Source organism: Sulfurisphaera javensis, assembly GCF_041154675.1.
In the GTDB taxonomy this organism is placed as follows: Archaea; Thermoproteota; Thermoprotei_A; order Sulfolobales; family Sulfolobaceae; genus Sulfurisphaera; species Sulfurisphaera javensis.
Map to the genome: position 1 here is coordinate 1,547,956 of NZ_AP031322.1, position 57,671 is coordinate 1,605,626.

Consider the following 57,671-nt stretch of genomic DNA (forward strand, 5'->3'; position numbering starts at 1 on the left):
GAAATTTTAATAAAAACAAATAGAGGTCATACTGTTAAAGATTCTATTGAATCAACCAGAATACTTAAAGATTCTGGCTTTAAAATAGTTTATCATTTTATGCTTGGCCTTCCTGGATCAGATCCAGATAAGGATTTAGAGGCATTTAAGACTATTTTTGAAGACCCAAACTTTAGACCAGATATGTTGAAGATTTATCCTACTCTAGTAGTTGAAACAGCACCTTTGGCTGAGTTGTGGAAAAGAGGACTTTATAAACCTTACGATACTGAAACTTTAGTTGAATTAATTTCAGAAATGTATAGATATATTCCTCCATGGGTTAGAGTAATGAGAATTCAAAGAGACATTCCAGCTAATATTATTCTTGCTGGTAACAAGAAAGGGAATTTAAGAGAATTAGTTGAGAAAAGAGTGAAAGAGAAAGGGATAAAGAATAACGAAATTAGATATAGGGAAGTAGGGATAAGATGGTTACACGATGGTATTTTACCCAAAGAGCCTAAGTTAAAGAAAATTGAATACGAGGCAAGTGAAGGAACAGAAGTGTTCTTATCATTTGAAGATGATGATGGAATATTAATTGGATATTTAAGATTAAGATACCCTTCAAGTAAGGCCCATAGAAAAGAAATTGATAGTAAAACAACAATTGTAAGAGAATTGCATGTTTATGGCCCAGAAGTTCCAATAGATATGTTAGATGATTTCTCATTTCAACATAAAGGTTTCGGTGGAAAATTATTAGCTGAGGCTGAAAGGATTTCAGTGGAAGAATTTGATGCAAAAAGAATACTAGTCTTGTCTGGCATTGGTGCTAGGGAATACTATAGGAAAAAGGGATATTACAAACTAGGTCCTTACATGGCTAAGGATTTAATGAGTTAATGACTTCTTCAACAAAGGACAGAATCTTTTCAGCCTCTTCCTTTTTAATTTCATGTGGAACAGAATACCTAAACATTATCCTTATTTGGTCTAATGCTCTGATCATTACTTTATTTTCTCTAAACTTACTTATGTTTTTGTTGTATTTTTCTAAAATTCTAAATAAACCATCAAAATCCAAATACCATGGTATTTTTACATCATAGCTTAAAAGATTACTAACAAGAAAAATATAGAGAGCTTCTTCTGCCAAAATTACAGATATATCGTAAAAACCGTTTTCATAATTTAACTTTGAAGCTTTTAAATATTCAATAGCTTTTCTTTTATGCTCTTCCATTTAACATCACATATAATCCTCAATTTTTACTTTATTTTCTCCTTCTCCTTCATTTATAATTTTATAAACGTTCTTACACGCTTGAATTAAAGCATTAGTAAGAACTCTCTCATTAGCTGTAGCTCCAGCAATATGAGGTGTTCCAGTAAAGTTTTCTAATTCCCATAGTTTAGTCGTTGCAAAATTTTCTTTACCATTTACCCTCCAAAATACGTCCGTGCCAAACCTAACTCCAGGCTTCTCTTTTAAAACTCTATACATATCGTCCTCAACTATTGTTTCAGCCCTTCCAACGTTAACAATAATACACTTGTCTTTAACTTTCGATAAAACTGAATAATTTAGAATTCCTCTAGTTTCTTTGTTTAATGGTAAAGTGTCAACAATCACATCAGCTTTTCCAATAACATTGCTTAACTCTTGTAAGGAGTGTTTTTCGTCAAAATATGTTCCCTTAAATGATCTTGAAACACCAATAACATACATATTAAATCCTAACTTTGCAATCTTTGCTACTTCAGATCCTATTCCACCAGCACCTAATATTAAGATCGTTGAGTTAGAAAGCATGTAAGTTTCTACTTTCCTCTTAAGTCCGACCCCTTTAGCTAAACTTAAAATTAGACCGAAAGCATGTTCAGCAACAGAAACTGAATAAGCACCAGCATTAGAATATACAACTTGATCTTTTTTAAGTAAATTAAAGGGAAAATCATCTACCCCAGCTGAAAAAGTCTGAATTATTTTAGCCTTTTCTGCCCTAGGCAAAAGGTCTTTAGCTTGGGATGGCCATAACATTAATATTTCAGCATTTTTTATATCCTCTTCAGTTACCCCTTCGTCTTTTACTGGAATTAATCTTTTACATTCCTCCGGAAGCTTAACTGTTGAAATTATCATCATTATAAAAATAGTTTAGATAGTATATTTAATTATGGACGTTATAACTCTCCTAAAAATCGAGCACGGAATTTTAAGGGTAAGATTTCAAATAATAAAAGAACTCTTAGATCAATGCGAATCTAAAGCTTTTTTATTACTTGAGGAAACTCACAATTTTGTTGTAAAATGGCATGCCATGATTGAGGACAAATATGTTTTTCCTCTTTATGGAGAAAAAGCTAAACCTTTTTCACATGATCATTTACTAATTGAAAAATATGGTAATTCTGTACTAAAGGAGAGAAGAAAAGATTGGGTAGAGAGATACATAAAGATAGTTTTAGATCATAATCTTAATGAAGAGAATCAATTATTTGACCATAACGTTAATATACCGTTAAGTAAAATTCTTGGGGAACTTGAAAATTTCAAGGATTATAATAAAATAACGGGTTTGGATTTAACTAAATTATAGACAAAATACGTCGAACATAAGTTCGTGTTTTTAATCTCTGTGTCATTTTATATCTTAATGGCACAAAGGAAACTTTTCTTAAGGGAAAGTTCTGGTTTAGTAAAAAATGCAACTTTGAAAGACTTAGTAATGTTAAATGTAGCAAATATGGGTGCTGGATTGGCTGTATTTGAAGGAATTTCTCCTTATGTAGTGCCCGGAGCACTTCTGTGGTTGGCATCACTTATAACGTTTGTCATTACTTTACCATTAGTATTCACTTACACTTATCTACTATTAAAAATGCCAAGAACTGGCGGAGATTATGTCTGGATATCAAGGAAATTAAACGGTACGTTAGGTGCAATAATGGGTGTGGCTTTTGCTTTCAATATGCCTCCTTATTTTGCATTATCAGCATTCTTCTCTGTAGCAGCAATTAATCTAGTGTTTCTTGAGATCGGAACACTTCAACATATTCCAAGTTTAGTTTATTTGGCTAACAACGTATTTGTTAATCCTTACGGAACTTTAACGCTATTTCAAGAATTACTATTTTACTTCTTAGCTGCAATCTCTTTCGTTATAATCATACTAATTAACATATTTAGGCCAAAATGGGGTTTCACGTTAACCACAGTCTTAGGAATAATCTCTTCATTAACTCTAGTTTTAGCAATGATTATCGTGGCCTTAAACATTCCAGATTTTCACACCAAAATACAGCCATTCCTTACAGACTTTAATATTACCGGAACAATATCTCCTTTCAAATTCAGTCTCTCCTCAACACTTTACATGGTACCATTTTTTATGTCTTATGCATACATTTGGCTTTATGCAGGTCCAGCAGTTGCTTCTGAAGCTAAAGAAGGATCTTTAAAGTTAAATTTGATCTTAGGGAGCATTATGACATTTGTGATGATCACATTTCCATTTCTAGTAATGGACTTAGCTGCAGGCCCTGCATTTAACTTAGCATATTATCCTTCATTTACCTATAACTTTTGGAGCGTTGCAATATACTTGTCTAATCCAATACTCCAATGGATTTTAGGAATTGGGTTAATTGCATGGAACTACTTTATAATGGCTTTCGGAGTAGTTGTTTTTGCTAGGTACATTTTTGCTTTCTCTTTCGATAGATTGTTTCCATCAATTTTTGCCAAATTAAATAAGTACTCTTCACCAGTTTATGCGCACATACTTGATCTAATAACAACTTTAGTGTTCTTAACAATACCATTAATTTCAATCTCCGGAGCTACAGCACTTTACTCTTACACTCCTTTAGCTGTTGCTTACCTATTTATTGTATCCTTGGCTGGTATAAGAGTAGGTTATAAGGAAAATCAAAAACCTTTGTTAATATCAAGTATCCTTTCTGCAATACTTATGTTAGCTACTGAGGTAGAAATCCTAATACCCTCAAATAATTACGCCTTTAGCGTTATAGGGACTTCTGGAGTTAATTGGATAGCAACAGTTTACATAATTTCCTTAATCGGTGTTGGAGTAATATCATATGTATTAGCAAAGTATTATAGACTTAAAAAAGAAGGGATTGACATATCCCTCGTTTATAAGGAGATCCCTCCAGAGTAAGAGACTTTTTAAAGTATTACTCCTAAATACAAAAATCATGCTAAGTCTCACACTTACAGTTAATAAGTTAACAGCATTATCTTATGTCTCTAACGTAAAAGTTTTAGAAAATTTCAACATAAAAGTGCTTAATGAATACGAGGTAGAAATTAATGGAAAGAAATATGACATAAAGAGAACAATTGGACTAAATGACGTTAATTATTCATTTGAACGCTCTTCCTTCTTAGGTAGGAGGATTAAAATCCTTAAGTTTTCTCTACTTCAAAGAAAAGACGGCGTTACTATCTCAATAGATGGTGATAAAATTTTGCTAGATAGTTTTAACGAGAAGAAATTCGTTAATGACTTAATGCTCTTAGATACGGAAAAACTGTTGTCTTCAAAAACCTTAATGACTATGAAAGTTAAAAAAGAGGAGATAACTGATGTAATTAATATGGCACTAAGTAAGAGTAATAACACTACTTTGCTTTTGTGGTTATCATCCGACAACAAATATGTAAGGATGAAAATTAAAAATGGGGAACTTATTGAAAAAGTAGGGGAATTTACATCTCTCGGAGAAAACGTTGACGTATTCATTAAGCAGTTAGCAGTAACTTAGTACATCCCTCCCCACCTCATATAATTTATAATGTAAAATCTCTTTATTTCCTTTAAAGGAATTTTTTAAGTTAAACATCAATTTTATATATCGCTTTCTCAATTTAATATTCTTTCTGACGTAATACATGAATTGTTTTCAATTTTTCCGTCTTATTATAGTTCCATTTTTTATAATTAACAATCTTATTTCATCACATACTTTCGTAAATATTTAACGTTTTTACATAATTACGAGAAATAACTAATGATAGTTAATTTTTTAAACTCATCTCTTCCATATTATCTTTCCATCTTCTTTAATCTCAATAACCCTATGCAAAGGAATTACTGTCTCTCCATCGTTTAAATACAAGTAATAATTATCAACTCTTTCTATTGAAGAAAAAGGTATTTCATCAGTTCCTTTAATCCTATCCCTAATGACAAGAGAGAATCTACTTTTATCTGTTTGAGTGTAAATAATCTTAATTATTGCTTCTTTTATCCTCATCTATTCCCCATCTATTAAAATATATTACGTCTTCTGCCCTTTTAACTGTTTTATCTCTAGGTTTATAATTAGGATCAGGATAACCAACTGAAAGTAAAGTAACTAAAACTTTGTTATCTGGAATTCCTAAAATCTCCTTAGCCTTCTTGTTTTCATAAGCTGCTATCCAACCTATTCCTAATCCTACAGAATAAGCTGCTAAGACAAAATACATCGTCGCGTTAACAACGTCAACCATCCATGTCTCTGGGCTTACGTCTGGCTCTGCAACTACAGCAACTCCTATTGGGGCTAAAGCTATATGAGAAGCTCCTTTATGTAATTTTGAAAGTTCCTCCTTTATCTTTTCATCAGTAATAATAATAAACTTCCAAGGCTCATTGTTCATAGAATTAGGAGCATGATTAGCAACATAAATTAGTTGCTTAATTAGTTCTATGTCTACTGGCTTTTTCTGAAAACTTCTTATACTTCTTCTCTTCATAAGAAACTCAGTTATTTCATTCATAATTTTAAAGTTTGGGCTAAAATAATGAGTTTAACTTAATATTATTATATAGGTAAATGTTTAAACTCAACTTATAGTGTAAATAAGCTAATAAGAGATATAGAAAAGATATGTAAATATAGAACAATTAGATATTTAAGAATAAGAGAGCAGAAGCCATCTAACTTCTATATCTTTTTTGTTTGAAAACTTAAAATCTTTTCTGGCCTAAAAGGGGTTTTGGTCTCATTGAATTTCATGTAATTCTTATGGAGTTTACCGATGTCGTGGGTAATCCTATCATCCTTCTCGCTCCCATTAGGGAGATAACTAAACCGGTGAAGGATGAGAAAACTTACACATCTTGCGTGTATACTTTTCCACCACTATTCGGGAATTTATCATTTGCGACTGGATTTAGAACTGTTTCAGATACAAAGCATTTAATCTTTACGCTTTAATGGAAACAGACTTCAACGGCATTCAAAGTCTTTATGAGTTTTTTCCTTGGTATCAAAATCTCTTTAACTAGACATTGACACATTGCTCTTAAGAAGCATATAGATTCTTTGTCTTTATGCTTAATCGTATATTTCTTTCTTTTCCTCAGCTGACAACTAAAAAGAAAATACTCACAGAATTAATAATTTAGTAAATATAAAAGAATTGTTTCTATATGAAGAAACTATAATACATTTTTAGATAACTAAGTTTATTTTTAGAGAATGTAAACTTAAATGAAATTAAAATTTCTACCTTTTTTTTTAAAAAAAAAAGAAAGGATGAATATACTAAAAATTAATCCTTATTGAAACCAAGTACATCAGCAAAGTTAGCTAAATCAAGTAAACCATGGCCAGAGAAGCTTATTAATACAGTCTTCTTTTCACCATCCTTTTTAGCTTCTTCAACTATTTCTTTTAATATTGGTAGTGCGTGGCTAGTTTCTGGTGCAGGGACCCAACCCTCAACTTGGCTGAATAATTTTGCCCAAGCAAAAGCCTCTCCCTGTGTATAGTCTCTTGCTTGTACAATTCCCTTATTCATTAATAATGAAAGAGTTGGTGCGACTGCGTGATACCTTAATCCTCCAGCATATACCGGTGGAGGTACGAAATCAGAACCTATTGTATACATTTTTAACATTGGCAAAATTCTAGCTGTATCAGGATAATCGTATTTATATACACCTTTCGTCATTTTAGGTACCTCAATCGCACCAGAAGCAATATATTTTCTTCTCACTTTACCTTTCCTTAATTCTTCACCAAGAAATGGATAAGCTAAAGCAGCATAATTTGAACCACCACCAACCACACCAATTATATAATCTGGGTCCTCACCAATTATTTCCATTTGCTTCTTAGCTTCCATTCCAGCAATTGTCTTAAATAATATGTCAGAGTTAACAACACTTCCTACTACGTATTTACCTCCTTCTTCGAGAGCATAGTATACAGCTTCGGATATAGCAATTCCTAGTGAACCCGGAGTATTTGGATCTTTTTGCAATACTTCTCTTCCATATCTTGTAAACTCTGAGGGTGATGGATGGACTTGTGCACCATACATTTGCATTAGATAACGTCTGTAAGGCTTTGCATAATAACTAGTCCTTACCATGAAAATGTGTGCTGGAACTTTAAATAATGCTGATGCTAAAGCAACTGCTGAACCCCATTGTCCGGCACCAGTTTCAGTAGCAACAAATTTTGCATTATCAAGTTTAGCATAATAGACATGAGCTAAAGCACTATTTATCTTATGTGATCCAGTGTAAGTATGACTTTCCATTTTCATATAAATTTTTATGTAACCTCCTAAGTAATCTTCAAGTTTTTTTGCTCTAATAATTGGTGTTGGTCTGCCAACTTGCAAATATCTCTGAAGTACCTCCTCTGGTATCTTAATGTATCTTTCAGTGGAAAACTCAAGTTCGAGAACTTTTGATGGTAATACTTGTTTCAAAATTTCAAAAGATTTACCAGATGGATCTTGGGGTGGTGGTAATTGTTCTGGTAAGTCAGGAAGAATGTTATACCATTCAGTTGGTATTTCATCTTGTGACAGGTCGAATCTAACTTTTTCAAGCATAGATAAAACTTAATCTCGTATTTAAAAAATTTGTATCTTTAATTATTCTTCGAGTAATACCATATTATGTTTCACTTTTTATAAAATTATTTGAATATTACATATTTCAGATCAGAAGATTTGTTTTAGTATGGAAAATTTGATAATTTTCATTTTCTTTCATATAATACTTGTGAAATTCTGTTATATTGTTTAAATAATTACTTAGGAATATAGTCATAAATTTAAACATCCTTCACTAGTTGTAATTATAGTAGAGATTAAATAATTAGATAAGCAAAGTACGTAAATTTATACTTTAACGAAAGTTTTTATGTTTAAAGAAATAGTAAGTAAGGTTTAAGCTTAAAGTACACTTTACTAAAGAGTTTTAAATTATAAATCAAACGTTAAAGTATGAGTTATACATATTCCCTCGATGAAGTTAATTTAAACATGATATCTGTGGTAGGCAGGAAAAGCGCTTATTTAGGTGAATTATATAAAATTGGTTTTGACATACCAAAGGGTTTTGTTATTTCCACTTTAGGCATAAGTGAAATATTAAAGGACCTTAGACAAGACATCGGCTCAATACTTTCATCAGTTGATTTAAACAATACTGCAGATATTGAAAAGAAAAGTAATGCAATTAGGAGTCTAATTCTGAATTCATCTATGCCAGATGAGATAGAAAAAGAGATACTAGAGAGATTTGAAGCATTAAATTCTATGTATGTAGCGGTAAGAGCTACAGTAACTTCACCTCTAAGTGGATCTAGTTATGCTGGAGAATATGAGACGGATTTATTTGTAACAAAGGATTCGCTAATCAAAAGTATAAAAAGAGTTCTTGCATCTTATTATAGTCCAAGAGCAATTGCTTATAGATTACTAAGTCATGATAATTCTGAGATTGCAATATTAGTTCAAACTATGATAAATCCTAACGTTGCTGGAACAGCTTTTTCCTTACATCCAGTTACTGAAGAGCCAGATTATGTGTTTATCGAATCTGCTTTTGGCTTAGGGGAAAGTGTGACTAAGGGATTAGTAACTCCAGACCAGTATGTAGTTAGCAAATCAAAAAGAAGCTTAGTGTCAAAGAGAATTTCATCGAAATCAATAAAGTTAATTTATGACTATGAAGAGAAAAGAATAAAACCAATCGAATTACAAGAAGCAACATTAGAGAGCTTAAAAGAGAAAGATGTAATTAGGGTTGCAAATATGACAATAGCTATAGAAGATATATTTAAAAGAAGTATAAATATTGAATGGGCTATTGAAGGAAATAAACTATATTTACTTGAAGTAAGGGGAATAAGAAGAATTTACCCAGAATTTTAATCAGATAACTTATAACATTCCTCAATTTCGCTTACAGCATATAGTTTTTCTCTTGCATCTTCTAAACAAGGTAAAACCTTAATTAACCCCTTATCCTTTAAGTCCTTAATAGCATAACGTAATGTTCTCGTTGACAATCCTGTTATTTCTTTCAAATCTTTAAATTTTACTATCTTTCTTTCTGAAATAATCTCAAGGACTAATCTAGCTGAAGGTGAAAGTTCCCTCATCAGAAAATACTTTTGATTCCTTTTATCTTAAAATTTTTGATAGATGCAAGGTTTTGCAAGATAACTTTAAATTCTTTATCCAAATTTCATGGCGTGAGAGTTAAACTTACAGTATTTAAATACTTATTCCCTTACGTTATTTTTGGCTCATTAAACTATTACTTTGCAAAAGAAGCAGTAACGTATTCCTCTCCAATTATATTTAATTTGATCAGATATATGATATCAACGTTTATATTCTTTATTATAGGTGGAAAATTTATTTTTAATAAGGATATTCTTCAATTATCAATTTATACAAGTTTATCGTCACTGTTATGGGCTTTAGGTTTAAAATATGTTACTCCAGGTGAATCAGCGGTATTAAGTTATACTATGCCATTATTTTCCATTCCTATTTCGATACTTATTTTGTCTGAAAAACCAAGTAAATTAGAACTATTAGGGCTTATTATAGGTTTTTCTGGAGTAGTACTTTACGGTTTGCCTTTATCTTATGGATTTACACTCTTTGGAGCTATTGTTACAGTAGTAAATGCAATATTTTGGGCATTATTTTCTGTGTTCTATAGAAAACTAAGGAATTATGATGCTATTTCAATAAATTTCAGTCAATTTCTTATTGGCAGTATCATATTTAGTTCTTTATTGCCTTTAGATTATGACATTAACTTTAACCCTGAATTCTTTGAGGGAATAGCTTATATTTCAACTCTAGGAGGGGCAATATCTTTCTTTTTATGGAACTTGATGGTTAAAATAGAGAAAGTCACTAAAGTCACAGTATTAGCTTTCTCTGTCCCAATTTTGACTACTATAGAAGATATATTTCTTGGTGTAATTCCCTATAAGATACAAGTTATAGGAATTTCTTTAATGTTCTTAGGAATTTTAATTTCTAGGGCGAGAAAAATTGAGAAATAACATTTTATGGCTTATCGGTGCTGGATTGGCAATAATTCAAATACTACTTGGGAACTCAATGGTATTTTTTGGTGTTTCCTCAATTCTTTTTTACTTTCACTTTATCTTAGCAGTTCTCATTTTAATCGTTTGCATTTATGGAATAAGGGTTACAAAAGAGGTTAGGAGAAGAATTGTTTTAGGGAATCTCTTTCTATTAATTGTTACAAGCATAATAGGCGGAATTTATACTTTATATCCTAATATCTATTTATTACTTTTTCATTTATTCTTAGCACTAGGCATTGTATCTAATTTTTCCGTTTTATATGGTATGGATAGAGATTGATTTCATAGTGTTATAAATTACAGTTCATGAAAATACTAAAATGACTTCTGATTGAAACTATTCTAGGTATTAATTTAAATATTACTAGTCATTTATTATGGTTTTTATCACAAGTTATAAATAATGATCCAAAGATCTTCTGATAGTGCAACGATTTATAATAATATCTAATATACTTTCTTTATATAGATGGCTTTTTAATATAAAAATTCTATCCTTAAAACCCTTTTCTATTATAAATTATTTATCTCTTTTATTATAAAATATAACTGAAATTATCTTGCTTAAAGACGAAGTTGAGAAGAACTGCTACTTTATTTTACAATGTATCCATATTCCTTAATATAATATTCATTATCTATTTCTTCCCAAATAATTATACTGTATATTTTTCCATTGAGATTATTTTCTAAAAGTAGTAATAAAAATTGAATAAATAGATTGCTTAATGGCCATCCGCCCACTATACCTAATGCTATACTTAAGTTAATTGGTATAGGGGCTAAATAAAGCGCCAACAAAGGTAAAATAATAAGTAAAAACGTAGTTAATTGAGTGATAATTGATTCTTTTTTCTGTAGGCTCATCTTAGGTTTTATTTTATATACTCTGTCTTTTTTAAGATATTTCAACGATTTTAAAAGATTATACTCTCTTATAATTAAAAGTCCTATTCCTACAATTATTGAAGAAATAAAGAACGTTAGAAAATTAACGTAATATGAAATTACACCTAATATAACGAAAACTAAAAATGATATATAAAAAACCTTATCAATTTTTAAAAGTCTTTCTTCATCAGTATAAGTGGCATGCGACATAATGTTCTGGCTCAACTTCCTTAATTCTAGGTTCTTCTTTTTTACAAATATCTTTTCTAAACGGACATCTGGGATATAACGGACAACCGTTTGCAGGAACAGGAGAATCTGGCTCGTTTAATTTTGTTTGAATGACATATCCAGGTTCAGGAATTGGAATTGATGAAATTAATGCTTGTGTATAAGGATGTTTGGGGTTGTCTACAATTTGATCTACTCTTCCAAATTCTATTACTTTCCCTAAGTACATTACGTAGATTCTATCAGCAACATAAGCTGCTGTAGCTAGATCGTGCGTGATCATTAATATTGAAGTACCTCGTTCTTCTCTTAAATCTAGAAAGATATTTAATATATCAGCCCTTATAGATACATCAAGCATTGACACAGGTTCATCAGCAACTAAAAATTCTGGGTTTAATACAATTGCTCTAGCAATTGCAACTCTTTGTAATTGTCCTCCAGATAGTTGTGTAGGATATGCAACACTAAACTGCTCTGGAGGGGATAAACCAACAGATTTTAATATGTTATAAATCATTTCTCTTTCTTCTTGTTTACTTTTTGCTAAATGATGTAATCTTATTCCTTCAGCAACTACATCATATACTCTCATTCTTATATCTATTGCGTCAAATGGGTCTTGATATATTATTTGATTTTTTAATCTAAATTCATTTAATTTTCTTCCTTTTAATTCACTTATATTAATTCCATTCCAAATTACTTCTCCTTCAGTAGGTTTAATTAATCCAAGAATAGTTTTACCTAATGTTGTCTTTCCACTTCCAGATTCTCCAACTAATGCTATAATTTCTTTTTCTCTGATTGCAACGTTAACATTATCTACTGCTTTTATTGGACCTCTAGGAGTTTTAAAAATAACTTTTAGATTTTTTGTTTCAATCATGTAAATCACTTCCTTAAGTGGCAAGCAACATAATGTGTAGGGCTTATGTTAACCAACTGAGGTTCCTCTTTTTTACATATATCCATTGCAAACGGGCATCTGGGGTAAAACCTACAACCTTGTGGTGGATTAATTAAATCTGGAGGCTCTCCCGGTATACCATGTAATCTTTCTTTTCTTTTCCTGACATCAGGAATTGATTTTAGGAGTAACTGTGTATAAGGATGCATTGGCGATTTAAATATTTCTTCAGTCTTGCCCATTTCCACTACCTTTCCAGCATAAAGTATAACTATATAATCACTAATTCCAGCTAATAGTGCTAAGTCATGAGTCACAAAAATCATACTAAAATTTCTTTCTTCCTTCAGTTTTCTAATAATGTTTAATATTTGGGCTTGAACAATAACATCAAGTGCAGTAGTTGGTTCGTCAGCTATTACTAACTCTGGGTTTAATAATAATGCTGTAGCTATTACTACTCTTTGTTTCTGTCCTCCAGAAAGTTCGTAAGGATATCTATCTAAAACGTCCAAAGGTAGATTTACAGCCCTTAATTGGTTTACAATTATTTCCATGGCTTCAGCTTTACTAATGTCTTCATGAGCAAAAATTGTTTCTAATAGTTGATCTTTTATTTTATATACTGGATCTAAAACATCCATAGACACTTGTGGGATCCAGCTTATCTTTTTCCATCTAATTTCTTTATTAAATATCTTTTCATCTATCTTAAGAATATCTTTTCCTTCAAATTCAATACTTCCTTCTTTTATTTCTGCATTTCTTGGTAAAACCTTGAAAATACTCTGAACAATTGTTGACTTACCAGATCCAGATTCACCTGCAATTCCAACAACAGAACCTTTAGGAACTTGAAAGGAAACGTCATCTACGGCTTTAACGTAACCCTCCTTAGTTTTGTAATACGTTTTTAATCCTTTTATAGAAAGAATGCTACTGTCTATCAACTTACTCACCTCTAGTCCTATATGGGCTTAGTACATCTTGAAGTGCTGATCCTATATAATAAAATGCTATAGACAATAGTACTATTCCTAATCCAGGTGGAAGAACCCACCACCATGCAAAACCATTAGCTGATGATGCGTTCATGGTGGCATAACCTAGCATATTTCCCCATGTGGGGAAGCCAGTTATTCCTAAACCAAGAAAATCTAAACCGGACTCAATTAATATTACCGTAGGGACATCATAAGCGATTTGAGCAAACACAACACCTAGGATATTTGGCAATATATGTCTCCTAATTATATAGAATGAACCTCCTCCCAGAGCCCTTGCGGCTTCTATAAATGTTCTACTTTTAAGTGACAAAGTTACTGATCTTATTATCTTCATTGTTCCCATCCAAGAAAGTCCAGCTATAATTAAAAGAATTAAATCAGCCTTACTTATTTTTGCTAGAACACCAGATACTAATAATACAGTTTCTAGCACTATAATCAAAGGTAATCCAGGGATTGTAAGGAAGAAATCAGTTATTGAATTTAAAACTAAATCCGTTTTTCCTCCAACGTAACCAGCAACAAGACCAATTACTAAACCAATTCCTACTATTAAAATTGAAGCTAATAAACTTAAAATTAGATCAAATCTAGTTCCATAGACAAATTCAGCAAATACACTAGCTCCATTATAGTCTGTACCTAAAATACCAAATGCTTTTCCCTTATCACTGAAAACTGGGTTACTAATTATAACCTTAGCTGGAGTACTTCCTAGATTAACTACGGAAACCATTACTTCGACATTTCCTGGTTTGCCTAAAGTGTAACTCATAAAACTCAAGGAATAAACTACTTGTTCATATGCACTTAAAGAGGAAAAGAAAGGACTGTCTGATGGATTTAACGACTCACTACTTATAGATATTATATTCAGCTTATTTAATGTGAGCGTTTGTACTGGATATGTATAAAGTAAAGCATAAGATTGTGGAGCATAACTAGCTAAGAAGTAATGATATCCAGTAGAGTTTATAAAATACACATTAACTTGAACTCCTTGATTAGTTTTAGGAGTTATATTAAAAGATATTGAAAAAGAGTATGGATCAATATATTTCCAGTAAAATGAATAAGTAAGATTCACAAATTTACCTGGAGGAATTATTATTTCATATGTGTTATCACTCTGCGTAATAGTTACATTGCCAACTATTCTTGGGCTACTTAAATGAATTATTAAATTAGGCGGATACAATTTATATTGAGGAAATATTGTGGCCCACGAGGGTACAGCATAAGGTCCAGCAACATAATATTCTGAAGTAGAATAAGGATTAGAATAAGGTGTAAGGATTGGTGCTGCAGCAGCTATAAAAACAAAAATAATAAGAATAATTAATGAGATTATAAAGGATTTTCTACTAAATAAATCTTTAATAAATTTATTCATTCATATTTCACCCTAGGATCTATAAATGGATAAATGAAATCCAATACAAGCAATACTATTATTGCGTACAAGTTTATAATATAAAATACTGCTTCCAAGATAGGAACATTAAATGTTTCTGCTGACTGAACTAATAGGACACCCATCCCATAATAATTAAAGATTTCTTCTACGAAAACAGCACCAGCTAAAACGAACGCAAAATCAATGCCTGTCCTTGTTACTGCTGGAATCATAGCATTTCTAGCTATGTGTTTATAAAGAATAGTTCTATTAGATATCCCTCTAGCTTTAAGATAAGTAGCAAAATGACTATTAGATGCATCAATGCCATAAGCTCTAGTTAATATCATTCTTACTCCATAAGATAAAACTGTAAGTAAAATAACTGGTAATGCTATAAACTTTAGAAGTCCAGCAATATATGCGAACCCTTGTAATGGGACTCCATTTTTAGTTAATGCCTCTGCTATATTTGTTGGAACCCAGCCTAATTCGTAACCAAAGACATAGAGAACTATAGCGAATATCCAAAATGCAGGAATAAAGTAAGTAAAGATAGCGATAGTTGAGTTTATAGTATCGACCAGTTTTCCTTGTTTTGTAGCAGATAATATTCCAAGAATAATTGCTAAAACTGTACTTAAAAATAAACTTGGTATAAGAATTAGAAGATCTACTGGTATTGCTTGCATTACTAAAGCAGTTATACTTTCGTCATAGGTCAAGGAGTAACCAAAGTGGAAAGTTAACATATTTTTAAGGTAGTCTATGTACTGAATGTATAATGGTTGATTAAGACCCCATTGTCTATCTATTGCTTCTATTAATGTACTTCTTGAAAGGCCTTTATATGTAGGAGGGACATAAAAACTAGCTGGGTTTACATGAAAAGCAAGAGGAAGAACTCTAAATAGGAAGAACAAGAAGGAAACAATAACTACTAGAAGTATTATCCTTTCAATAAGCCTCTTAATTAAGTACTTTAGTGGAATTCTTCTAGATACTTCAGAAAGGAACGTATTCCTTTTTCTCTCCTCGAGAGCCATATCAAGAATCACCTTATTTTGAAATAATTTTTCTATTAATCTACTACTATATCCTCTTATGCGTTGTATATAAAAGTTATCTCAAATAATTGGCCGTTATCATTAGCTTTACTCTAAATATTAAAAATTGAAATAGCACACTTACCAAAAAATTAAAAATAGTTAATCGTATAGGTGAAGTTATGAATGTAAAACTTGTTTTTGTAAGCATAGTAATTTCTTTAATACTAATTGTAATTATCTATTCAGCTTATGCATATTTTACTTCTCCTAAATATGTAATTATAAAACTAAATAATTTCTCTAAAATATATTCTATTGAAGTAATTAATAATAAAGAATTATTACTTGGTGGAGTATATTTTTTAAATAACAATACCATCCCTCAAGGAGTTGCTGGTATATATTTTTTAAATAACAATACCTTTTTACCCTTTAACATAAGTAATTACTTTAAAGAAGGATATATTTACTCTTTAGGTTATAATGGAACTTTTGTAATGATTGGCGGAAGTACAAGAATTAACGGGACCTTACATAGTAGTTTAGTAGGAATCAACATTCTTACTGGTGAAATCTATAATCTTAGTAAAATTATTCCTTCCTTCTATACTTTAGGTCAAGTATTTGCAATTGATTGGACTGGAAAATACTGGCTAATAGGAGGTAATGCTTATATATACGGTATTTCTCAGTCACCATTCTTGATTCCTTTTTTACTAAAGGTTAATTCAACAGGTTTTCACGATTTATCTCCAGATCTTCCATCAGATTTCAAAGTACAGGGTGGGGCTTCAACAATATATTATATTTACTCTAATAATAATTCATCTTCAATAATCGTTGGCGGAAATGCAGTTAATATGACTGCTACTATCTTAATGAACAGTAAATTTACAAATATTTCATTTAACTTTTTACATCTAGGAGTTTTATTAACAGCATATTATTGGAATGGAAACTGGATAATTGGTGGAGAAAATCTAACAAATCCAGACAATCCCGAACCATTCTTAGCCATAATAAACAGAACACAGGCATATCCAATTAACTTAGAGTACAAACTAGGGATAGTTACGTCAATTACCTCTACTTCTTCAAATTCTCTTTTAGTTTCTTTAAGAGTACCTTTTATTACTAGTAATGGAACGGCATATGGAACTGTAATTCTCTATGGTGATAAAATAAATAATTTGAAGAGTATATTCTCAAAGCCTTATATTGTAATTGAAGAATTAACGAGCTTTCAGAATGAGGCTTTAGGAGTCGGATACTACCAACAAGGAAATAATTTTACTGGAATTATATTAATATTCAAAAACTTCTAATATATCAATTTTTCTATAATAATATTAATAACTAAAGGAAATAAACTCTTCATTATTTTGTTATACATAATATAATGATCAATAATAGCCTTTCAAAAAAATTAAAGAGATACGAAAAAATATATAAAGGTGCCATTTAAAATTATGATATGCAAAGTAGATTAAATAAGTCAACGATATACATATTGTTATTCTTTATATCAGCCTTTATCTTAATAAACGCTGGAACAATAGCAAGTTCATTCGCTATAGCGAACTTTAATACACCAGTGTTAAATTGGAATGAAGTACATTATAATGCGCCATGGGTAGGAACAATAATCTACCTCTACGCATATAGTACACATACAGATGAATATAATGCCTTAATACAAGGAAAAATAGACTTTGCCACATTAGATCATGCATCTGAAATAAAAACTTTATTAACTCAATATAAAGGTAAAATCTTTGTTGGTATTTCACCAGTCGAAAGTTTTGGTCAACTTGTTTTCGCATTTGGAAACAATTTAACAGCAAACCTATACTTTAGATATGCAATAAGCAGTTTATTAAACCCAGAAAATATAACAGATATAGTATGGGATAATGGACTATTAGGACAAGATATACCATATTTTATTAATCCAAAAATATATGGTGAATGGTTTAATCCTCAAGTTATAACTTATTACGAGAAGTATGAATCTTATAACTTAACAAGAGCAGTAATGTACTTAGAAAAAGTACCCGGTATTACTCATGTAAATGGACAATGGTACTATAACGGAAAACCCTTAGTATTAACTTTCATTTATCCAACGAGTAGTACTCCAGCACAAAGATTTGCTAGTTACTTAGAGACACAAGCAGCAGCAATTAACTTAACAATTAAACCAGAAGCTACGACTTTCGGAGAACTAATAACTTTAGCAACTACAGCACCCTATACTGATTTCAACATAACAACATTTGGTTGGATTAGTTTAGGTGCGGATGTACCAGCATGGTTGTCTATTTACACTAATCCTCAAAATGTAGGTGGTTTCTCTAATTCAACTATTGATAATCTAATAACTGAATCTGCTACAGCACCAACTTTGAACGATTCAATAAACCTTGTGAAACAGGTCGAATATGATTTGCAAGTAGAATTACCTTATATAATAATAGTTTGGAGCAACGCTATTCAAGGAGTTTACTTACCAAATTGGGCAAACTATATTTATCTTAATGTAACTTCAGTATATTCAATAAGTATTTTCAATGTACATCCTACAAGCAGTGCTCTAAATGGTACATTTATCTTCTCTTCTGTAAGTGGAGATACTCCAAGGCATATGAATCCATATGCAAGTGTAAGCTTATATGCATTTAACACGTTAGACGATTTATATGATTCATTAGCAGTGATAAACTATACTATGCCATCCACTGTCTCGCCACAAGCCTTAATACCCTGGGTAGCTAAGAACTGGACAATTGTCTATATTCATAATGTTACATTACCTGGTAATAGATATATACCAAATGGTACAAAATTAATAGTGAATTTAGTTCATAATGATACATGGATTGATGGAGTGCCACTAACGGCTTATGATGTTAACTTTACAATATGGTGGTATGACATACCAGGAATGATGGGTACTAACACATTTGATGGATTACATGTAAACTATACATATTTGGTAGATAATGGTTATATAAATTCTGATCTATTCGATACTATTCCTGCAATTGTGTGGACTAATGTTACTGGTCCATATCAGATTGTAATATATTTGAATAGTACGAACTTCTTGAATGTGTACTATACTCTTACTGAATTCCCAATTGTTCCAGCTCATATATTTAATACTACTAACCCAGCAACTGTATATGCTGAAAAAATTGCTCCATTAATATCTAGTGGCCCATATATTTGGGGAGAGTGGAATGTACCAGCTGAAGAAATAGTTGTTCATGCTAATTTGCACTACTTTAGAATTAACCCATTATTGTTCTTGCAAACTGTAAAACAAGGTCAAGCAGCAACTTTCACTGCTAATATAACTGCATATAGTTGGGATAACTCTACTGATATGTTAATACCTACACAGATAAGTAATGCTACAGTATATGTTTATCTTAAGTACTTAGATGTTCCCGGGCATACTTATACTGATGTTACTGTTAATGGAAAACCGTATATGGTTATTGCAAAGAATTTAGGTAATGGAATTTATCAGGCTACTATAAATACTTCTATGTTACAGCCGGGCTTATATGAGATTGTTGCAAAGGCAGTTTGGACAGTTAATGGACAGATGAGAGAAGAATTTAGTTATGGAAGCCTTAATGTAACACCAGTTATCACTACTACGACTGTTGTTCCGCCTACTACAACTACATCGATTCCGCCTACTACTACAACAACTACTCCAAGCATTAACGTTGCTTTAGTAGCTGGAATAGTAGTTGTGATTATTATAATAATAGCTGTAGCAGTGATATTCTTAAGAAGAAGATAAACTTAATTTATAAATTTTTTTTTATTTTATTATATAAGATAATTCTGTTTTTATTATGCTTCTCTTTAATCTGATTATAGTAAGTTTAGTTAGTATATTGCCTTTGAGTAATTAGGTATCTAGTTCTTAAAATATGTTTCTATGTCAATAAGCTAAATCTCATAGAAATAAATCGTTTTAATTAAGGACTAAATTATTATTAAATAAAATTTAATATAATAAAATGATAATAGTATATAATATTGTTATTTCGTAAATTTATATAATTTATGCTTGATAAATTTATAGTGCCATTATTAAGGCATAAAATTAAGATATTTGTAGCCTTTATAAGGATATTGAAAGAGATGATTTATATCAAAGAAAGCTAAATCCTAAATGAAAAGTTATAGAAATATTTATATACTTATTTTAAATCTCAGAAATTAATCTCAAAGAATGCAACGAGATTAATGTGCATTATAATCTTTATATGACATCTCTAGCATTAAATCTTTTTCCATTTTCTCCAATCTCCAAATTTATCATACTCTGGGCATCCTCTCCTATAATTAAATCCTCCTATCCAATCAACATTAACAAAAGTATCATAAAAGAATTTATCTTTAGGTTCTTCTACTACATACTGTCCTAATTCCTCTATTGCTTTTTTCATCTCTTCCTCGGAGTTAAAGTAAAGAATTATAACACCTTTAGATAAGAGGGAAATAGGGAAGGGAAAGATGGAGTATTTACTCACATAGCCTTTTTTCTTAATAATTTCGATAAAATCTAATAAAGGAATTTTAAGGCTTCTTATTGGAATTCCTAGTTTATAGCAATTAAGTGAATTTTTATGTTGGATCCCAGCCTTAAAATAAGCATAACATATCTCGCACTTGTCCCAACTTTCTATATGAACCCATTTGATCAACTTCTCACACTCTTCACAGTTTTTTTCAAAATATCTAACCCAATTTTAGCTTCTTCTTCAGTAATTACTAGTGGAGGTATAACTCTAATTGCACTTCTTCCAGCTGGTAAAAGCAAAAGTCCTCTCTTAAAACTTTCAGCAATTATCCTATCCCTGATCTTTTTCTCATTATATTCTAATCCCCATGCTAATCCAATTCCCCTAACGTCATCTGCTAGTCCTTGAAGTTCTTCGCTAAATATTTTTCCTATTTTATTCACATGAGGTAATAACTCTTTTACAATGTCTATAACTTTGAACCCAATTGCACAAGCTAATGCATTTCCACCAAAAGTGTTACTATGCATACCCGGTTTTAAATCAAGATCCTTTCTGAATATTGTAGCCCCTATTGGCATAATTCCTCCGCCTAATGCTTTTGCTAATGTAATTATATCTGGTGCAATATGAAAGTTTTCTATTGCAAAAAGCTTTCCAGTTCTTCCCATTCCCATTTGTACTTCGTCATCTATTAGAAGTATTCCGTGAGAAGAAGCTAACTTTTGTAGTTTAGGAAAGAAGTTTTTAGGTGGAATAACATATCCTCCTTCACCTTGTATTGGCTCAAAGAATATTCCTGCAACTTCTTCTGGTGGCACTAAGTGCACAAACACATATTCCTCGAGAAACTCAAGAACTCTGTTTATCAATTCATCTGGTTCTTCATAACCATTTATGTGCCATGGATTTTTATAAGGATTTGGATAAGGTACGTGAATGACTCCTGGCATAAATGGACCAATAACACTTCTCTGGATTGCCTTACTTGCTGTCAGCGAAAGTGAACCAAAAGTTCTTCCGTGAAATCCACCTAAGAATGCTATTAAGTATTTTTTCCCCGTTGCTTTAGCCAACTTTATTGAAGCTTCAATAGCCTCTGTGCCACTATTAGAGAAAAAGACTTTTTTCTGAAAGCTTCCGGGAGAATATGTTACAAGTTTTTTGGCTAACTCAAGTTGAGGGACGTTATAAAAATCGTTCCCAGCAGAGTGTGCAAGTTTTTGCATTTGTTCAATTCCAATTTTTATAACTTCTGGATGAGAAGGCCATCCTAAATTATTTACACCAATTCCAGATGTAAAGTCTAAATATTTGTTTCCATCAATATCATATAACCATACTCCTTCCCCGTGGTCAATAACTAAAGGCAAATTCTCTGGGTCTCTAGTTGAAGTCGCTAAATAAATATTACTTTCTTCAATAATTTTTCTACTTAGCATATAACCATCCTTTAATGAATTGTTTTCCAAGAAGATATACTTTTCTATTTCTTTCATCAAGCAAAGAAAGTAATACATCCTCTTTGATAAACTTAGAAAGTTTTAGCTCCATCATAACGCTTAGCATGACAATGTTTGTCCCTCTAGGGTTTCCTCCTTGAACAGCTATTTTATCAGCATTAACTGATAAAACCTTATATTCTCTAAGACGATCCTTTATCTCCTCTAAGGACAACATCCTTATTTTAGGCAATACAGACTTTTCTACTCTCTCATTTAATATTATCATAGTATTTTCATCTGCATAAGATAAATTCCTAAGAGCCTCAGTAGCCTCTAAAGCCACTAGGAGGTCAGCTTTCCTTATCAAAGGCGAATATACTTCACCCAATCTAACGTGAACATTTACTGCTCCTCCCCTTTGAGCTAGTCCATGAGTTTCAGCAACTAAAGCTTTTACTCCAGATATTAACGCTGATTGTGCAATTATTTTACCTAGAGTTATAACTCCTTGACCTCCAACACCAGCAATTAAAATGTTTAACTTCTCCATACTTCATCCCACCCTTTAGGTATTTTTCCTTTCAATTCTATTGCTTGATAAGGGCAAATAGGAATACAAGCACCGCATCCGATACATAAGTTAGTGTCAATAGTAGCTTTTTTATCTTCTCTAGGTATAATAGCTGGGCATGTGAAGTAATCGTAACATATAGTACAGCCGGTACACTTCTCTAACTTAACTTCAGCAATTGGTAATTCCTCAAATTTATCGATAACTTCAAGTGCACAAGCTCTTTTAGCTACTACTACAGCAGGCTTTTTGTTTTGTTTAACCCAACTAGTTGCATCTGCAATAATTTTTACGCTTTCTTTAAGGTTAAATGGATCTATTTCCTTTACATACTCTACACCTAAACCCTTTGCAACTTGAAGTATGTCGATTTCTCTAGATGGACTTGGATTTTGTCCAGTCATTGCTGTCACTCTGTTATCTAACACAATCACTAACACTGGCAAATTGTTATAAACGGCATTAGTAAGTGCTGGTAAACCAGAATGGAAGAAAGTTGAGTCACCAATAATTGCTACTGGAATTACTCCAGTAGATCTATATACCCCATTAGCAATACCTAAACTACTTCCCATGTCAGTTAATGAATCTTGCTCTTGGAAAGGTGGTAAAACTCCTAGTGAGTAACAACCAATATCTCCAGAGAAGAAAGTTTGAGATAAACCTCCTAGAGTTATTCCTCTTTTTATATCAACAAATGACGATCTGTGTGGACAACCTGGGCACATTGCTGGAGGTCTTGGAGGTATATCCTTAATCTTTATAGCTTTTGGCTCATAATAAAGCCCTAAAAACTTCTTTAATGCAAATTCCACAATATCTGGTGTAAGTTCACCACTTCTAGGTATGTAGTCTTTTCCGTGAATTTTTATCGAAAAACCTGCATCAAATGCAATGTTCTTAACTTGCATTTCTACAATGGGTTCTAGTTCCTCAATAATTAATACTTCATCTACTCCTTCTAATGCTGAAATTATTTGTTCTTTATTTAAAGGAACTGGGGCAGAAATTCTTAGAATTTTCATCGACTCTGGAGCTAACTCTTTTACATAAGAGTAAGCTATCCCGCTGGCTATAATTAGTTTATTTCCTTCTCCCTCAATTTCATTAAATTGCTTTATCTCCTCTTGGATTAATTCCCATCTTTTTAACTGTTCTTCCCTATTCTTCTTAGCCACTTCAGGTACCAAAGAGTATTTATCTGGTTTCTTCTTGAGTTTTCCAAAGATTGGAGAAGATGGTTCTTCATACTCTACTGGTCCTCTGACATGACTCACTCTTGTATTAGTTGCTAAAATTACTGGATGATGAACTCTTTCAGATAATTTAAATGCCTTAATAGTAAGCGTATAGGCACTCTGAGGATCATAGGGTTCAATTACTGGTATTAATGCCATTAAACCATAATATCTATTATCTTGCTCATTTTGAGAGGACCACATTGAAGGATCTTGGGCTGAGACGATAACAAAAGCTCCATCTATTCCAGTATACGAACTGCTCATTAAGGGATCTGAGGCTACATTTAAACCAACATGTTTCATTGTTACTAATGAGTAAGCTCCCATCATACTTGCTCCATAAGCTGTCTCAAATGCAACTTTCTCATTAACACTCCATTCTACATACCTATCCTTAAATCTTTGCAATGTCTCAATTATTTCAGTTGAAGGAGTTCCAGGATAGCCAGCAGCTACAGAAATTCCAGATTTTAAAGCACCAAAGGCTATTGCTTCATTCCCTAAAAGTAAGCTTTTCTTCATAATTTATAATTACAAATAGTGATTAAAAAACTCGGCTTTCATAATGTTTAAATTTTATATTATTTGTAGCTAAAATGAAAAATTATTCACCTATATTCCATGAAAGTATAAATAGGTTCTAATACGACTTCATGATGAACTACAAATCTATAAATTCAATTATTCTTTCTCCTTTAATAATGTATTGTTTTATATAATTCTTTAGGATTTTTATTAGTTATTTTCTCTTTTGCTTCAGAAGAAATATTTAATGAAAGAAAATTCCGTAAGTTTTCTGATAGACTCTTAACTCCAGGGCCTCCGTAATCACTACCATATATTGTCTTGTAGCTTATCTCTTCTAGCCTAGGCAAATATTCAAGTAATTTTTTAGGAGGAATTGATGAAATTTCGGCATAAATATTTTTCCTAATTCTCACCAACTGAAATGCAGTAGGTACCCAATTTGGTCTTCCCATATGTGCCATAACAATCTTTAGCTTAGGAAAATCAACTGCGACATCATCAACAAAAATAGGGTCACCATACTTATTCCTTGCTTTATCAAACATACTAGTGCCAGTATGTATAATCACGGGTAAATTATGATCTTGAGCGAACTCGTAAAGGAACTCTAATCCTTTTATTCCTCTCTCTTCTTCCCTATAATCATTTGGTTTAATCCACTGATGAACAGGGTGAATTTTAAAACCTGAAACACCAGCTTCATATTGTTTTTCTACCCAATATTTAACCTCAGTGAGGGAAAGCTTATTTACTTCAACACCTCCTATAATAGAAAAACGATCAGAATAAGGTTTTAGAAAGTTAATCATATTAATAGGAAAATCCTCTTTTGTTCCCCATAATTCCCTACTTGGATAGGCTATTATAACTACGAAGTCCATATTTACAGTGTCCATTTCTTTTATAATTTCTTGTACTGAAGGGATGTTCTGAGATAAGGGATAGACTTCCTTAAACCATATATGAGTGTGTGCATCAACATAACCCATAAATAAAAGTTAAAAAAGAAAGTATAAAAATAAAGAGATTACTTCATTATAGGTCTACCTAAAGGTGGATTCGTTCCTAAAGCTTCAGCAACTACCATTGCCAATCCAGTATACCAGGCTGCAATAGCAGTTAATATTCCTACATATCCGCCGGCATGAATCAAAGCAGTACTAGAAACCATAGACCCAATTCCTAGCAAGAAGAATGTTATCCATAAGAGTAGGAAAGTTGCAAACAATCCAAGATTTGACTTAAAAGTTCCAAACCACATAACTAGTGTGAAGATTCCGAAAGCTATTAATACAAGTCCTACTCCCTGTGCAGTTACCCCAGAAATAAACATAGAAGTTACAAAATACCATTCCCAAAAGGCTCCATAAGTAAAGAAAGCAGTATAACCAAAAGTGTTACCTGCTCTCCATTCAAGTATTCCAGCAAGTAACTGCGCTAAACCACCATAAAATGCAGCTAATCCTACTACAACTGAAGATCCTTGGCTCAGTAATCCAGCGTTAAATACACTAAGCACTAATGTAGTTAGTGCAAATCCAGACAGACCTAAAGGTGCAGGATTAGCTCTTTTTTGTTCTGTCATATCAATATTATTTGAAGTATATAGTAATAAAGTTTATTATTAAAAGTTTATTAGTATAAGATATTAAAATAAGTTCTACAAATATATCACTATGTCAGTAACATGGGCATTACCATTTGAAAAAAAGATAAACCCTAAGTCAAATAAATTAGTAAGCATAAATACATATAAGGAAATACATTCTCAAAGCGTAAAAGAATATAAACAGTTCTGGGCTTCAGTGGCTTCAGAGCTTGAGTGGTTTAAGCCATGGGAGAAAATAATTGACGACTCTAACCCACCTTTCTATAAATGGTTTGTTGGTGGTGAATTAAATGCTTCTTATTTAACAGTTGATAGACATGCAAAAAGCTGGAGGAAAAATAAAGTAGCTATAATTTGGGAAGGAGAGCCAGTAGATCAAAATGGAAACCCTACTGAAGTTAAGAAACTAACTTATTACGACTTATTTAGAGAAGTAAACAGGACAGCTTACCTATTAAGAGAAAAATATGGTTTAAGGAAAGGCGATGCTGTAACAATTTATTTACCAATGATTCCTGAATTACCAATCTTTATGCTTGCATTAGCCAGAATTGGTGTTGTCTTTAGCGTAGTATTTTCTGGCTTTAGCGCAGATGCTTTAGCTACTAGAATTGATGATGCTCAAGCAAAAATGTTGATTACTGCTGATGGAGGATGGAGAAGAGGAAAAGTAGTACCATTAAAGGATATTGCTGATAAGGCTTTAGAAAAAGTTTCAACTATTAAGGACGTTATAGTTGTAAGAAGGGTTGGGAATAAGGTAAATATGATTGAAGGAAGAGACAAGTATTATGATGAGGTTATGAAAGATGTTCCAATAGATGTCTATGTTGAGCCTGAAAGGATGAAGAGTGAAGACCCTCTGTATATCCTTTATACTTCTGGTACTACTGGAAAACCGAAGGGAATTGTTCATGATACCGGAGGTTATATGACATTATTACATGCAACAATGAGATGGGTATTTGATGTTAGAGATGATGACATTTATTGGTGTACTGCAGATATTGGTTGGGTAACCGGTCATTCATACATAGTTTTTGGTCCATTACAAGAAGGCGTAACTGAGATAATGTATGAAGGGGCATTAGATTGGCCTCAACCAGATAGATGGGTTTCAATAATTGAAAGATATGGAATTACGATCTTGTATACCTCACCTACAGCAATTAGATCATTTATGAAGTATGGAGATGAGTGGATAAAGAAGCATAAGGTGAATACAGTAAGAATTATGCATTCCGTTGGTGAACCAATTAATCCAGAGGCATTTGAATGGTTCTTTAAATTAGTAGGCAGAGAAGAAATTCCTTTTGGAAGTACATGGTGGATGACAGAGACTGGAGGAATAATGATTAGTCATTTGCCCGGATTATATTTAATCCCATTAAAGCCTGGAACTAATGCAATGCCAATTTTAGGAGTGGAAGCTGATGTTGTAGATGAAAATGGCAATCCTACAAAGCCAGAGGAGAGAGGGTATTTAGTTATAAAGAATCCTTGGCCCGGTATGCCTCTAACAATTCATAGAGATCCAGAGAGGTATATTAAGGTTTATTGGAGTAAGTTCCCTGGTATGTTCTATGCGGGTGATTATGCTGTAAGAGACTCTGATGGATATTTCTGGATTTTAGGGAGAGCTGATGAAGTAATTAAAGTTGCTGGACATAGATTAGGTACATATGAGCTTGAATCTGCAATTATTGAACATCCTGCAGTTGCAGAGTCTGCTGTTGTAGGAATACCAGATCCAGTTAAGGGCGAAGTTCCGGTAGCTTTCATAATCTTAAAACAAGGTTATACACCAAGCAAAGAATTAATGGATGATATACTAAAAACCGTTAGAGATAAAGTAGGGCCAATTGCAACTTTAGGTGGAGTTTATTTTGTTTCTAAGTTGCCTAAGACAAGAAGTGGAAAAATAATGAGAAGAGTAGTTAGAGCAGTAATAACTAACCAACCAGTAGGAGATGTTACCACATTAGAAGATGAGGCTTCTGTTGATGAAGTAAGAAAAGCTTATGAGGAATTTAAAGCTGAAATTCAAGGTAAATGATTTATTAACATATCCTTTTTCTTTGCCTTCTAATATTCACTATGTTTGAGTATTTATAGTAGAAAGTGAATCATTTTATATAGCGTAAAATTCACTAGAATTTAAGTACCTCTGGTGCTGAAATTGTCATTTAATGAAAGACTAAAAGCAGCTAAATGCAATTTATTTGATAGAGAGAATTTAATGAACTTCTTAATAACTTACAGAGACCCTTATAGTAGCTGGAGCTATAAAAATTAGTAAAACCTCTCATTGCGCACGATTTAGGCATAAATTATTTTTATTCTATAACTTTTAGCATTCATGATATATAAATCTTTCCTTTCAACCCCCATAAAGAGATTGATTATTCCTTAAAATTTATACCTTAACTACAATACAATTGACACGCTAAAAGACTTAATATAATATTTCCTAAAGTCTCTTTAAATTTCTATTATCTTAAAAATATTTTCACGTAATAGTATTAAATACTGATTTCTTAATGAATATTTAAAGAAGGTTAGGAAAAATTATAATTAGAGAAGTACAGTATAAGTAAAGAATACTAAGAAAGAGCACTAATAAAAATATATTCTCTACAACTATAAACGGTCATATATTAATAAAACACTAAATTCTAATCTTTATTTTTCAATAATAACTTTTTTATAAGCATATTTTACGTTTATTTCCTTTAATGCTTCATCAATTAACTTAGGCATATTTATATACAATTCATTCCAGCTCACTTGTGGAGTCCAGGCTCTATCTTCCATAACTATACCGTTTTCAGTAAATTGCGCTGGAACTACTACTACTGGTGGTTCAACTAAAACATGCCACTGTTGATCTAACTTTTTCTTTAAAGTCTCAATAACTTTAGGTATATCATTTTCTTGAAATATAGTAAGTTGTAACCTCAATAGGCCTTAGTTTAAACGCTTTAGATCAAGTAGAGTTTTCGAGCATTGTCTTTATGTCCTTATTTACTACATTAATTGATGGTATATTCTTTAGACAACTCATTAATAAACCTGATTGATTTTTTAATGCTTATAAGATAGGCCTCAAAAATTATCCCGATGATATTCGTTATTGAGCATTTAGATGTTTTAAGTAAATGGATTTTAGCAGAATATAAACACTCTTATGAAATTGCAAAAAATGAAAAAGTAGATCTTTTGATTACCGGAGTAAAGATTGAGGGATTACCTTCAACAGAAAAAAGGTTTTATGAGATCTTTAATCCGGAAAACGTAATAATTTTAGATCCTCAAGCTGAAGAAGAACTTAAACCTAATGATAAAGCAGAAGCAATAATAATTGGTGGTATTTTGGGAGATCACCCTCTGAGAGGTAGGACTAAAACCCTTTTGTCTGATATATTTCCTAAAGCTAAAAAGAGAAATATTGGGAAATTACAATTTCCTATTGACGGTGCCTTATATGTTGCTATTCAGATAATGAAAGGAAAGAGGCTTAGCGAAATTCCGATAGTTTTCGGATTAAGTATAATAACTAATTTTAAAGGATTAGAAGAGGAAATATACTTGCCATTTGCCTATCCTTTAGTTAACGGTTCCCCCCTTATCTCAGAAGAGGTAATAAAATATTTAGTTGGTAATAGAAATTATAGGCTGAAATGGGGAGGAAAAGAGGAAGAGATTGAGTTTAACTATCAAGGACAGTCTTTTCTATCAAGATAGGATTTTCCAATCTCCCTATTTTTTCTATTTCAGCAATTAATAACCCATTATTCCTTGGTCTTAAAGCATATTCTGAGGCCTCTTCAGCGTTTAAGTAACCTATACTTCCGCTAGTTATTAGCGAATAAGGTGGAATCGTTAGAACCTTAGCTAGTTCCATGAGTATTTCCTCGATTGAAAATATGAAGTCTTCTGATGAACCACTTTGTATAAGCTTATCATCATAATAGCTTTTCATTTCAAGTGAGTTTATATCATCAATTTCTTCTGGTGTTACTATCCACGGCCCAAAAGGAGCAAAAGTGTCCCTAACTTTATTCCTAAAGTGTGTCCCTCTCATTAATAGTTTTTTAACTTTTCCGTCATTGGGATCTCTTCTGTACGCATAATAAGAATCCTCTTTTAATCCGGGTGGATAAGTTATGTCGTTAAACACAGTATAACCTAAGATTGCTTCCTTAATCTCATCTCTACTCGCTCCTCTATTTATCTTTTTATAAGTAATTACACCAATCTCAACTTCTGGCCTTATTGCGTCTGGCGGAGAAATAATAGGATGTTTATGAGGAACTGCAATTGAAGGTATTTTTAAGAAAAATTTTGGAGATCTTATCATTTCTTTTGCTTCTCTCTTATCTTTTACTCCAATCATTCCGGGTGAATTAACTAGTGTACAAATAATCGCTGATGGGTTAATTGGTAAATCAAATTGTATTTCATTTAGTTTGTAAGTTTCTCCAAATTCTTTAGAGGAAAAATCCTTAACCTCATAAACGTACTCGTTCTCAACTATTCCTAATTTTCTTATACCATTTACTAAAAAAGATAAAAACTTTGTCAAACTGAATATCACCTTATGTCTTTGGATTTGGCATTTGATCCATTATCTCTTTAACTAATTTTACGAACTCTTGTTTTCTATCTTTGAAAACTTCAGTATATGTCTGAGCCCATCTTAACGTGGGATCTCCTCTGCTAAACCTATCATATTGCTCATATCTCATTCCCGCCTCTGATCCTATGACATCCCAAAGTAAATTGAATAGTTTTACTCTTTCTAAAGCATTTAACCCTTTCATACTTAAGTACTTATCAATTAACCTTTTCTCTTCTGGGTTTTCGAAGTCTTTTATTCCAGCAGGTATAGGAATTGAAGACCCAGCAGAGATTAATCTAAGAATTTCATTTGCTCTTGGTACTGCTTTCATGTTAAAGTGACTAGCTGCGATTGAAATGTAAGGATCTGGTCTTGTGATGTTAGGCAACTCTTCGGCCCTTTCAACTGAGGCATACAAGGCTGCTTCATTTAATGCTACATATATTAATATTTCACCGATCTTCTCTTGGACGTTAATGAAATTATTTATCCCGGCTGCCTCTGCAATAGCTATTGCTAATCCAGCAAGAAACTTTAATCTAGCATAATGCTGAATTACAAAGTGCCAATTAAACCAACCTCTTAAGTTAACCGTATGCCACATTAGGTCTTCAATAAGTTCAGGCTTCTTGAAGAATATTATTCTATCCCATGGCACTAGGACGTTATCAAATATTAAAATTGCGTCTGATTCTTCATATCTTGAGGTTATTGGATATTCAAACTCTCCTCCTTCCCTTGGTTGAAAACCTCTTCTGGCTAAGAATTTAACTCCCTTAGTTTCAGTAGGTATGGAGAAGTAAATTGCATATCTAGGATCGCTATCTCTCCTAATGTTTGGCAAATACCATAGCATTTCAGCGTAGGGACCAGCAGTACTTATCATCGCAGCCCCTCTTACAAGCACACCTTCTTGTTTTTCTTCAACAATTCCTACTTGGATATAGGGATCTTCCCATTGGGATGGTGGCCTTGATCTATCATACATAGGGGCTACTATTGCATGTGTATAGAATAAGTCATTTTTTGTAGCTTCCTTATATATTTCTATTGCATTCTCCATAAACTTTGATCCAAAGTATTTTCCAAAATAGTCCTCAGCGTGTGCGTAAAAAACTGTTGTCCAAACATTTAAGTAATCTGGGCTTCTTCCGAAAAATCCCCTATAATATTCATAGATTTTTATCAAGCCATCCCTTAATTTAGCTAAATCTTGCTTGTTTCTAGGTCTTAAAAAGGATATACTAGTCTCTTCCCCTACATCTGGGTTATATACTCTCAGATATTTTGAGTACTCTGGATCCCAGTGAAGGTCATAATATTTAGCCACAGTAGATACTGGTATTTTAAATGCTGGATGTTGTGTTATATCCTCTACTATTTCTCCTTCGTAATATACCATTGGATGATGGGCTTTTATGCTTTTTAAATAGTCTTCTCCTTTTCTAATCAAATAGACCACCCCTTTAATTTACCCGTGGAGATATCCTCCACGGGAACCCATTCGTTAAGCCATGATTCTGGAATAGGTCTCCCCCAAAAGTCACTCCTATATCTAATTTGCTCATTTCTCCAAACTATTGGCTTCCATTTATCTGGGTCTAAGACAACGTAATCCTCAGTAAAGAATTCAATCCTGTTTTTATCAAAGTCCCTAAGATAAATATAATATCCTTCCGTAACGCCATGCCTTCCTGGACCTCTCTCAATAGAATCCCATAATCCGGCCGAAGCTAGAATATCAGCAGCCTTAACTACATCTCTTAACTCATGAACGTAATAAGTCTCATGATGAAATCCAGGTGTTTTTCTTTCACTTCTTGCTATGGCTACCTCGTGAGAATCTCCCCTTCTGGTAAACCATATCACATCTCTAGTCTTATTATCTTTTCCAAGGAACCATTCAGTCTCGTAATATCCCAATACCTCCTTTAAGAATTTAGCCTCTCTTTCTACATCTTTTACCATGTAATTAACATGGGCAAGTCTTACTGGACTCACTCCTTTATGAGTGTAAAACTTCATCCTTACATCTCCTACGTATTCCATATCATAATAAATAAGAAATGGCATTCCTTCTGGTGTCTCAAAGAGAATAGCATCTTCAACTCCTTTCTCCTTTATTTTTGTGTATTTTAAGCTAAGTCTAGCAAGTTCTTCCTTAGCCTTATCTAATTCTTCTGCTCTTCTGACTCTAAAGCCAATGTAAGATAAACCGGGAGAGTCTGCTTTTTTGAGTACTAGACTGTGGTGCTGTCCCTCATCAGTCCCTCTTAAATAAACATAATCACCATCTTTTTCTGTCTCTATAAATCCTAAAAGGTCAACATAGAAATATCTTGCTTTCTCTAAATCCGTAACTCTAATTGCTACATGAGAAATTCGTAGTGTCTCTATCATCAGTTTAATTTTAGACAGTAATTAAATAAACAGCATATTAAACATATTTGAGAGACTAAGGAGAATAATGTATTTTATAGTATGACCTATTAACGTAAATTAACGGTTCAAAGTTATTCCTAATTTTTTCGCCATCTATTACTTCTCCAATGATAATTGCATGATCACCAACATCAATTACTTTATACAACTTTGCCTCAATGTAAGCATAATCATCTAACAAAATTGGGCTTTTGCCTAATCCTTCTCTAAATTTCACCATTTTAAATCTCTCTTTTACTGGTTTATTAGCGAATGTATCTAAAATTTTTTCATTATCGATAAAATTAACTACAAAATATTCACTTTCTCTATAAGGAATGTCATTTCCTTTCATTCTATCTGCAAAGAAAGACACTAAGGGTGGGTTTAATGATAAGGAATTAAACGTGTTAACTGTCATTCCAACGAATTCTCCTTTCCAATTTGTTGTAATTATTGCAACTCCCAAAGGGAAATATCTCATTATACTTCTAATTACCTCAGCCATAATTCAAAACTATTCATTGTAATATTTAAGCTAAAAATTAAACTGGTTTTATCTTCTTTTTGTTATTAATATCTAAAAACTTACATTTATATAATCATTTGCAAGTTTAATTATAATGATTAACATAGATATACTTATATTTTTCAAAGAGTACAATATAATGATGATTAAAAAAGTTGATGTAAGAATTGTTCACGAAGATTGTTGGACATACAGTATGCCATACAATGCTTATACACTAAACCTCCAAGTTTATCCTCATAAAGACTACTTAAGGAGTAGAATTTTAATAGATACTGCAGATAAGGAGGCCATAAAGATGATGAAAAATCATAAAAGTGTTGTTAAGGTTGTAAACATAAATAGGTTTAAAGATGGATATTATGTTGATTTCCTTAATACTTATAAGGGTTCAGTAGCTGGAGTTTTATACGATAAGGAAGTTCTAATACTGGGCAACAAAATTACTGAAAATGCAGAGATGTGGAGTTTTGTTACGCATAATAAGAACATTCATGAGATTGTTGAAGAACTTAAAACCCTTGGTAAAATAGAAGAGGTTAAGGTCCAAGATTTCAATCCTCTTTTAAATCCGGGGTTAACTGACATGGAAAGGAAAGTTTTGCTATTAGCTTTGAACAAAGGTTACTTAGATTATCCAAGGAGAGTTAGTGCTGATGACATAGCTAGGCTTTTGAATATAAGTAAAGTAACGTTCCTTTATCATTTAAGAAACGCACAGAAAAAAATTATAAATTATCTTTTAAAAGTAGCATATTAGAGGAAAAGGCATACATTACTAAATCCAATAAGTTTTTAGTATATTCTCTACATCTTCTAAGATAGTCTAAAACTTCATGGAAATATTAGTGCTCTTAGTTCGTAACTCCTTCTTCCTCCTTTTTAATCATTTCTAAAGCCTTTAATGCCTCTTTTACATGATTTTCAGGGTTCATTTGAGAATTATAAATATGTCTAATAATTCCTTTTTTATCGATAACGAACGTAATTCTAGCTGGTAAAATAAATCCCTTAGCTCCATAGAGTTCTCTAATTTTCTTATCTGGATCACTTACTAATATGAAAGGTAAATTATATTTCATTTTAAATTTCTTGTGTGACTCTATGTCATCTGAACTAATTCCAACTATAATAACATCATAGCCTTGAAGTAAATTCCAATTATCTCTAAAAGCACATGCCTCTCTTGTACATCCTGGAGTGTCATCTTTAGGATAAAAATAAATTACGATGTTGTGCTTTCCTATGTAATCGCTGAGAGAGAATTTTTCGCCTGTGTCTGTTATTCCTTCAAATAATGGTGCTTTATCTCCTAATTTGACCATATATAGATATATCTTTTATAGCTTAAATATCTTTATTAATTAGTTTTTGAAGACAAGGTATATTATATAATATAAGTTTAGCAAGTAGTGTTAGGGGTGGTTTAGGGCAAGCTGAAAGAAATTTGATAGAAAGTTAAGGCAACATTATATTCCTTCCAGATATCCAGAAGTATATGCAGAAGGTGCTCTAGAAGATTAATATAATAATGTGTAGATTGTGCTAGAAATATACCATCTTGGGTTTAAGGATTACAGGAAATTTGTGAGCTTTTTAGACCTTTATCCCCAAAACTCGTCATCTTATTTGGTTGTTATGCAAGACGAGATTATAAAGTGATGTTTTAGTAGTTTCAGACTTACTTTCAAAAATCCTAGAGAAGCTTTGTTGATGCATTTAAACTTTCAACTGGAAAGATAATTCCAACAGCCATAAGCACTGATAAAAAAGCTAAGGGATGAGAGCACTTTTTACTTAAAATTCTAGAAAATATAAAATATTTCGCAGAGATGAAAACTTTTAAAATAAGTTAAAGAAATATATAAGAAAGTAAGAAAGAAGTTCACAATAAGATGTAAGTTGTGGATTAAAACTGATTTATAAATGTTACACAAAATTTAAATACTTAATTTTTTAACAAACTAATATGAGAGAACAAGAGGTAACTTACTCTAACGTAAAGGCTTTTTTAGCATCATCCGAAAGGCCAAGTTTAGGTGTTATAGTAGTTCACGAAATATGGGGATTGAATGAAAACATTAAAGACATAGCTAAACGTTTAGCAAATGAAGGTTATTTAGGTTTTGCACCACATCTTTATTCTGGATACGATGTACTAACCCCAGAAAATATACAAAACGTAATGTACAAAGTTTGGAGTCTACCACCAGAAAAAAGGAATGACCCTAATGCTTATAAGGAGTTAATAAACTCTCTTAGCGAGACTGAAAAGCAAATAGTTCAGCTTCTTGTACTAAATAGGCAAAAACTAGAGGAAGAGATGATAAAAAGGCTTATCCAAGCTTACGATTATCTAAATTCTCAAGGATTAAAGAAGATTGTTTCTATGGGATTTTGTATGGGTGGAGGATTAGCTTTCCAACTTTCTACTGAAGTTCCATTAGATGGAGTAATAGTATTTTATGGAAGAAACCCACAGCCTATTGAGAAAGTTGAAAAAATAAAGGGTCCAATTTTAGGTCTATATGCTGGTGAAGATCCACCAATACTTCAAGGTTTACCAGACTTAATTTCAGCTGTTATTAAATACAAAAAAGATTTAGAATTGAAAATTTATCCCGGTGCTTATCACGCTTTCTTTAATGATAGAGGTAAATCATATAATAAAGAAGCTTCACAAGATGCATGGGAAAGAGTGTTAAGGTTTTTAAGGAGGATTTCACAATGAGTGAAGAAAAACAGAAGCAACAAGTAGATCCTTGTTTTCTAGCCTGGGTTCATTTACTAGAGGTTCTTGAAAAAGATAAGAAAGATGAGAAAAAATAGGTTTTTATACGTCTACCTCAATCCAGCCAATATTATCTCTAATTTGGTAAGTTTTTAATCCAAGCTTCTCTTTTGGTGCATTTGGAGAAACATAAGGTGGCTCAAGCATTGCCCCAGTTTTTAAATCAAATACTGCGTGATGGCAAGGGCATCTCACTGTGAGTTTTTGCTCATCTAATTGGCCTAAAACACATCTAGCATGACTACATACCGCATCCATTGCATAAAGATTTCCATTTATGTTTGCAATAAAAATAACTTTATCATCTACTTTTACAGCTACACTTTTAGCTTTTTCTAAAGCTTTTGCGGAAATTGTTCTTTTCCAAACCATAAATTAATAAAAGTTTAGTATCCTAAATGTCTTACTTTGTAAAGAGATTTAATTTAGCATTTAGGAAAAAGCTTTTTTAGTTTCATTTATAACTTTATATATGTATTATATTTGTACTGAAAATGGTCTATTTAGATATGATAATAAGTTAGAAAGAATATGTTGTGAAGATGAATCTGTTCATGATTTTATTCCTCCAGACACCATATGCACTGAAAATGGTGTTTATGTTAGAGGCAGAAAAACCATAGAGGGAGAGTGCTGGAGATTATATAATTTAGGTAAAATAGTAGCGTCAGTAGAAGGACCTAAAATTTATGAAATAGAAGGAAAATTAATTGTTGATCTAACAGATTTTTCGAAAAAGTTGGGCTGGGAATTTCCTTACGGACTTCCACATATTACTGACTTTACTTTATATAAAGGTAAAATAATAGCGTCAGTAGAAGAAGGAAATTTGCTAGTAGGAGACACTCTGAATGAGTTAAAACCTATTGATTTCTTTGCAGATATGCATAACTTAATTGTAAAGAACAGTTTTTTGTTAATAGCAACTGCAAATGCTTTATATAAAACTGATCTCCAGAAGTTTGAAGTTATTTCGAGAGGTTATTTTCATGGACTCTTAGACTTAGGTGATATTACTTTAGCACAAGTTATGAGTAGTAAACCTTTACAGATTTCAGCTGATCTTACTCACTGGAAGACCCTGGATATAGAGCTTCCAAGACCTACTTTTGGCGTTACTGCTGTGGACAAGATTGATGACGAAAATATTGTATATTCTACCACTTCCCTTTATGAAATTAACGTAAGGAAGATTAAATATGAAAAAATAGTTGACTTACCATTAACAAGAAGGGTGATTGTAGCTAACTAGTTAATTTTTTCATTAGTTCATAAAAGTTTTCATAAGGATGTATTGCATAAACTTCAACGCTAACTGAATGTCCTAATTCTCTTGTTATTGGCAAGGTCTCTAATATCTCATCTAGTTGTTCATGTGAAGAAACATCAATTATGGCTATAACTTCTCTCTTTCCAGAAACTTTATATAAGCCCTTTATGGTCCCAGTTTTTACTGCCGAAAGTGCAGCTTCAGCTTCTTTCTTCCATATCTCCATTAATTGCTTTTGACTCATGCTTTCTGGCTGTTTTACCCTAAACCATAACAGAAATAACATAATTATACTTATTTTCCTATTTTAAAAAATTTATGTTAAACACTAATTCTGAGATTTTATTTAATACTGTCAAGGATTGTGATACAACACAATCTACAATATCTACAAGGACATAAAATCTTCCAAACTGATTATAGCATTCGTATACTTTTGCCTCTTTATATTCTTCTCTTTCATAACATCTATCAAAAGTTAACATATATGTTAGATGTTTTTCCTCGTCATTAAGTACAACTGCATTGAACTTCCAGTCATAAATGAGTAAATTCTCTTCTTTCAAATTATCTAAAGATATTACATCATATTCCTTATTACCCTTTTTTCTGAGTACTATATCACCATTATTGAATATATCATCATGAGATAGTCTAAGTAAAACAAGCTCTTTTACTTCTTTTATCTTTCTAGGCTTAACTAATCCCATCTCATACAGGGTTAACAAAGCAATAAGTTTATTTTCAGTCATATAAGTGATATAATTATCTTTTGTGACTCCGTAATAATTTCCTAGCTTAACTAAATAGTAATCACCACTTTCGTATATTGAATCAACAAGTACTGTTTCTACTGGTAAAATTGTAACATACATAATTTAAATTTTGATCCAAAAGTTTAAATATGCTTTCTCAATTAATGATTATAATAATATATTTTTAAATCATATTGTGATGAAAACGTAAAATATGAAACTAGTTTAATTTGTCTTTTAATAATAACCTTAAAGTGAAAGTAGCATATGTCTAAGGAAATATCTGAAAAAGCCTCACAAATAATTGCTAGACTTGATAGACTTCCAACTTGGGCATTTAATTACATTCTTTTAGGAATAATAGGTGTTGGTGAGCTGTTTACATTTTTTGATATATTTAATATAAATGTTAGCTTCGTTCAAACAGCAATAACTCTATTCCACGTTACACCTTCACAAGCTGCAGTATTACTAGGACCAGTAGTTTTAGGAAATCTTGCCGGTTATGTTATTGGTTCTTTAATTTTGTCTCCAATTGCCGATAGGATAGGAAGAAGAGATATGCTAATGATAACGATGCTTATAATGGGTTTGAGCTCATTTTATAATGCATTTGCACCGAATTATATTAATTTCTTTATTGCTAGAACAATAACTGGTATAGGTGTAGGAGCAGATTTAGCAATTGTGAACACTTATGTAAGTGAAGTAGCACCAAAAGCTTATAGATCAAAATATGTCTCAGCAATTTTTATATTTTCAACAATTGGTGGATTTCTTGCAATATGGTTAGGATTATTATTAACTACACCACCAGCCCCATTTCCACAAGGTTTACCAGTAGCTTTAGGAAGTTCTGGGTATTTTGCAACTAACGGTTGGAGATTAATGTATATTATTGGTGGTTTGTTAGCATTTATAGGACTTGCGTTAAGGTTTAGTTTGCCAGAATCACCTAGATGGTTAGTAAGTAAAAATAGAATTGATGAAGCTGAAAAAATTGTAAACATGATGGAAGAAAAAGTGAAAAATAGAGGACATCAATTACCTCCATTACCTAGCTTATTACCGGTATATACTCAGTCTAAACCAGTTCCATACTTAGAGATATTTACCAATAAGACTTACTTAAAGAGATTTGGCTTATTAGTTATAATCTGGTTCTTAGCATATACAACAGTTTATAGTATTGCATCTGGATTGACTTCTCTTCTAGTTGCTCAAGGATATTCTCCATCTGAAGCTGGAATGATATCTGCTTTTGGTATAATTGGATTTATATTAGCAGCAGTAATAGCTACTCTATATGGAGAAAAAGTAGAAAGAAAATGGTGGATAGGAATAGGTGCTTTAATAACAGTTATAGGAGGTTTAATAATCGCTTTAATTCCTAACTTAATTATTGATGGTTTAGGAGCAATAATCCTATTTATCGGATTTAATGTATGGGTTCCAATAGCTTATACATGGACCAGTGAAAGCTTTCCTACAAGAGCAAGAACTTCAGGTTTTGCATTGTGTGATGGTTTTGGACATTTAGGGGGAGGAATAGGAGTTTTATACATTACATCTATAGCCTCTTCACTACACTCAACTGTTGCGCTTTTTGGACTTATAGCCTCATTCTTAGTTGTTTCATCAATAATTGCCATGATTGGAGGGCATTATACCGCAAACAAAAGACTTGATGAAATTTCACCTTAAAGTTTTTAAACATATTTATGATACAATTTATTAAATGATTTCTTATATTCAAATTTTTTAACATCTTTTAGAAGCTGAACATGAAAACAAAAAAGATTATTTGTTTACGAGATCTTGTAACGTGATTCTCTTAAGTAATTTTGTAGTAGTAACTCTGAAATAGAGAGTATAAAAGTATCCAGCATAAACTTCTTCAAGTTTAAGAACATTTACCTCATCATTAACATAACCACCTAATTCGACATAAGCTTCACCTTTCCAAATTTCACCATAATTACTCACATCTCTTACCCTACTAGCAACTTCATATAGGTCTTCTTCACTATCTCCTCTAGATGGAAATCTTCTTAGATTTAAGAAAGGTCCGAAGTCTTTCAATGGTACACTGTTAACTTTCTCTTTTAATTCTACTTGTAATCTAAACATTATCCCTCCCCCTCTAGTTACGTAACCACCTAGTTTTAAACCAGGTTCTGGTCTGTTATATTTCGGTAAAAGAGGATGAAGTCTAGTCATAGCAATTTTAGCTATTTTCTTAGGATAGCCGTCAAGCCAACCCCTAACTAAAGCCCAGTCCTTATCTACCCACATGAAGGGAAAATATAAGTAATTTTTACCTTCAAAATTAACCTTAAACCCTATAGCCCCCTCCATATACTGAACTAGTTCTGGATCTTGATACATAAAATCCCAGTTATAATCAGAAGTTGAGATGAATTCAGCTATATATATCCATCCTTCTCCGTCTGTAGTTAAAAACGATGGTAAAAGTTGATTTGCTGAATCCTTATCAAATTTTACATGGGCTGAAATATATGTTACTCCGTAGTGCCATGGTGGTGGGAAAACTATTTGTGATTTACCGCTTTTAGTTGGTGGTAAAGTAAAATCGTTTTGCATGAAGGAAAAGATATGTTTATGCCTTATAAATAATTCCTCAAACATGTTCAATTTTTTCAAGGATTTTAAAACCTAATTGTTTAAAAGACCAAATTTTCAGTAAATTATTCTAAATATCAGAAGTGAAGATCTATTGAATAAATTCTTAGTACATTAGTCTTAATTAGTTTGATGGTTATAAAATACTATAAATATATTTCATAATTTGATTTTGGATCTACTGTTTATGGCAAATGTAAGTCTTTTATGCTAGGTAGTTTTTAGCATTTTGCTGAGTGGAAATATTCGGAGATATACTTCCTCATTATTAACACAAAAATCTATTTATGACTATTTTTATATATACTTATGGCATTTAAGAAAGAAATTGGTCCAATCTCAGCAGCATTCTTAGCTTTAGGTGGAATATTAGGCTCAGCGGTTCCGTTTCTTCCAGCTATAGTATTTGCATATGGAGGTCCAATGGGAATTCTCAGTTGGTTAATAGGATTTGTTATAATGTCCTTATTAGGTTTAGTATTTGCTGAATTAGGTTCAACCTATCCAGAGACTGGTGGTGTAGTAAGATATTTACACTTCTCTCATGGAGCTTTTGCAAGTTTCTTTAATGCTTGGGGAACATTTATAGGTTATTTTATGGCAGTAATTTCTGAAACTGTTGCTGTAGTTGAATATCTAGCTTTCTTTTATCCTTCTTTATTTCATAATGGTTCTTTAACGCCTTTGGGAGAAATAGTTACAATCTTAATTATTCTCATATTATTTCTAGTTCAGTACTATGGTGTGAAGTTAGTATCTATGACTAATGATATTATGACTTGGATTAAGGTAATTGGACTTGTTGCATTTATTATCATTACGCCACTTCTTGTATTTCATTCCTCAAACTTCACTCCTCCTAGTGGTATAGCTCCTTATGGTTTATCTGGTGTGCTTACAGCAACTTCAATAACAGTTTACGCTTATGCTGGATTTAGGCAACCTATAGATTATGGAGAAGAGATGAAAAATCCTAGTAAAGATATACCTAGAGCTGTAATTTATTCTATTCTTATTTCATTGGGAATTTACTTTCTGTTATCAGTAGTTTTTCTTGGAGCTTTAAATTGGAGTGCTATAGGAACTAAGCCATATAATTGGAGTTATATATCTAGCTTATCAGCTCCAATACCTCAAGAATTTACTAGTAATATCCTAATTTTAGGAATATACTTTTTCATAATTGCGATAATAGCTACAATATCTTCTACTCTTGTTTATTTCGGTTCTGCAGCTAGAGTATTATATGCTAATGCAAAGAATGGTTATATGCCCAAAGTTTTTCTAAGGTTAAACAGAAGTGGTGTTCCTTATGTGGCATTAATAGTCTCTCTTTTAATTGGTATATTCTATCTTTTTGCTTTTCCTCAATTTTTATCAGAGGCAAGCATATTCTCTGTAGCTAGTGTGATAAGCTATGCCCCTGCCTCAGTCTCCTTATTAGTTTTAAGAGAGTTAGATAATAGGAAAAGAGTGTTTAAACTTAAATACGCTAAAATAATAGCCCCTATAGCTTTTTCATTAGGAGGTTTATTAATATATTGGGCTACATATCCTACGACTCTGTATACAATATCATCAACTCTCGTTGGAATCCCGATTTACATTTATTATGAGATTAGAAATAAGAGCAAATTTAGGAATATAATTTTAACAGAGCTGAAGAGAGGGTGGTGGTATGTAGCTTGGCTAATAAGCATATTATTGGTCTCTTATTTAGGTTCTTTTGGAGGAATTAATTTAATCCCATCACCATATGATATGATTACAGTCTTTCTTATTTCACTTCTTTTCTTTTATCTAGGATATGTGTATGGAAAATACGGTTTTGTAAAAGAGTAAAAGTCTAAGGAAATTTTTATTTTTAATAGTTATTTTTTAAAAAACTTAGCCTTATTTTTAGACATTATTTCTGATTTAGATGAATAAAAAGAGTTATTAACAAACATGATGAGTGAAATTTAAATCAACTTTCTTTCTTCACTGGTTTTGGATCTGCGTTTTGTAAATTAGCCATATCTCTTTCATAGATTACTGTCTTTCCTCTCAGTGCTGATATTATAGCTGCAATAAAGACAAGAGCTGCTGAGAAATAGAACGCAATTTTTAATGAATCCATAAATGCTGGTGCAATTACTGTTGGGAACCAATATTTTCCAGTGATTGTTGCCAAAGCAGAAGGGGATATAGAATTTACTAAGCTAGATGGTAATTGAGCTAAAATAGTTTTTATTGGATCATAACCTAAAAACGCAGCAAATAATGCTGCAGTTGGTGGTATTTTACTCATAATTGGTGCTAACTGCGGAGCTCCAGCAGTAGTTAATGCTGATGTTAAAGCACCAGGTAATTTCAAGTAAAGTACATCAATTACAATAGTAAAGAATATCCCTATACTTAATGTACTCCCAGTGTTTGTTAACATGGCTCTTATTCCAGAGGCAGAACCCCTATGTTGTGGTGGAGCTGCATTAATTAAGGCAGCCATATTAGGCGAAACGAAAAGTCCATTTCCTATACCCATAATGAATATTATTATTGCAAATATAAGGTAATTGAAATCGTAAGGCAGGAAAGTTAGTGATATTAGTCCAGAACCAAGGATCACTAAACCAATTGTTGCTAATTCTCTTGCTCCGTATTTATCTGATAATCTCCCAGCAATAGATCCCATTATTCCGAATCCAGCTAATAAAGGTAATAAATCAATACCAGCCCAGAATGGTGCTTGAGAATAGGGAATACCATGTAATGGTAACCAAATTGCTTGTAATAGTAAGACTAGCATTAATTGTAGCCCACCAAAAGCAATTTGTGCAAATAAAATGGATAATGAAGCCATAGTAAAAGCTCTAACTTTAAATAACTCAATTCTAAACATAGGATCTTTTACCTTAGTTTCTATGTAAAGGAATAATATAAATAAAGCTACGCCAGTTGAAATGCTTGCGATTACGTAAGGATTAGTCCATCCAGTAACTGAGCTTCCATAGGGTAAAATACCGTAAGTTATCCCTACTAAGACAAGGACTAAGGCAACAGCATAAAGTATATTTCCTAGTATATCTACTCTTTGATTCTTATTAGGAGGTGTTAATTGTTTCAATGATTTGTAAGACCATATTGTTCCAATAATTCCAATAGGTACGCTAACAAGGAATACATCTCTCCAATATATTGACGCTAATATTCCACCTAATATAATTCCAGCAACTCCTCCAAATATTCCTATTACACCATTTAAGCCTAAGGCAAAGCCTCTTTGATTTGGTGGAAAGGCTTCAGATAATACGGCAGCACTGTTAGCCATTAAGAATGATCCTCCAATTCCTTGTATAATTCTATATATGATTAACTGAAGTGCAGCAATATTTCCAGTACCAGGAGTTATATAGAGAAGAATTGACCCTATTGTAAAAATCGCGAAACCTAAATTATACATTCGAACTCTACCAAAGATATCTGAGATTCTACCTATGTTGATTACAAGAATTGCGGAAACTATTGAGTAACCGAAAAGTATCCAAAGCAAATATTGAAAAGATGAAAAGGGGTTAACGTTAATTCCTCTAAATATTGCTGGTAATGATATTAAAACAATATTAGCATTCATAAATCCCATAAACACACCAAGACTTGTGTTTGATAAAGCAATCCACTTATACTGGACCATAATGTTAAGTACTGAACTATTAACTATTAAATTTTTTGTTGATAAAGATTTAAATAAATAAGATTTATAATGATAGAATTAACTATAAATTTGAATAGAAATTGAAAGATAATTATACTAGAGATTCTAACTTATATGTTATCTTGCATCAGCGAAATAGTATGTTCTATCAAGTTGAAGTTAAGTAGTCTGATCTCATTAAATCTCTTATTCACTTTCAATTCTTAGTATAGTATCAACTTTTATTTATATAAAACTTGTCAATTAACTGACAATCTTTCCGTAAAACTTGCTGGCAAAGTATCAACATTTTTATTATCTAAATGAAGAATAATTATAAGGAGAAAATAATATAGCAAATAGAATTGGGATTACTTAATTAATCTTCTTTTTTTATTCGCGTTTTGATTATGGAGTGTTTTTATTTGAAAATTTATATAAAAACGAGAAGTTATATCTAATATTTACCATAATACAATTTAAGTTTAGTATAGATGATTTTTTGATTAAAAGTGCTAAAATAACACCAAGTTAGTAAACACTATGTGGAATGTCACTCCAAAAGAATAGCAATACTAAGTCCTATAAGTTTTTAGCCTATTCTCTTCATTTTCAAAACCTAAGAGAATCTAAAACTTTCCGGAAATACTAGTGAAAACGCTATTATTAGTAGTTATATTTTATTTCTTTATCTAAATCTCATGTTGTGCCATAAACGTAAAAGAGAACGTCTAACTAAACGAGAAGATAAAAATCAAGGTTCTTGTTTAGAGTTTCATAGTAGAGTTTAAAAATATCTGACTTAGTGCTGTCATTGTGATATAATTATTTCTATAACTTTCTCAAAAATTCTGACATTTATTACATATAATTTTTTCTTTATATAGAGATCATAAATGCCTTAACTTTAGTTTATTTAACAATACTACGCCACGTGAAAGAACTAGAAAATCATTTATCTAGGAATGTAGTAAACTACCTGAAAAGATATCAGTAATGAAATGTGAGATTTTTAGTTCCAATACCATACTTTTCCCTTTCTCTTATACCTTTTTCTTATATCATCATATATTCTCTTTACTTCTGCTATAAATTCCTCATCGCCACATAGAATCTTTCCGTCCTCAAGAATTTCCAGCAAGAATGTACTTCCTTCTTTTAACTTTTTGAGAAAAACTGAAGTATTAAATGCTGTTGGAATTATTTTACCTTTAGGTTTAAAAGTTTGAATAAAAGCTTCTCTTGGATCTGTTGAAAGTTTATCAGAAACTATCAAAATGTCAATATCACTTTCCTCAGTGTAATCTCCTCTAGCATAAGAACCAAAGAGAATTATAAGGCGAGGTTGTAAATCCTTATAAAGTTCACATATTTCCTCCCACAATACTTTTCACCCAATCTAAGATTTTACGAGCGCATTCTATACAATTAAGGGCATTCCTCTCATTGTAATAATCTGCTGGTGCTCCTTCACTATACACATCTGGATATCTTGAGGGAATATACTGTTTATCTAACTCTTGGGCACACATAAGCAGATCATCAGAAACGCTTATTTGCAACTCTTGTAAAAGTAAAGTAATTGAATGCCCACGTTTTTCTTTATGGTAAAAGTTTAAAAGCCCTTTAATAGCTTTTTCGGCAGACTGCTGTGATTCATAACAAGTTTCCTCATATAACTTAGCTTGATAGTTTATTTCGGCAGACTGCAAGTTTCTTTCAGCTTGTCTTAGCCAATCTCTAACTCTGCTTACCATATTAATATTCTAAGGGCTAAATTAAAAAATAGTTATAAGGGTGAACCACAATTCATACAGAATCTAGCATTTATAGGATTACTGAATCCACATGATCTACAAACTTTCTGTTGTTGATACATCATTGGTTGAGGATACATTATTGGTTGTTGAAATCCCATCATTGGCTGATTCATTATACTTATTAGTCTTTCAATCTCTTTCATAATATCTTCCTCAATTCTTATATTCCAAACCTCCTCAACTCCCTCAATAACAGCTAAAGGAGTAAAAATCATGGCCGCTATAACATCTTCTGTCACATCAGCAGCTTTTAACCAATCACTCATTCCAACATCTACTGTTAGAACTCCTTGACCTCCAGAAAGCCTAACTGTAAATGCTCTGTTTGCACCAAAAATTGTCCTTAAAATTCCCTCTTTCTTAGCTTGCACAACTATATATTGTCCAGCTGATAATATTTGGGTTTTATAACCTTTACTTTCTAGCCATTGAAGTAAAGCTAAACCTAACTGATTAATATTTACATATACTCCAGTGAAAGTTCTCTGCACGTATAGTCTCTCCTCTATTGAGATTTAAAAAGTTTCTTTCATAAGGGGATGTTATTATTAAGTGCCAAATCCCTAGGAATGAGAAATTATTTATTTATATCTTAATGGCAACAACGTGAACGTTAGCGTTCAGTAATAAATCTTTCGGTTAAAAATTTCGCATACTTATATTAAGTATTTCCGGAAAGTTTTAGATTCTCTTAGGTTTTGAAAATGAAGAGAATAGGCTAAAAACTTATAGGACTTAGTAACGTTAACATGAATTTTTGTTATTCTTCAAACACGTTTGAGGACAAACTTTTAATTTTTCAAATATTCCTCTCTTTGTGAAACTGAGAGAGCACTATCCAATAATAACTGGTAAATCCGTTTATATAGATGATATAAATTTACCTAATATGCTATATTTGGGCGTAGTGAGATCACCTTACGCAAGAGCAATAGTAAATTCTTACACTGAGCCTTCTGGAGTTGAATTGTTTCTAGATTGGAATAAAGTTAAAAAATATATGCCAGTTAGACCAGATCCTAGAACTCAAAATCTGGTAAAGATGCCAGTTGTATCTGATGGAAAAGTGAATTTTGTTGGTCAACCAGTTGTTGCATTTGTTGTAAAAGATATGTACGAAATAGAAGATAAAATTGAAGAAGTTTCAGTAAATTACGATACATTAAATCCAGTAACGAGCATAGATGAAGCCTTAAAAAATGAGGAGAAAATTCATCCGGGTGGAAATATAGCAATAGATATCAACTTAAGTGGTGGTGACGTAGAACAAAAACTAAATGCAGAAATTACAGTAGAAAGAGAAATATTACAAGACAGAATAGTGGCAAACCCAATGGAACCAAAAGGAGTAATAGCGAATTATGATGGTGAGAAGCTTTATATTATAGGTAGTTTTCAATCGTCTTTTCGTATTAGATCAGATCTACAAGAAGCTTTAGGTTTACCACCAGATAAAATAATTGTAAAATCTGCTCCCAATGTTGGGGGAGGATTTGGAAACAAAGTTCCTGCTCATCCAGAATATGTCTTAGCTGCATTAGCATCAATGATCTTAAGGAAACCAGTTAAATGGATTGAAACTAGAAGAGAACACTTAACAAACCCAACTCAAGGGAGAGGAGTAAAGTCTAGGGTAAAGCTTTATGGCAAAAAGGATGGTACAATATTAGGCCTTGAAGGAGAAGTCATTGTAGATTTAGGTGCTTATGCATATACACTCAATACCACTACACCAGCGTTTATAGCTGGCTTATTAAATGGACCTTATAAAATGAGATTCATGAAAATAAGGGCTGTAGGAGTTTATACTAATAAACCACCTACTGGTCCTTATAGAGGTGCAGGAAGGCCCGAAGCAGCATTAATTACCGAAACATTAGTTGAGGATTTTGCTGAAGCAATAAATATGGATTCTGTGGAAGCTAGGAAGAAAAACATTATTGATAGAGAATTTGTAACACCATTGGGAATAAAAATAGACAAAGCTGGTTATCATGAATTAATAGAAAGAGGAGACAAAATATATAGAGAGTTAAAAGAAAAGTATAAAAATAAAGGTGTAGCGTTAGTTGCTTTTACTGAAGTAGTAAGAGCTTCTCCGGGTGAAGGGGCTAAAGTAAGAGTAGGAAAAGGAAAAGTTGAGGTATTTGTAGGTACTGGTCCTCATGGACAAGCACATCAATCAACTTTCGCATTATTAGCTTCTGAAGTTCTCAATATACCTCCAGATAAAATTAATGTATTACTTAATGATACAGAAACCGTGAAAGAGGGCGTAGGTAGTTTCGGAAGTAGATCTGCAGCAGCTGGTGGTTCTGCAGTTATAGAAGCTTGTAAAGGTTTATTAGAAATTCTTAAGAAAAAGAGAATAACTTTGGAGCAAGCTATCAACTCAGATGAATACACAGAGGTCGAAATTTTCTATAAAGCTTCCGATATTTACACGCCTGGAGTTCATATTGCTGTAGTTGATATGGACGAAACATTTAAGCCACGCGTTTTGGAATATTATGCAATTGACGATGTAGGTAAAGCAATAATTAAGGAAGAGGTTGAAGGTCAACTAATTGGAGGTATTTTACAAGGGATTTCTCAAGTGTATCTAGAAGGAGCCCCTTTCGATGAAAATGGTAATCCAGTTTATTCAAGCATAGCAGAAACTGGAGTTCCTACTTCCTTAGAAGCAAGTTATAAATTAACTTTAGAATATATTGAGACTCCTTCTGATTTACCTAGTATGGCTAGGGGAGTTGGAGAGGCTGGTACTACTGGTGCTTTACCAGCTACTTTCATAGCTTTAGAGAAATTGATAGGCAAAAAACTAAATAAAACTCCAGTAACTCAATCTGAAATATTTAGTTCAATAGAAATTACTTGATTTAAATTCTGTTCTGCTTGTAAAATAATACTAGGCATCTCTTTACTACTAAGTAAGTGAGAAGCTAAGCTTTTTGCCTCGCTCATCGATAAAGAAGAAACACCTAGAGCTTGTAATAGTTTTTCTGGAGTTATTGGATTTGAGTAGAGTATGAAAGCATATGTTCCCTTTGGTCCAGTAATAAAGCACATAGTAACTAAATGATGATAAGCTAATGCAATAGATCCATTTCCTTGATTTACTAGTTTATCCCCAATGTTATAAAAGAAAGCTAATTGATATACCCAGTGAGGCACTTCACTTTTTAATTCTTTTAAGCCTAGATAGACAGCTTGGTTTCCAGTAAAGTTAGTAATAGGAATTCCATTAAGTGTTTCATTTAGATATTCATTATAAAGGTAAATAAAATGAAAGTAAACGTTTGATTTAGGAGTGTAGTTTAAGAAAAGTAGGCCAGGTATAGCTGAGCCTAATCTTGGTGCAAACTTAGATGAGTGAGGAATAACACTTACTGTCCCATATTTATTTAAAACTAAGTAAAGAATCCATGATGAAGTCGCCCCATTAGGACAGCCGTACCAACTAATAAAGTATATTTGGACTGAATTATCACCAGCATAGTTTACGTTATTTACCTTAAAAATATAACCTAATCCGCCTATAGCCATTGTTACTTGTGTTCTCATGCTTACTGCTATTATAATACTTATTATAACTATTATTCCCAAAATTATTGGAATTAATTTATTCATTGAATATATCAAGATATATAAGAATAAAAAGTTTTTCAATAAATCATAAATATTGCGAGTGATACTTGTTTATGCGTGAATGTAAATATTGTATGTTTAACTTTTTGATGAGCTAGATTTTATTTTACACTACCTCTAAGTTTTTAAGTTCAATTAAAGAGAGTTAATTTATGGTTTGTCCTTATTACAGAAATGGATATTGCACTTCTCCTCTTTTACCTTCACCAGATGATACTGTCACTACAAAAAGTAGGTGTTATGATAATTTTAAAAGTTGCAGATATTATGTTGAACAAGAATTAAAGAATGAACTAAAGATAAACTTCTTCTCTGAAGTAAACCTATTAAATGAACAGCTTTCTTCTCAGTGTGAATACTTTGATATAAAAAGGGTTAATCAAGGATATATAAGTTATTGTAAAGCAATAAATAGAGTCTTAACTTTATCTCAAGCTAAAAACTGTGTTATTTATTGGCAATCATGTCCTTTCAGAAAGTAATTTCTTTATTGTCTCTCTAACGTTAATTACTAATCTTGATGCGTCACTATTTACTTTCTTATACATGTATTCTTTTTTAATATAATAAGCAAATGTTGGTCTTCCTCTTTTCTTTTCCTCTGGTATTTTCTCTTTCTCTACTAATCCTTTGCTTACTAAATTGTTTATTGCCTTATTAATAGAGGCTTTAGATACTCTTAATTTTCCAGCTATTTCCTCACTTGTCATTTTTTCTCCAGATAATAGTAAGTGTAGTACTTGTATTTCACTACCTCCTAATCCATAGAGGAATGATAGTACTTCATGTATGTCTACTTCTCTGCCATCTGGAAATTTTAACCTTTCAGCCATTTTAATCCCAATTAATATATTTGATTAGAGTAACTAAAAAACACCATATATTTAAAAATGTGTAAATGTGGATAAATGTAAACAGAGTTTAATTGCCTTATTTTAAGGTGAAAAAATAAGATAATTACGTTGTACTTTTGTGTATTAAACAAGATTATTAAACCAACGACAAAAACTTATGAGAAAGTATATATATGTATATAAAAGTACATGAATATATTAAACGAAAAACAAGAGAATGAGAGAGACCAGAGGTCCAATAGATAGCCCAATAATAGCTAATACCTTAAAACCAAGAAAGATCATTAATCCCACATATATAGGTGCTATTAAACTTCCTATTTGAGAGACTGCATTAGCAAATCCCATTGATTTTCCAGCATTTTCATTTCCCATAATTTTTACAATTAAAGAATCTGTAGTAGGTCTATAGAGGAATGATGACAAACCTAATATGAAAGCTATTGGAGACAATAAGTAAAATGATTTGATAAAAGCTATTATGACAGAAGATAATATGAAAAATATGAGAGAGAATAAGACTGCTGATTTCTCATTTTTTACTCTGCTAGCAACAATTATAGAAACTACTTGACCTAGAGAATATATGAAAAAGAGGACCTCAGCAGAGGTTTTATCAATATCGTCATAAAGCACTAAGAAAGGAAATAACCATGAAGATGTTCCCCAGGTACCCCAAAGTTCTCCAGCTCTTATAATACTAACTTTTATCATCTTTTTATTTAAAATGATATTCTTCATTCCTTTAGTAGGAATGTGGTTAATTTTAATAAAGAAAGAGAAAAATGATACAAGCAAGAGAACTAGAATAATAGCAATGTAAAAATAATTCCAGTATACTAAAATAATTGAAGATAAGATAGATAAAATGAGCAGAACTATAGGGGCTGAACTTTCAAGTAATGAAATGTAAGTTGTAACGTTTCCTAAATATGAAATCACCTTAACTGATGAAGGGAATAATCCTGCTGTCGAAAAACCCTCTATTAAATATATAAGATAAAGTTCAATTACGTTATGTACGAAAAATATAGGCAAAAGGAAAATTCCAGAAATAACTGAAGATATAAAAATTACCTTTTTAGGCCCTATATAGTCAATATAAAATCCCCATAAAATTGAACTTGAAATATAACCTAAGTAAAATAAAGATAGAACTAATCCTATTTCTAAAGAGTTTAAATCTAATAACTTAGAAAATATTACTGCAATTACTCCCCAACTTAACCTTATCATTAGTTGAATTGAAGTTGCAGTCCAACTTATAAAAAACTCTTTTCGCATCAATAAGATAGATGTTTGTTTGCTTATAAACTTTTTTCCCTCACTAAATTCTATTATTTTTTGTATATAATTCTATGGAAAAAATTTATATACTTCGATATATTACTTAACTCATGGGAGTTTTTAAAAAAGAGAAAATGTATCCACCAATACCTAATCTACAAGCTGTAATACAGAATTTTGTAACTTATTTAAATAATGATGGATGGAAGACACAATATAAAGTAGAAGGAAATAAGGCAATAGTTCAGGCACAGAAGGGAGGAATATTAAGAGATATAATTGCTGCAGATAGAGCATTAACATTCACTTTTGAACAGTTACCAAATGGAGTTAAAGTTACTGCTGGAATAGGGAAATGGATTCAAAACCTTGCTGTAACTGCCATTGAAACAATCTTACTTTCTGAATTATTTCTCTTTGTCGATGTGCCAGAGATGCTATGGACAGAACATATAGAATCTAGTTTAATGAAGAAACTTGATGAAATAGTATCTACGACTGCATAATCCTCACATAGTTAATATGTCTTCTTCTTTTATTTAAAAACGCTCTCTGAGCAGTTTAGGTAATCAACAATATTTTCTTCTACGTTTTTATCAAACTCACAAAAACTACATGATTTTAACTTCTTTTATTCTATTTAATATTGTTTTATAAACAGCTTGTTTTTATTTAATATTTTTACTAATGCTAAAAATATATGTCTATCGTAATAATCTTTTTTATTTTCTCAGTTATCCAAATGTTTATTAAAGTGGCAAGATATTTTCAGTATTCACTTAATGTACCTTTTTTCCTTGCCCTTCTAAAGGCATAAGTATAAAATCCTATTCCTAATGGAACTAAAATTACATCAAACAGAACCAAGATTAGTATTATGCTTAACAGTTGTAATACCCCTTCTCCGTTAAGCATTGATAATCTTAAACCATTTAACGCCCAAGTCAATGGTAAAGCAAGGCTTACGAGTTTTACTGGTAATGGTAGTATTGAAACTGGGAATACAGTTCCGCTCATTAGTGTTGTAAACGTTGAAAAGAAGAATGCAATTGGATTTCCTTGTTTAACAATCATCGTAAATCCTGCCGAAATCATTGCAAAGCCTATTGTAGAAAGCAGAAGGAGAAAGATGATTATTGCTGTTGCTAAAATGTTTATGTTATATTTAACTCCTAAGGCAAAACCTATTGAAAGCGTAACCACTGAATTAATAGTATTTATAATAAATCCCCAAATTGCTGAATAAACTAAAAATGAAACTACACCACCAGAGGATAATACATAGTATTCAATTGTACCATAAAGTTGTTCGTTTCTTAACCTTTGACTTATTGTTGTAATTATTGATGAAACGTATCCTTGAAAAGCTAAACCAATTACGAAGAAAGCAGTATAATTTGTTACTCCAATTCTCTCAACTAAACTATTTCCTAAAGAGGTTCCCACGAAGTAATAAGTAAATACTGGCAAAACCCAGGATAAAACGTTTAAAATCATCTGTGTCTTGTAACTAGTCCAAATCTTAAAACCACGTAAGTAAATATATGCATAAAGCTTGTCAATTACTCCCCCCATCTTCCCCTCCACCCACCACCTCTTCTTGTTCTATTTCTGGTTGAATCTATTTCTTCACCCATTAAATAAACGAAAACGTCTTCTAATGTAGGTTTTTCTTCTTTTATTACCTCTCCATTAACGTTCTCATTTTCTGGAACTCTTAAGTAGAAAATACCATTGTTATATCCAACAACATATTTGTCTAACCCTTTAGGGACGTCGTTAACTGCAACTATTCTAACTTTTCCTAATTTAGAGATTATCTCTTCCTTAGTCCCTTCAGCTATCACGTTTCCTCTTTTAAGGACTATTATTTTATCTGCTAAGTCTTCTACTTCTTTCATGTTGTGTGAAGTTAGCAAAATTGTCTTTTCCTTACTTATTACTTTAATCAAACTTCTAAAATCTCTTGAACTAACAACATCCATTCCTAAAGTTGGTTCGTCAAGGAGGATAACTGGAGGATCTAGAATTAATGCTCTTGCTAAGGCTAACTTTCTTTGCATTCCAGTACTATATTTCATATATTGTACATTTTTCCATTCAGATAGTCCAACTAATTCTAAGAGCTCTTCAGCTCTCCTTTTTGCTTCACTCTTTGAAAGCCCTTGAATAATACCAAAGAATACTAAGTTATCAAAACCAGATAAACGAAAATAGAAAGCCCTTTCACTAACCATCATAGTACCTATGTTTCTTCTAACTTCCTTTTCATTTTTAGTAACACTATAGCCGTTAATGTAAGCGTCTCCGGAGTCTGGAATGATAAGGGTTGAAAGAATTTTAATTAATGTAGTTTTCCCTGCTCCATTATGACCAACTAATGCCCCAATTTTACCTTTCTCTATTTCAAGATTCACGTTATTTAAGGCTTTTATCTCTTTACCTCCAGTCCTAAAAGTTTTAGATACGTTAACTACTTTTATCAATTTCCTCAAGGCCTCTTTTAAGTATTTCTTTCAGTCTTTCAATCTGTTGTTGTGATAACGAGGACTTGTTATCCATAAGGTATCTTATGTTAGAATCTATTTCTTCAATAATAACTTCGAATTGATGTTCTGGACTAATTAATTCTTTTCCCTTTTCGGTTATTTCATAATAATTTTTTGAACCCTCGACTTTTGAAATCTTTATATATCCTTCTGCTTGAAGCTTGTCTAATGCTGGGTAAATAGCTCCGGGTGATGGTTTCCAAAGGCCTTGAGTTATCTTTTCAATTTCCCTCATAATATCTGCCCCGGTCATAGGCCCTTTTGATGCCAAAATCGTGAGAATAAGGGATGCTAATCCTCTCCTTCTATGATGATGGTGATGAGTCCACATATGATATCATTTATGATATCTATCCTAAAAAGGTTTATCCATAAACTTAAAGGAAAGTGAATTTCCAAAGTAAACTATAAATAGTGAGAAGACAGATTAATTGTAAGAAAATGAATCCAAATAATAATGATAGTAATATTTGTCCTATTGTTGAAACTATTAAAGTTATAGGTACTGAGGCAAAATTACTTGTTTTAAGATATCTTTTCGATGGAGGTAAAGGATTTAATGAACTTCAAAGAATTACTGGCTTAAGTTCAAAAACTTTATCAAATACTTTAAAAGATCTAGAAGAAGCGGGAATTATTAGGAGAGTTATAGTTAGTGACAGGCCTTTTAGAGTAAAATATGAACTTACTGAAAAAGGAAAAGAACTTAAGAGTGTTTTTACTGAGATGGAGAAATGGGGAAATAAACACCTATTGAAAAAAGAGTAAAGAAAAATGCTATTTATCTTGTTCTAACTAGTTCTTCTTCTTTTATAGTTTCTTTGGGTTTCCATCCCATTGCCATTGCTACAATAGTCCCTATAACAGAGACTAGAAGATTTATCCCTAAAGCAATTAACGCTATATAAATTCCACCAATTGGTGTTGATAGTGTTGATACACTTAATTGACCAAAGTGATTTACATAAGCTGTTATTAGCACACCGCTTACCACGCCAGCAATTAAACCAGCTAATAGTGATCTTCCCTCTAATTTATTAGTAAACAATCCAAGAAATACTGGCGGTAATGCTTGTAATACTATTATTCCTCCCAAAAGTTGTAGACCAATAGCAAAGTTTAATGGAACTATGAAGATAAACGCTAAAGCTAAGAATTTGAAGGCAGTTGAGATCCACTTTGCTAATGTGGCTTCACCCCTAGGTGTTAAATCTCTGAATTCTCTTACTACATTCCTTACTAGGAGGTTTGCTGATCCAATAGCCATTATTGAAGCTGGAACTAAACCACCTATAAATATTCCTAAGAATGCTATTCCATTAAACCAGTCTGGCATTGAATATGCTAATAATGCTGGTACTGCAGTTAGCCCATCATATTTCACTGTTAATGAGAGAGCTGGAGGAATGGTATAAACTAAAATTCCAAAAAGTGCTAGCAATGCTAACCCAATACCGTATAATGGAAGTAATGCTGTACCGTACTTTAATTTAGTTTTATCTTCAGCACTTAAAGATCCGTTTATTGCGTGAGGATATAAATATAATGCCATTGCACTGCCAACTGCTAAGGTCCAGAATGCGGGAATTGCTGATGATGGAAGTGAAGGGAATAATGCATATAGTTTTGCTTCATTTTTTGCGCTCAAAGTAGAACTTACTGAACTAAAAGCATGAGTAAAACCACCAATGCTTAATGGAACAGCAATTATTGTGGCTAAAACTGTTATCCAAATCAAAATATCTTTAAATACACCAGTTAGTGCGGCCCCTCTTAGTCCACTTGTTATAGTAAAAGCTGCAAGAATGATAAACGCAATTAGAAGAGATAAATCAAGAGTAAGGTGAGTTGGTGGTAAGCCTAAGCCTACTAATAGAACTATAAGAACGGCTTCCATGCCCACTATTTGTAAGGCTATATACGGTATCTCAGCTACTGCACCTACTAAAGCAACAGCAATTGCTAAGGATTTACTATTAAATCTATCTTTTACGAAATCAGCTGCTGTCACATATCCCCTATTTCTTGAAACGGTCCATAGTCTAGGCATAGTTATAAGCGCTATTGGAAATGTTAAAGCAACATACATTACGGCAAAGTATGCTAAAGCACCTTTTCCAAATGCTAATTCTGGTACTGCAATAAAAGTATAAGCAGTATATAAGTCAGCACCCATTAAAAACCATACTAATAACCATCCTAATCTTCTTCCTCCTAATCCCCATTCATCTAACCTACTTAAGTCTCCTCTTCTCCATCTAGCTCCATAAAAGCCTAAAAAAGCGAAGATTGCAAAAAGTGCTATAAAAATTCCAAGTGTAAGTGTATCTACATTCATTTTTTCTCACCTTCTTCCTTTACGAAATAGGCTACAAGAAATGAAATAACGGTAGTTACTCCTAGCATTAGTATTTGATACCAATAGAACATTGGTAGGCCAGCAATTGTAGGATTAACTTTATCATATAGAGGAAATAGGGAGTACAGTATAAGAATTATTATAACTACAATTAGCATTGCTATATAGTATGCGGAATTCACAAATATTTATCAAATAAAGAGATTAATATGCTTTAATTTATATTGTTATTATAGAGAATTAAAAAATCGACTCCAATATTAAAAAAGTATAAATAAACTACAAACATTAAATAATAAAGCCTATGAGATTTTAAAAATATTAATTTAGATATAGAACAATACTAATTCCTTAATTTAACGAGATTTTATCCTATGTCTAAAATAATTATTTTGACAGCTTAATATTTAAGAAGTCATGGGAGAAACTAAAATCACATTATCTCCTCTTATTATAATAGTACCAACTTTTCTTGTACTCCCATCATTCATAACTTCTTCAGAATTTTCTAATACTAAATTCATGTGCATATCATAACTTTTCAAAGTACCTCTTACTATTTTATCTCCTTTTAATTTAACTAGTACTGTAGAACCTAAAGATTCAGCCAAAACCTTGTGAGCTGTTTCTGCCAAGTTAACTCCCA

General features: G+C 32.0%; 60 protein-coding genes and 1 pseudogene (1 of these 61 running past the window's edge). 21 read left to right on the forward strand and 40 right to left on the reverse strand.

What is annotated here, in order from left to right; genetic code table 11:
* On the forward strand, positions 1-888 hold the 3' portion of the coding sequence (locus tag ACAM25_RS08645) for a tRNA uridine(34) 5-carboxymethylaminomethyl modification radical SAM/GNAT enzyme Elp3 (RefSeq protein WP_369611648.1). 504 nt of this gene lie to the left of the window's left edge; the window shows 888 of its 1,392 coding nt (coding positions 505-1,392); its start codon lies beyond the left edge, outside the window; its stop codon occupies positions 886-888.
* Here ACAM25_RS08645 and ACAM25_RS08650 read toward each other — a convergent pair.
* Complete coding sequence (locus tag ACAM25_RS08650; protein ID WP_369609331.1) at positions 869-1,228, reverse strand: HEPN domain-containing protein; 360 nt, start codon at positions 1,226-1,228, stop codon at positions 869-871. The two genes, ACAM25_RS08645 and ACAM25_RS08650, sit on opposite strands and share 20 nt — an antisense overlap.
* Before the next feature lie 6 nt (positions 1,229-1,234).
* Positions 1,235-2,131, reverse strand: coding sequence for a 2-hydroxyacid dehydrogenase (locus tag ACAM25_RS08655; protein ID WP_369609332.1), 897 nt, complete (start codon positions 2,129-2,131; stop codon positions 1,235-1,237).
* A 31-nt stretch (positions 2,132-2,162) separates the two neighbouring features.
* Here ACAM25_RS08655 and ACAM25_RS08660 point away from each other — a divergent pair, with 31 nt between their 5' ends.
* From ACAM25_RS08660 to ACAM25_RS08670, 3 genes are read left to right on the forward strand one after another with little or no spacing between them, the layout of a single operon-like run.
* Positions 2,163-2,585 carry a hemerythrin domain-containing protein gene (locus tag ACAM25_RS08660; RefSeq protein WP_369609333.1) on the forward strand — a complete coding sequence of 141 codons (423 nt, stop codon included), beginning with the start codon at positions 2,163-2,165 and terminating at the stop codon, positions 2,583-2,585.
* Positions 2,586-2,642: 57 nt separating this feature from the next.
* Entirely contained in the window at positions 2,643-4,169 is a 1,527-nt protein-coding gene (locus ACAM25_RS08665; protein ID WP_369609334.1) for an APC family permease, read from the forward strand.
* A gap of 37 nt (positions 4,170-4,206) precedes the next feature.
* Positions 4,207-4,776, forward strand: a complete 570-nt coding sequence (locus tag ACAM25_RS08670) for a hypothetical protein (RefSeq protein WP_369609335.1) — start codon at positions 4,207-4,209, stop codon at positions 4,774-4,776.
* Between the two features lie 267 nt (positions 4,777-5,043).
* Here ACAM25_RS08670 and ACAM25_RS08675 read toward each other — a convergent pair whose 3' ends face one another.
* The 3 genes from ACAM25_RS08675 to ACAM25_RS08685 all read right to left on the reverse strand — a co-directional run bounded on the left by ACAM25_RS08675 (position 5,044) and on the right by ACAM25_RS08685 (position 7,849).
* Positions 5,044-5,268 carry a DUF504 domain-containing protein gene (locus tag ACAM25_RS08675; RefSeq protein ID WP_369609336.1) on the reverse strand — a complete coding sequence of 75 codons (225 nt, stop codon included), beginning with the start codon at positions 5,266-5,268 and terminating at the stop codon, positions 5,044-5,046.
* The gene (locus ACAM25_RS08680; RefSeq protein ID WP_369609337.1) at positions 5,243-5,776 is read right to left on the reverse strand and encodes a nitroreductase family protein; all 534 of its coding nucleotides are present in this window, start codon (positions 5,774-5,776) and stop codon (positions 5,243-5,245) included. Before ACAM25_RS08680 ends, ACAM25_RS08675 begins: the two co-directional genes overlap by 26 nt.
* 777 nt (positions 5,777-6,553) lie before the next feature.
* Positions 6,554-7,849, reverse strand: a complete 1,296-nt coding sequence (locus ACAM25_RS08685; RefSeq protein ID WP_369609338.1) for a TrpB-like pyridoxal phosphate-dependent enzyme — start codon at positions 7,847-7,849, stop codon at positions 6,554-6,556.
* 396 nt (positions 7,850-8,245) lie between these two features.
* Between ACAM25_RS08685 and ACAM25_RS08690 the strand changes: the two genes are divergently transcribed.
* Entirely contained in the window at positions 8,246-9,178 is a 933-nt protein-coding gene (locus ACAM25_RS08690; RefSeq protein ID WP_369609339.1) for a PEP/pyruvate-binding domain-containing protein, read from the forward strand.
* Here the strand turns inward: ACAM25_RS08690 and ACAM25_RS08695 are convergent.
* A complete protein-coding gene (locus ACAM25_RS08695; RefSeq protein WP_369609340.1) occupies positions 9,175-9,408 on the reverse strand; it encodes a MarR family transcriptional regulator in 234 nt (77 codons plus the stop codon). The two genes, ACAM25_RS08690 and ACAM25_RS08695, sit on opposite strands and share 4 nt — an antisense overlap.
* A gap of 93 nt (positions 9,409-9,501) precedes the next feature.
* On the opposite strand from ACAM25_RS08695, the gene ACAM25_RS08700 reads away from it, so the two are divergent.
* Positions 9,502-10,332, forward strand: coding sequence for a DMT family transporter (locus ACAM25_RS08700; RefSeq protein ID WP_369609341.1), 831 nt, complete (start codon positions 9,502-9,504; stop codon positions 10,330-10,332).
* A complete protein-coding gene (locus tag ACAM25_RS08705) occupies positions 10,322-10,660 on the forward strand; it encodes a hypothetical protein (RefSeq protein WP_369609342.1) in 339 nt (112 codons plus the stop codon). The genes ACAM25_RS08700 and ACAM25_RS08705 overlap by 11 nt, the downstream gene beginning before the upstream one ends.
* A gap of 314 nt (positions 10,661-10,974) precedes the next feature.
* Here the strand turns inward: ACAM25_RS08705 and ACAM25_RS08710 are convergent, their stop codons facing one another.
* Genes ACAM25_RS08710 through ACAM25_RS08730 form a run of 5 tightly spaced genes read right to left on the reverse strand, consistent with a single transcriptional unit; the run spans position 10,975 to position 15,861 of the window.
* On the reverse strand, positions 10,975-11,481 hold the full coding sequence (locus ACAM25_RS08710; protein ID WP_369609343.1) for a hypothetical protein: 507 nt from the start codon (positions 11,479-11,481) through the stop codon (positions 10,975-10,977).
* Positions 11,459-12,391 carry an ABC transporter ATP-binding protein gene (locus tag ACAM25_RS08715; RefSeq protein ID WP_369609344.1) on the reverse strand — a complete coding sequence of 311 codons (933 nt, stop codon included), beginning with the start codon at positions 12,389-12,391 and terminating at the stop codon, positions 11,459-11,461. The genes ACAM25_RS08710 and ACAM25_RS08715 overlap by 23 nt, the downstream gene beginning before the upstream one ends.
* Before the next feature lie 5 nt (positions 12,392-12,396).
* The gene (locus ACAM25_RS08720; protein WP_369609345.1) at positions 12,397-13,362 is read right to left on the reverse strand and encodes an ABC transporter ATP-binding protein; all 966 of its coding nucleotides are present in this window, start codon (positions 13,360-13,362) and stop codon (positions 12,397-12,399) included.
* A gap of 1 nt (position 13,363) precedes the next feature.
* Positions 13,364-14,812, reverse strand: coding sequence for an ABC transporter permease (locus ACAM25_RS08725; protein WP_369609346.1), 1,449 nt, complete (start codon positions 14,810-14,812; stop codon positions 13,364-13,366).
* The gene (locus tag ACAM25_RS08730; RefSeq protein ID WP_369609347.1) at positions 14,809-15,861 is read right to left on the reverse strand and encodes an ABC transporter permease; all 1,053 of its coding nucleotides are present in this window, start codon (positions 15,859-15,861) and stop codon (positions 14,809-14,811) included. Before ACAM25_RS08730 ends, ACAM25_RS08725 begins: the two co-directional genes overlap by 4 nt.
* A gap of 182 nt (positions 15,862-16,043) precedes the next feature.
* Between ACAM25_RS08730 and ACAM25_RS08735 the strand changes: the two genes are divergently transcribed.
* Positions 16,044-17,189 (forward strand): hypothetical protein, encoded by a 1,146-nt coding sequence (locus ACAM25_RS08735; protein ID WP_369609348.1) that lies wholly within the window; start codon positions 16,044-16,046, stop codon positions 17,187-17,189.
* A gap of 149 nt (positions 17,190-17,338) precedes the next feature.
* The gene (locus ACAM25_RS08740; RefSeq protein ID WP_369609349.1) at positions 17,339-19,681 is read left to right on the forward strand and encodes an ABC transporter substrate-binding protein; all 2,343 of its coding nucleotides are present in this window, start codon (positions 17,339-17,341) and stop codon (positions 19,679-19,681) included.
* A 487-nt stretch (positions 19,682-20,168) separates the two neighbouring features.
* Here ACAM25_RS08740 and ACAM25_RS08745 read toward each other — a convergent pair whose 3' ends face one another.
* The 6 genes from ACAM25_RS08745 to ACAM25_RS08770 form a co-directional block, all read right to left on the reverse strand.
* Complete coding sequence (locus ACAM25_RS08745; protein ID WP_369609350.1) at positions 20,169-20,594, reverse strand: hypothetical protein; 426 nt, start codon at positions 20,592-20,594, stop codon at positions 20,169-20,171.
* Positions 20,591-21,853 (reverse strand): acetyl ornithine aminotransferase family protein, encoded by a 1,263-nt coding sequence (locus ACAM25_RS08750; RefSeq protein WP_369609351.1) that lies wholly within the window; start codon positions 21,851-21,853, stop codon positions 20,591-20,593. Before ACAM25_RS08750 ends, ACAM25_RS08745 begins: the two co-directional genes overlap by 4 nt.
* Complete coding sequence (locus ACAM25_RS08755; protein ID WP_369609352.1) at positions 21,843-22,406, reverse strand: indolepyruvate oxidoreductase subunit beta; 564 nt, start codon at positions 22,404-22,406, stop codon at positions 21,843-21,845. The genes ACAM25_RS08750 and ACAM25_RS08755 overlap by 11 nt, the downstream gene beginning before the upstream one ends.
* On the reverse strand, positions 22,394-24,190 hold the full coding sequence (locus tag ACAM25_RS08760) for a thiamine pyrophosphate-dependent enzyme (RefSeq protein ID WP_369609353.1): 1,797 nt from the start codon (positions 24,188-24,190) through the stop codon (positions 22,394-22,396). The genes ACAM25_RS08755 and ACAM25_RS08760 overlap by 13 nt, the downstream gene beginning before the upstream one ends.
* A 173-nt stretch (positions 24,191-24,363) precedes the next feature.
* A complete protein-coding gene (locus tag ACAM25_RS08765) occupies positions 24,364-25,185 on the reverse strand; it encodes an amidohydrolase family protein (protein WP_369609354.1) in 822 nt (273 codons plus the stop codon).
* A 38-nt stretch (positions 25,186-25,223) separates the two neighbouring features.
* Positions 25,224-25,781 (reverse strand): acetate uptake transporter, encoded by a 558-nt coding sequence (locus ACAM25_RS08770; protein ID WP_369609355.1) that lies wholly within the window; start codon positions 25,779-25,781, stop codon positions 25,224-25,226.
* 91 nt (positions 25,782-25,872) lie between these two features.
* Here ACAM25_RS08770 and acs point away from each other — a divergent pair, with 91 nt between their 5' ends.
* A complete protein-coding gene (gene acs, locus ACAM25_RS08775; protein WP_369609356.1) occupies positions 25,873-27,861 on the forward strand; it encodes an acetate--CoA ligase in 1,989 nt (662 codons plus the stop codon).
* Between the two features lie 626 nt (positions 27,862-28,487).
* On the opposite strand, the gene ACAM25_RS08780 is transcribed toward acs, so the two are convergent.
* Positions 28,488-28,766: a hypothetical protein gene (locus ACAM25_RS08780; RefSeq protein ID WP_369609357.1), complete on the reverse strand. Its 279-nt coding sequence runs from the start codon at positions 28,764-28,766 to the stop codon at positions 28,488-28,490.
* Here ACAM25_RS08780 and ACAM25_RS08785 point away from each other — a divergent pair.
* Both ACAM25_RS08785 and ACAM25_RS08790 read left to right on the forward strand, forming a co-directional pair.
* A pseudogene (locus ACAM25_RS08785) lies at positions 28,754-28,885 on the forward strand (cation:proton antiporter); the annotation flags it as partial. The gene ACAM25_RS08780 and the pseudogene ACAM25_RS08785 sit on opposite strands and share 13 nt — an antisense overlap.
* Before the next feature lie 40 nt (positions 28,886-28,925).
* Complete coding sequence (locus tag ACAM25_RS08790; RefSeq protein ID WP_369609358.1) at positions 28,926-29,549, forward strand: hypothetical protein; 624 nt, start codon at positions 28,926-28,928, stop codon at positions 29,547-29,549.
* Here the strand turns inward: ACAM25_RS08790 and ACAM25_RS08795 are convergent.
* Genes ACAM25_RS08795 through ACAM25_RS08810 form a run of 4 tightly spaced genes read right to left on the reverse strand, consistent with a single transcriptional unit; the run spans position 29,515 to position 33,355 of the window.
* The gene (locus tag ACAM25_RS08795; protein ID WP_369609359.1) at positions 29,515-30,390 is read right to left on the reverse strand and encodes a fumarylacetoacetate hydrolase family protein; all 876 of its coding nucleotides are present in this window, start codon (positions 30,388-30,390) and stop codon (positions 29,515-29,517) included. The two genes, ACAM25_RS08790 and ACAM25_RS08795, sit on opposite strands and share 35 nt — an antisense overlap.
* 13 nt (positions 30,391-30,403) lie before the next feature.
* Positions 30,404-31,879: a 4-hydroxyphenylacetate 3-hydroxylase family protein gene (locus tag ACAM25_RS08800; RefSeq protein ID WP_369609360.1), complete on the reverse strand. Its 1,476-nt coding sequence runs from the start codon at positions 31,877-31,879 to the stop codon at positions 30,404-30,406.
* The gene (gene hpaD / locus ACAM25_RS08805) at positions 31,876-32,826 is read right to left on the reverse strand and encodes a 3,4-dihydroxyphenylacetate 2,3-dioxygenase (RefSeq protein WP_369609361.1); all 951 of its coding nucleotides are present in this window, start codon (positions 32,824-32,826) and stop codon (positions 31,876-31,878) included. Before hpaD ends, ACAM25_RS08800 begins: the two co-directional genes overlap by 4 nt.
* Positions 32,827-32,881: 55 nt before the next feature.
* Positions 32,882-33,355: a flavin reductase family protein gene (locus tag ACAM25_RS08810; protein ID WP_369609362.1), complete on the reverse strand. Its 474-nt coding sequence runs from the start codon at positions 33,353-33,355 to the stop codon at positions 32,882-32,884.
* Between the two features lie 115 nt (positions 33,356-33,470).
* Between ACAM25_RS08810 and ACAM25_RS08815 the strand changes: the two genes are divergently transcribed.
* The gene (locus ACAM25_RS08815; protein ID WP_369609363.1) at positions 33,471-34,136 is read left to right on the forward strand and encodes a helix-turn-helix domain-containing protein; all 666 of its coding nucleotides are present in this window, start codon (positions 33,471-33,473) and stop codon (positions 34,134-34,136) included.
* A 94-nt stretch (positions 34,137-34,230) separates the two neighbouring features.
* Here the strand turns inward: ACAM25_RS08815 and ACAM25_RS08820 are convergent, their stop codons facing one another.
* Positions 34,231-34,701, reverse strand: coding sequence for a peroxiredoxin (locus ACAM25_RS08820; protein ID WP_369609364.1), 471 nt, complete (start codon positions 34,699-34,701; stop codon positions 34,231-34,233).
* Between the two features lie 644 nt (positions 34,702-35,345).
* Here ACAM25_RS08820 and ACAM25_RS08825 point away from each other — a divergent pair.
* A complete protein-coding gene (locus ACAM25_RS08825) occupies positions 35,346-36,107 on the forward strand; it encodes a dienelactone hydrolase family protein (protein ID WP_369609365.1) in 762 nt (253 codons plus the stop codon).
* Between the two features lie 102 nt (positions 36,108-36,209).
* Here the strand turns inward: ACAM25_RS08825 and sdx are convergent, their stop codons facing one another.
* Positions 36,210-36,539, reverse strand: coding sequence for a sulredoxin (sdx, locus tag ACAM25_RS08830; RefSeq protein WP_369609366.1), 330 nt, complete (start codon positions 36,537-36,539; stop codon positions 36,210-36,212).
* 100 nt (positions 36,540-36,639) lie between these two features.
* On the opposite strand from sdx, the gene ACAM25_RS08835 reads away from it, so the two are divergent.
* Complete coding sequence (locus ACAM25_RS08835; protein WP_369609367.1) at positions 36,640-37,419, forward strand: hypothetical protein; 780 nt, start codon at positions 36,640-36,642, stop codon at positions 37,417-37,419.
* On the opposite strand, the gene ACAM25_RS08840 is transcribed toward ACAM25_RS08835, so the two are convergent.
* Positions 37,412-37,723: a muconolactone Delta-isomerase gene (locus tag ACAM25_RS08840; RefSeq protein ID WP_369609368.1), complete on the reverse strand. Its 312-nt coding sequence runs from the start codon at positions 37,721-37,723 to the stop codon at positions 37,412-37,414. The two genes, ACAM25_RS08835 and ACAM25_RS08840, sit on opposite strands and share 8 nt — an antisense overlap.
* 16 nt (positions 37,724-37,739) lie before the next feature.
* A complete protein-coding gene (locus ACAM25_RS08845) occupies positions 37,740-38,312 on the reverse strand; it encodes a hypothetical protein (RefSeq protein WP_369609369.1) in 573 nt (190 codons plus the stop codon).
* Positions 38,313-38,459: 147 nt separating this feature from the next.
* On the opposite strand from ACAM25_RS08845, the gene ACAM25_RS08850 reads away from it, so the two are divergent.
* Positions 38,460-39,896, forward strand: a complete 1,437-nt coding sequence (locus ACAM25_RS08850; protein ID WP_369609370.1) for an MFS transporter — start codon at positions 38,460-38,462, stop codon at positions 39,894-39,896.
* A gap of 96 nt (positions 39,897-39,992) precedes the next feature.
* Here the strand turns inward: ACAM25_RS08850 and ACAM25_RS08855 are convergent, their stop codons facing one another.
* On the reverse strand, positions 39,993-40,796 hold the full coding sequence (locus tag ACAM25_RS08855; protein WP_369609371.1) for an acetoacetate decarboxylase family protein: 804 nt from the start codon (positions 40,794-40,796) through the stop codon (positions 39,993-39,995).
* 348 nt (positions 40,797-41,144) lie between these two features.
* Here ACAM25_RS08855 and ACAM25_RS08860 point away from each other — a divergent pair, with 348 nt between their 5' ends.
* Positions 41,145-42,677, forward strand: a complete 1,533-nt coding sequence (locus ACAM25_RS08860) for an APC family permease (RefSeq protein WP_369609372.1) — start codon at positions 41,145-41,147, stop codon at positions 42,675-42,677.
* A gap of 124 nt (positions 42,678-42,801) precedes the next feature.
* Here ACAM25_RS08860 and ACAM25_RS08865 read toward each other — a convergent pair whose 3' ends face one another.
* From ACAM25_RS08865 to ACAM25_RS08880, 4 genes are all read right to left on the reverse strand, one after another.
* Positions 42,802-44,508: an MFS transporter gene (locus ACAM25_RS08865; RefSeq protein ID WP_369609373.1), complete on the reverse strand. Its 1,707-nt coding sequence runs from the start codon at positions 44,506-44,508 to the stop codon at positions 42,802-42,804.
* Between the two features lie 1,012 nt (positions 44,509-45,520).
* Positions 45,521-45,892 carry a nucleotidyltransferase domain-containing protein gene (locus tag ACAM25_RS08870; protein WP_369609374.1) on the reverse strand — a complete coding sequence of 124 codons (372 nt, stop codon included), beginning with the start codon at positions 45,890-45,892 and terminating at the stop codon, positions 45,521-45,523.
* Complete coding sequence (locus ACAM25_RS08875; RefSeq protein WP_369609375.1) at positions 45,873-46,265, reverse strand: HEPN domain-containing protein; 393 nt, start codon at positions 46,263-46,265, stop codon at positions 45,873-45,875. Before ACAM25_RS08875 ends, ACAM25_RS08870 begins: the two co-directional genes overlap by 20 nt.
* Before the next feature lie 32 nt (positions 46,266-46,297).
* Positions 46,298-46,819, reverse strand: a complete 522-nt coding sequence (locus ACAM25_RS08880) for a zinc-ribbon domain-containing protein (RefSeq protein ID WP_369609376.1) — start codon at positions 46,817-46,819, stop codon at positions 46,298-46,300.
* A 326-nt stretch (positions 46,820-47,145) separates the two neighbouring features.
* On the opposite strand from ACAM25_RS08880, the gene ACAM25_RS08885 reads away from it, so the two are divergent.
* Complete coding sequence (locus ACAM25_RS08885) at positions 47,146-49,206, forward strand: xanthine dehydrogenase family protein molybdopterin-binding subunit (RefSeq protein ID WP_369609377.1); 2,061 nt, start codon at positions 47,146-47,148, stop codon at positions 49,204-49,206.
* On the opposite strand, the gene ACAM25_RS08890 is transcribed toward ACAM25_RS08885, so the two are convergent.
* Positions 49,170-49,958: a DUF929 domain-containing protein gene (locus ACAM25_RS08890; protein ID WP_369609378.1), complete on the reverse strand. Its 789-nt coding sequence runs from the start codon at positions 49,956-49,958 to the stop codon at positions 49,170-49,172. The two genes, ACAM25_RS08885 and ACAM25_RS08890, sit on opposite strands and share 37 nt — an antisense overlap.
* 170 nt (positions 49,959-50,128) lie before the next feature.
* Between ACAM25_RS08890 and ACAM25_RS08895 the strand changes: the two genes are divergently transcribed.
* On the forward strand, positions 50,129-50,458 hold the full coding sequence (locus ACAM25_RS08895) for a hypothetical protein (protein WP_369609379.1): 330 nt from the start codon (positions 50,129-50,131) through the stop codon (positions 50,456-50,458).
* Here ACAM25_RS08895 and ACAM25_RS08900 read toward each other — a convergent pair.
* Positions 50,438-50,809: a MarR family transcriptional regulator gene (locus tag ACAM25_RS08900; protein WP_369609380.1), complete on the reverse strand. Its 372-nt coding sequence runs from the start codon at positions 50,807-50,809 to the stop codon at positions 50,438-50,440. The two genes, ACAM25_RS08895 and ACAM25_RS08900, sit on opposite strands and share 21 nt — an antisense overlap.
* Positions 50,810-51,028: 219 nt before the next feature.
* Entirely contained in the window at positions 51,029-52,114 is a 1,086-nt protein-coding gene (locus ACAM25_RS08905; RefSeq protein WP_369609381.1) for an MFS transporter, read from the reverse strand.
* Between the two features lie 113 nt (positions 52,115-52,227).
* Between ACAM25_RS08905 and ACAM25_RS08910 the strand changes: the two genes are divergently transcribed.
* Positions 52,228-52,623, forward strand: coding sequence for a hypothetical protein (locus ACAM25_RS08910; RefSeq protein WP_369609382.1), 396 nt, complete (start codon positions 52,228-52,230; stop codon positions 52,621-52,623).
* Between the two features lie 262 nt (positions 52,624-52,885).
* Here ACAM25_RS08910 and ACAM25_RS08915 read toward each other — a convergent pair whose 3' ends face one another.
* The 3 genes from ACAM25_RS08915 to ACAM25_RS08925 are packed head-to-tail and all read right to left on the reverse strand — an operon-like array spanning position 52,886 to position 54,997.
* On the reverse strand, positions 52,886-53,692 hold the full coding sequence (locus ACAM25_RS08915; protein WP_369611649.1) for an ABC transporter permease: 807 nt from the start codon (positions 53,690-53,692) through the stop codon (positions 52,886-52,888).
* The gene (locus ACAM25_RS08920) at positions 53,680-54,603 is read right to left on the reverse strand and encodes an ABC transporter ATP-binding protein (RefSeq protein ID WP_369609383.1); all 924 of its coding nucleotides are present in this window, start codon (positions 54,601-54,603) and stop codon (positions 53,680-53,682) included. Before ACAM25_RS08920 ends, ACAM25_RS08915 begins: the two co-directional genes overlap by 13 nt.
* Positions 54,587-54,997, reverse strand: a complete 411-nt coding sequence (locus ACAM25_RS08925) for a PadR family transcriptional regulator (protein WP_369609384.1) — start codon at positions 54,995-54,997, stop codon at positions 54,587-54,589. The genes ACAM25_RS08920 and ACAM25_RS08925 overlap by 17 nt, the downstream gene beginning before the upstream one ends.
* 110 nt (positions 54,998-55,107) lie before the next feature.
* On the opposite strand from ACAM25_RS08925, the gene ACAM25_RS08930 reads away from it, so the two are divergent.
* Positions 55,108-55,434, forward strand: a complete 327-nt coding sequence (locus ACAM25_RS08930; RefSeq protein WP_369611650.1) for a winged helix-turn-helix transcriptional regulator — start codon at positions 55,108-55,110, stop codon at positions 55,432-55,434.
* 13 nt (positions 55,435-55,447) lie between these two features.
* Here ACAM25_RS08930 and ACAM25_RS08935 read toward each other — a convergent pair whose 3' ends face one another.
* The 3 genes from ACAM25_RS08935 to ACAM25_RS08945 all read right to left on the reverse strand — a co-directional run bounded on the left by ACAM25_RS08935 (position 55,448) and on the right by ACAM25_RS08945 (position 57,660).
* Positions 55,448-57,004, reverse strand: coding sequence for a sodium:solute symporter (locus ACAM25_RS08935; protein WP_369609385.1), 1,557 nt, complete (start codon positions 57,002-57,004; stop codon positions 55,448-55,450).
* The gene (locus ACAM25_RS08940; RefSeq protein ID WP_369609386.1) at positions 57,001-57,207 is read right to left on the reverse strand and encodes a DUF3311 domain-containing protein; all 207 of its coding nucleotides are present in this window, start codon (positions 57,205-57,207) and stop codon (positions 57,001-57,003) included. Before ACAM25_RS08940 ends, ACAM25_RS08935 begins: the two co-directional genes overlap by 4 nt.
* A gap of 225 nt (positions 57,208-57,432) precedes the next feature.
* Entirely contained in the window at positions 57,433-57,660 is a 228-nt protein-coding gene (locus ACAM25_RS08945; protein ID WP_369611651.1) for an LSM domain-containing protein, read from the reverse strand.
* Positions 57,661-57,671 lie beyond the last annotated feature (11 nt).

Excerpts from the sequence above, each read along its gene's own strand:
- ACAM25_RS08650 (WP_369609331.1), bottom strand. The coding sequence starts at position 1,228 with ATGGAAGAGCATAAAAGAAAAGCTATTGAATATTTAAAAGCTTCAAAG.
- ACAM25_RS08655 (WP_369609332.1), bottom strand. The coding sequence starts at position 2,131 with ATGATGATAATTTCAACAGTTAAGCTTCCGGAGGAATGTAAAAGATTA.
- ACAM25_RS08660 (WP_369609333.1), top strand. The coding sequence starts at position 2,163 with ATGGACGTTATAACTCTCCTAAAAATCGAGCACGGAATTTTAAGGGTA.
- ACAM25_RS08665 (WP_369609334.1), top strand. The coding sequence starts at position 2,643 with ATGGCACAAAGGAAACTTTTCTTAAGGGAAAGTTCTGGTTTAGTAAAA.
- ACAM25_RS08670 (WP_369609335.1), top strand. The coding sequence starts at position 4,207 with ATGCTAAGTCTCACACTTACAGTTAATAAGTTAACAGCATTATCTTAT.
- ACAM25_RS08675 (WP_369609336.1), bottom strand. The coding sequence starts at position 5,268 with ATGAGGATAAAAGAAGCAATAATTAAGATTATTTACACTCAAACAGAT.
- ACAM25_RS08680 (WP_369609337.1), bottom strand. The coding sequence starts at position 5,776 with ATGAATGAAATAACTGAGTTTCTTATGAAGAGAAGAAGTATAAGAAGT.
- ACAM25_RS08685 (WP_369609338.1), bottom strand. The coding sequence starts at position 7,849 with ATGCTTGAAAAAGTTAGATTCGACCTGTCACAAGATGAAATACCAACT.
- ACAM25_RS08690 (WP_369609339.1), top strand. The coding sequence starts at position 8,246 with ATGAGTTATACATATTCCCTCGATGAAGTTAATTTAAACATGATATCT.
- ACAM25_RS08695 (WP_369609340.1), bottom strand. The coding sequence starts at position 9,408 with ATGAGGGAACTTTCACCTTCAGCTAGATTAGTCCTTGAGATTATTTCA.
- ACAM25_RS08710 (WP_369609343.1), bottom strand. The coding sequence starts at position 11,481 with ATGTCGCATGCCACTTATACTGATGAAGAAAGACTTTTAAAAATTGAT.
- ACAM25_RS08715 (WP_369609344.1), bottom strand. The coding sequence starts at position 12,391 with ATGATTGAAACAAAAAATCTAAAAGTTATTTTTAAAACTCCTAGAGGT.
- ACAM25_RS08725 (WP_369609346.1), bottom strand. The coding sequence starts at position 14,812 with ATGAATAAATTTATTAAAGATTTATTTAGTAGAAAATCCTTTATAATC.
- ACAM25_RS08730 (WP_369609347.1), bottom strand. The coding sequence starts at position 15,861 with ATGGCTCTCGAGGAGAGAAAAAGGAATACGTTCCTTTCTGAAGTATCT.
- ACAM25_RS08735 (WP_369609348.1), top strand. The coding sequence starts at position 16,044 with ATGAATGTAAAACTTGTTTTTGTAAGCATAGTAATTTCTTTAATACTA.
- ACAM25_RS08740 (WP_369609349.1), top strand. The coding sequence starts at position 17,339 with ATGCAAAGTAGATTAAATAAGTCAACGATATACATATTGTTATTCTTT.
- ACAM25_RS08750 (WP_369609351.1), bottom strand. The coding sequence starts at position 21,853 with ATGCTAAGTAGAAAAATTATTGAAGAAAGTAATATTTATTTAGCGACT.
- ACAM25_RS08755 (WP_369609352.1), bottom strand. The coding sequence starts at position 22,406 with ATGGAGAAGTTAAACATTTTAATTGCTGGTGTTGGAGGTCAAGGAGTT.
- ACAM25_RS08760 (WP_369609353.1), bottom strand. The coding sequence starts at position 24,190 with ATGAAGAAAAGCTTACTTTTAGGGAATGAAGCAATAGCCTTTGGTGCT.
- ACAM25_RS08765 (WP_369609354.1), bottom strand. The coding sequence starts at position 25,185 with ATGGGTTATGTTGATGCACACACTCATATATGGTTTAAGGAAGTCTAT.
- ACAM25_RS08770 (WP_369609355.1), bottom strand. The coding sequence starts at position 25,781 with ATGACAGAACAAAAAAGAGCTAATCCTGCACCTTTAGGTCTGTCTGGA.
- acs (WP_369609356.1), top strand. The coding sequence starts at position 25,873 with ATGTCAGTAACATGGGCATTACCATTTGAAAAAAAGATAAACCCTAAG.
- ACAM25_RS08790 (WP_369609358.1), top strand. The coding sequence starts at position 28,926 with ATGATATTCGTTATTGAGCATTTAGATGTTTTAAGTAAATGGATTTTA.
- hpaD (WP_369609361.1), bottom strand. The coding sequence starts at position 32,826 with ATGATAGAGACACTACGAATTTCTCATGTAGCAATTAGAGTTACGGAT.
- ACAM25_RS08810 (WP_369609362.1), bottom strand. The coding sequence starts at position 33,355 with ATGGCTGAGGTAATTAGAAGTATAATGAGATATTTCCCTTTGGGAGTT.
- ACAM25_RS08815 (WP_369609363.1), top strand. The coding sequence starts at position 33,471 with ATGATTAACATAGATATACTTATATTTTTCAAAGAGTACAATATAATG.
- ACAM25_RS08820 (WP_369609364.1), bottom strand. The coding sequence starts at position 34,701 with ATGGTCAAATTAGGAGATAAAGCACCATTATTTGAAGGAATAACAGAC.
- ACAM25_RS08825 (WP_369609365.1), top strand. The coding sequence starts at position 35,346 with ATGAGAGAACAAGAGGTAACTTACTCTAACGTAAAGGCTTTTTTAGCA.
- sdx (WP_369609366.1), bottom strand. The coding sequence starts at position 36,539 with ATGGTTTGGAAAAGAACAATTTCCGCAAAAGCTTTAGAAAAAGCTAAA.
- ACAM25_RS08835 (WP_369609367.1), top strand. The coding sequence starts at position 36,640 with ATGTATTATATTTGTACTGAAAATGGTCTATTTAGATATGATAATAAG.
- ACAM25_RS08840 (WP_369609368.1), bottom strand. The coding sequence starts at position 37,723 with ATGTTATTTCTGTTATGGTTTAGGGTAAAACAGCCAGAAAGCATGAGT.
- ACAM25_RS08845 (WP_369609369.1), bottom strand. The coding sequence starts at position 38,312 with ATGTATGTTACAATTTTACCAGTAGAAACAGTACTTGTTGATTCAATA.
- ACAM25_RS08850 (WP_369609370.1), top strand. The coding sequence starts at position 38,460 with ATGTCTAAGGAAATATCTGAAAAAGCCTCACAAATAATTGCTAGACTT.
- ACAM25_RS08855 (WP_369609371.1), bottom strand. The coding sequence starts at position 40,796 with ATGCAAAACGATTTTACTTTACCACCAACTAAAAGCGGTAAATCACAA.
- ACAM25_RS08860 (WP_369609372.1), top strand. The coding sequence starts at position 41,145 with ATGGCATTTAAGAAAGAAATTGGTCCAATCTCAGCAGCATTCTTAGCT.
- ACAM25_RS08865 (WP_369609373.1), bottom strand. The coding sequence starts at position 44,508 with ATGGTCCAGTATAAGTGGATTGCTTTATCAAACACAAGTCTTGGTGTG.
- ACAM25_RS08875 (WP_369609375.1), bottom strand. The coding sequence starts at position 46,265 with ATGGTAAGCAGAGTTAGAGATTGGCTAAGACAAGCTGAAAGAAACTTG.
- ACAM25_RS08890 (WP_369609378.1), bottom strand. The coding sequence starts at position 49,958 with ATGAATAAATTAATTCCAATAATTTTGGGAATAATAGTTATAATAAGT.
- ACAM25_RS08895 (WP_369609379.1), top strand. The coding sequence starts at position 50,129 with ATGGTTTGTCCTTATTACAGAAATGGATATTGCACTTCTCCTCTTTTA.
- ACAM25_RS08900 (WP_369609380.1), bottom strand. The coding sequence starts at position 50,809 with ATGGCTGAAAGGTTAAAATTTCCAGATGGCAGAGAAGTAGACATACAT.
- ACAM25_RS08905 (WP_369609381.1), bottom strand. The coding sequence starts at position 52,114 with ATGCGAAAAGAGTTTTTTATAAGTTGGACTGCAACTTCAATTCAACTA.
- ACAM25_RS08910 (WP_369609382.1), top strand. The coding sequence starts at position 52,228 with ATGGGAGTTTTTAAAAAAGAGAAAATGTATCCACCAATACCTAATCTA.
- ACAM25_RS08915 (WP_369611649.1), bottom strand. The coding sequence starts at position 53,692 with ATGGGGGGAGTAATTGACAAGCTTTATGCATATATTTACTTACGTGGT.
- ACAM25_RS08925 (WP_369609384.1), bottom strand. The coding sequence starts at position 54,997 with ATGTGGACTCATCACCATCATCATAGAAGGAGAGGATTAGCATCCCTT.
- ACAM25_RS08930 (WP_369611650.1), top strand. The coding sequence starts at position 55,108 with ATGAATCCAAATAATAATGATAGTAATATTTGTCCTATTGTTGAAACT.
- ACAM25_RS08935 (WP_369609385.1), bottom strand. The coding sequence starts at position 57,004 with ATGAATGTAGATACACTTACACTTGGAATTTTTATAGCACTTTTTGCA.